The sequence below is a fragment of the Nostoc sp. FACHB-190 genome, assembly GCF_014696905.1.
GTDB lineage: Bacteria > Cyanobacteriota > Cyanobacteriia > Cyanobacteriales > Nostocaceae > Nostoc_B.
Genome location: NZ_JACJQW010000004.1, coordinates 1 through 57,671, shown reverse-complemented (window position 1 = coordinate 57,671; position 57,671 = coordinate 1). Strand labels below are relative to the sequence as shown.

47 protein-coding genes, 2 pseudogenes and 1 CRISPR repeat array (1 of these 50 running past the window's edge) are annotated in these 57,671 nt (G+C 40.0%); of the genes and pseudogenes, 30 read left to right on the top strand and 19 right to left on the bottom strand.

Going from position 1 to position 57,671, the window contains the following annotated elements; translation table 11 throughout:
- Positions 1 to 602, bottom strand: the 5' portion of a protein-coding gene (gene pstC, locus H6G28_RS06605) for a phosphate ABC transporter permease subunit PstC (RefSeq protein WP_190589755.1). Its footprint begins 349 nt before the window's first position; the window shows 602 of its 951 coding nt (coding positions 1–602); it begins with the start codon at positions 600 to 602; its stop codon lies off the left edge, out of view.
- A 180-nt stretch (positions 603 to 782) separates the two neighbouring features.
- Positions 783 to 1,967, bottom strand: coding sequence for a phosphate ABC transporter substrate-binding protein PstS (gene pstS, locus H6G28_RS06600; RefSeq protein WP_190589754.1), 1,185 nt, complete (start codon positions 1,965 to 1,967; stop codon positions 783 to 785).
- A gap of 208 nt (positions 1,968 to 2,175) precedes the next feature.
- Here pstS and cruG point away from each other — a divergent pair, with 208 nt between their 5' ends.
- Positions 2,176 to 3,363 carry a 2'-O-glycosyltransferase CruG gene (gene cruG / locus H6G28_RS06595; protein ID WP_190669822.1) on the top strand — a complete coding sequence of 396 codons (1,188 nt, stop codon included), beginning with the start codon at positions 2,176 to 2,178 and terminating at the stop codon, positions 3,361 to 3,363.
- Between the two features lie 233 nt (positions 3,364 to 3,596).
- Here the strand turns inward: cruG and rnhA are convergent, their stop codons facing one another.
- Positions 3,597 to 4,505, bottom strand: a complete 909-nt coding sequence (gene rnhA / locus H6G28_RS06590; RefSeq protein WP_190589752.1) for a ribonuclease HI — start codon at positions 4,503 to 4,505, stop codon at positions 3,597 to 3,599.
- 279 nt (positions 4,506 to 4,784) lie between these two features.
- On the bottom strand, positions 4,785 to 7,355 hold the full coding sequence (locus H6G28_RS06585) for a PAS domain S-box protein (RefSeq protein WP_190669820.1): 2,571 nt from the start codon (positions 7,353 to 7,355) through the stop codon (positions 4,785 to 4,787).
- A 407-nt stretch (positions 7,356 to 7,762) separates the two neighbouring features.
- Here H6G28_RS06585 and H6G28_RS06580 point away from each other — a divergent pair, with 407 nt between their 5' ends.
- From H6G28_RS06580 to H6G28_RS06545, 8 genes are all read left to right on the top strand, one after another.
- Entirely contained in the window at positions 7,763 to 7,999 is a 237-nt protein-coding gene (locus tag H6G28_RS06580) for a CTB family bacteriocin (RefSeq protein ID WP_190589749.1), read from the top strand.
- Positions 8,000 to 8,129: 130 nt separating this feature from the next.
- Complete coding sequence (locus H6G28_RS06575; protein ID WP_190589748.1) at positions 8,130 to 8,366, top strand: CTB family bacteriocin; 237 nt, start codon at positions 8,130 to 8,132, stop codon at positions 8,364 to 8,366.
- Positions 8,367 to 8,520: 154 nt separating this feature from the next.
- Entirely contained in the window at positions 8,521 to 8,850 is a 330-nt protein-coding gene (locus H6G28_RS06570; RefSeq protein ID WP_190589747.1) for a hypothetical protein, read from the top strand.
- Positions 8,851 to 8,971: 121 nt separating this feature from the next.
- The gene (locus tag H6G28_RS06565) at positions 8,972 to 11,122 is read left to right on the top strand and encodes a peptidase domain-containing ABC transporter (protein ID WP_190669818.1); all 2,151 of its coding nucleotides are present in this window, start codon (positions 8,972 to 8,974) and stop codon (positions 11,120 to 11,122) included.
- A gap of 24 nt (positions 11,123 to 11,146) precedes the next feature.
- On the top strand, positions 11,147 to 12,559 hold the full coding sequence (locus H6G28_RS06560; RefSeq protein WP_190669816.1) for an HlyD family secretion protein: 1,413 nt from the start codon (positions 11,147 to 11,149) through the stop codon (positions 12,557 to 12,559).
- 45 nt (positions 12,560 to 12,604) lie between these two features.
- Positions 12,605 to 13,279 (top strand): hypothetical protein, encoded by a 675-nt coding sequence (locus H6G28_RS06555; RefSeq protein ID WP_397329181.1) that lies wholly within the window; start codon positions 12,605 to 12,607, stop codon positions 13,277 to 13,279.
- A gap of 181 nt (positions 13,280 to 13,460) precedes the next feature.
- The gene (locus tag H6G28_RS06550) at positions 13,461 to 14,138 is read left to right on the top strand and encodes a response regulator transcription factor (protein ID WP_190669813.1); all 678 of its coding nucleotides are present in this window, start codon (positions 13,461 to 13,463) and stop codon (positions 14,136 to 14,138) included.
- A 286-nt stretch (positions 14,139 to 14,424) separates the two neighbouring features.
- The gene (locus H6G28_RS06545; RefSeq protein ID WP_190669812.1) at positions 14,425 to 16,335 is read left to right on the top strand and encodes a sensor histidine kinase; all 1,911 of its coding nucleotides are present in this window, start codon (positions 14,425 to 14,427) and stop codon (positions 16,333 to 16,335) included.
- A gap of 666 nt (positions 16,336 to 17,001) precedes the next feature.
- Here H6G28_RS06545 and H6G28_RS06540 read toward each other — a convergent pair.
- Positions 17,002 to 17,157, bottom strand: a complete 156-nt coding sequence (locus tag H6G28_RS06540) for a hypothetical protein (protein ID WP_190589742.1) — start codon at positions 17,155 to 17,157, stop codon at positions 17,002 to 17,004.
- Positions 17,158 to 17,159: 2 nt separating this feature from the next.
- On the opposite strand from H6G28_RS06540, the gene H6G28_RS06535 reads away from it, so the two are divergent.
- The 11 genes from H6G28_RS06535 (at position 17,160) to H6G28_RS06480 (ending at position 30,474) form a co-directional block, all read left to right on the top strand.
- Positions 17,160 to 17,504 carry a hypothetical protein gene (locus H6G28_RS06535; RefSeq protein WP_190669810.1) on the top strand — a complete coding sequence of 115 codons (345 nt, stop codon included), beginning with the start codon at positions 17,160 to 17,162 and terminating at the stop codon, positions 17,502 to 17,504.
- A gap of 41 nt (positions 17,505 to 17,545) precedes the next feature.
- Positions 17,546 to 20,110 carry a phosphoenolpyruvate synthase gene (gene ppsA / locus H6G28_RS06530; RefSeq protein ID WP_190669808.1) on the top strand — a complete coding sequence of 855 codons (2,565 nt, stop codon included), beginning with the start codon at positions 17,546 to 17,548 and terminating at the stop codon, positions 20,108 to 20,110.
- Positions 20,111 to 20,457: 347 nt separating this feature from the next.
- Positions 20,458 to 20,697, top strand: coding sequence for a hypothetical protein (locus tag H6G28_RS06525; protein WP_190669806.1), 240 nt, complete (start codon positions 20,458 to 20,460; stop codon positions 20,695 to 20,697).
- Between the two features lie 179 nt (positions 20,698 to 20,876).
- The gene (locus H6G28_RS06520) at positions 20,877 to 21,236 is read left to right on the top strand and encodes a XisI protein (protein WP_190669804.1); all 360 of its coding nucleotides are present in this window, start codon (positions 20,877 to 20,879) and stop codon (positions 21,234 to 21,236) included.
- Positions 21,237 to 21,715: 479 nt separating this feature from the next.
- Positions 21,716 to 23,167, top strand: coding sequence for a dolichyl-phosphate-mannose--protein mannosyltransferase (locus tag H6G28_RS06515; RefSeq protein WP_190669802.1), 1,452 nt, complete (start codon positions 21,716 to 21,718; stop codon positions 23,165 to 23,167).
- Positions 23,168 to 23,464: 297 nt separating this feature from the next.
- Positions 23,465 to 24,589, top strand: coding sequence for an RNA-guided endonuclease InsQ/TnpB family protein (locus H6G28_RS06505; RefSeq protein WP_190669798.1), 1,125 nt, complete (start codon positions 23,465 to 23,467; stop codon positions 24,587 to 24,589).
- 353 nt (positions 24,590 to 24,942) lie between these two features.
- Positions 24,943 to 27,246, top strand: coding sequence for a sensor histidine kinase (locus H6G28_RS06500; protein WP_190669796.1), 2,304 nt, complete (start codon positions 24,943 to 24,945; stop codon positions 27,244 to 27,246).
- Complete coding sequence (locus tag H6G28_RS06495) at positions 27,194 to 27,640, top strand: response regulator (RefSeq protein ID WP_190669795.1); 447 nt, start codon at positions 27,194 to 27,196, stop codon at positions 27,638 to 27,640. Before H6G28_RS06500 ends, H6G28_RS06495 begins: the two co-directional genes overlap by 53 nt.
- 165 nt (positions 27,641 to 27,805) lie before the next feature.
- Positions 27,806 to 28,966 (top strand): hybrid sensor histidine kinase/response regulator, encoded by a 1,161-nt coding sequence (locus H6G28_RS06490; protein ID WP_190669793.1) that lies wholly within the window; start codon positions 27,806 to 27,808, stop codon positions 28,964 to 28,966.
- Between the two features lie 62 nt (positions 28,967 to 29,028).
- Entirely contained in the window at positions 29,029 to 29,997 is a 969-nt protein-coding gene (locus tag H6G28_RS06485; protein ID WP_190669791.1) for a glutathione S-transferase family protein, read from the top strand.
- Positions 29,998 to 30,021: 24 nt separating this feature from the next.
- Positions 30,022 to 30,474, top strand: a complete 453-nt coding sequence (locus H6G28_RS06480) for a DUF3592 domain-containing protein (RefSeq protein ID WP_190669790.1) — start codon at positions 30,022 to 30,024, stop codon at positions 30,472 to 30,474.
- A gap of 30 nt (positions 30,475 to 30,504) precedes the next feature.
- On the opposite strand, the gene H6G28_RS06475 is transcribed toward H6G28_RS06480, so the two are convergent.
- Positions 30,505 to 31,023 carry a dihydrofolate reductase family protein gene (locus tag H6G28_RS06475; RefSeq protein ID WP_190669788.1) on the bottom strand — a complete coding sequence of 173 codons (519 nt, stop codon included), beginning with the start codon at positions 31,021 to 31,023 and terminating at the stop codon, positions 30,505 to 30,507.
- Positions 31,024 to 31,046: 23 nt separating this feature from the next.
- Here H6G28_RS06475 and menH point away from each other — a divergent pair, with 23 nt between their 5' ends.
- Positions 31,047 to 31,856 carry a 2-succinyl-6-hydroxy-2,4-cyclohexadiene-1-carboxylate synthase gene (gene menH / locus H6G28_RS06470; RefSeq protein ID WP_190669786.1) on the top strand — a complete coding sequence of 270 codons (810 nt, stop codon included), beginning with the start codon at positions 31,047 to 31,049 and terminating at the stop codon, positions 31,854 to 31,856.
- Between the two features lie 140 nt (positions 31,857 to 31,996).
- Here menH and H6G28_RS06465 read toward each other — a convergent pair whose 3' ends face one another.
- Together H6G28_RS06465 and H6G28_RS06460 are read right to left on the bottom strand one after the other, a co-directional pair.
- Positions 31,997 to 32,575, bottom strand: coding sequence for a Uma2 family endonuclease (locus H6G28_RS06465; RefSeq protein ID WP_190669784.1), 579 nt, complete (start codon positions 32,573 to 32,575; stop codon positions 31,997 to 31,999).
- A gap of 82 nt (positions 32,576 to 32,657) precedes the next feature.
- Positions 32,658 to 33,311 (bottom strand): glycoside hydrolase family 24 protein, encoded by a 654-nt coding sequence (locus tag H6G28_RS06460; protein WP_396019787.1) that lies wholly within the window; start codon positions 33,309 to 33,311, stop codon positions 32,658 to 32,660.
- Between the two features lie 94 nt (positions 33,312 to 33,405).
- On the opposite strand from H6G28_RS06460, the pseudogene H6G28_RS37750 reads away from it, so the two are divergent.
- Positions 33,406 to 33,859, top strand: a pseudogene (locus H6G28_RS37750) (DUF4351 domain-containing protein); the annotation flags it as partial.
- A gap of 140 nt (positions 33,860 to 33,999) precedes the next feature.
- Complete coding sequence (ahcY, locus tag H6G28_RS06445) at positions 34,000 to 35,277, top strand: adenosylhomocysteinase (RefSeq protein WP_190669780.1); 1,278 nt, start codon at positions 34,000 to 34,002, stop codon at positions 35,275 to 35,277.
- 254 nt (positions 35,278 to 35,531) lie between these two features.
- Positions 35,532 to 36,011: direct repeats of the CRISPR family, unit length 37 nt; unit sequence GTTTCAATCCCTAATAGGGATTAGTTTGAATTGCAAT.
- Positions 36,012 to 36,540: 529 nt separating this feature from the next.
- Here the strand turns inward: ahcY and H6G28_RS06440 are convergent.
- The 3 genes from H6G28_RS06440 to recN are packed head-to-tail and all read right to left on the bottom strand — an operon-like array spanning position 36,541 to position 39,067.
- A complete protein-coding gene (locus H6G28_RS06440; RefSeq protein WP_190589726.1) occupies positions 36,541 to 36,993 on the bottom strand; it encodes a PIN domain-containing protein in 453 nt (150 codons plus the stop codon).
- Positions 36,990 to 37,274 carry a hypothetical protein gene (locus H6G28_RS06435; RefSeq protein WP_190589725.1) on the bottom strand — a complete coding sequence of 95 codons (285 nt, stop codon included), beginning with the start codon at positions 37,272 to 37,274 and terminating at the stop codon, positions 36,990 to 36,992. The genes H6G28_RS06440 and H6G28_RS06435 overlap by 4 nt, the downstream gene beginning before the upstream one ends.
- Before the next feature lie 47 nt (positions 37,275 to 37,321).
- Positions 37,322 to 39,067, bottom strand: a complete 1,746-nt coding sequence (recN, locus tag H6G28_RS06430) for a DNA repair protein RecN (RefSeq protein ID WP_190669778.1) — start codon at positions 39,065 to 39,067, stop codon at positions 37,322 to 37,324.
- 382 nt (positions 39,068 to 39,449) lie between these two features.
- On the opposite strand from recN, the gene H6G28_RS06425 reads away from it, so the two are divergent.
- Positions 39,450 to 41,441, top strand: a complete 1,992-nt coding sequence (locus H6G28_RS06425; RefSeq protein ID WP_190669776.1) for an ABC1 kinase family protein — start codon at positions 39,450 to 39,452, stop codon at positions 41,439 to 41,441.
- A 392-nt stretch (positions 41,442 to 41,833) separates the two neighbouring features.
- On the opposite strand, the gene H6G28_RS06420 is transcribed toward H6G28_RS06425, so the two are convergent.
- Complete coding sequence (locus H6G28_RS06420) at positions 41,834 to 42,109, bottom strand: cytochrome c oxidase subunit 3 (protein ID WP_524538608.1); 276 nt, start codon at positions 42,107 to 42,109, stop codon at positions 41,834 to 41,836.
- A 6-nt stretch (positions 42,110 to 42,115) separates the two neighbouring features.
- On the opposite strand from H6G28_RS06420, the gene H6G28_RS06415 reads away from it, so the two are divergent.
- Positions 42,116 to 42,724, top strand: a complete 609-nt coding sequence (locus H6G28_RS06415) for a transposase (RefSeq protein WP_190589722.1) — start codon at positions 42,116 to 42,118, stop codon at positions 42,722 to 42,724.
- A 19-nt stretch (positions 42,725 to 42,743) separates the two neighbouring features.
- Here the strand turns inward: H6G28_RS06415 and H6G28_RS06410 are convergent, their stop codons facing one another.
- On the bottom strand, positions 42,744 to 43,928 hold the full coding sequence (locus H6G28_RS06410; protein ID WP_190669774.1) for a n-acyl-d-glucosamine 2-epimerase: 1,185 nt from the start codon (positions 43,926 to 43,928) through the stop codon (positions 42,744 to 42,746).
- Between the two features lie 146 nt (positions 43,929 to 44,074).
- On the opposite strand from H6G28_RS06410, the gene H6G28_RS06405 reads away from it, so the two are divergent.
- Positions 44,075 to 44,347 carry a hypothetical protein gene (locus tag H6G28_RS06405; RefSeq protein ID WP_190669772.1) on the top strand — a complete coding sequence of 91 codons (273 nt, stop codon included), beginning with the start codon at positions 44,075 to 44,077 and terminating at the stop codon, positions 44,345 to 44,347.
- A 123-nt stretch (positions 44,348 to 44,470) separates the two neighbouring features.
- On the opposite strand, the gene H6G28_RS06400 is transcribed toward H6G28_RS06405, so the two are convergent.
- The 3 genes from H6G28_RS06400 to H6G28_RS06390 form a co-directional block, all read right to left on the bottom strand.
- Positions 44,471 to 45,610, bottom strand: a complete 1,140-nt coding sequence (locus H6G28_RS06400; protein WP_190669770.1) for a glycosyltransferase family 4 protein — start codon at positions 45,608 to 45,610, stop codon at positions 44,471 to 44,473.
- Between the two features lie 127 nt (positions 45,611 to 45,737).
- Positions 45,738 to 46,523: a PIG-L deacetylase family protein gene (locus H6G28_RS06395; protein WP_190669768.1), complete on the bottom strand. Its 786-nt coding sequence runs from the start codon at positions 46,521 to 46,523 to the stop codon at positions 45,738 to 45,740.
- Between the two features lie 392 nt (positions 46,524 to 46,915).
- Entirely contained in the window at positions 46,916 to 49,129 is a 2,214-nt protein-coding gene (locus tag H6G28_RS06390) for a hypothetical protein (RefSeq protein ID WP_190669766.1), read from the bottom strand.
- A gap of 785 nt (positions 49,130 to 49,914) precedes the next feature.
- On the opposite strand from H6G28_RS06390, the gene H6G28_RS06385 reads away from it, so the two are divergent.
- The 3 genes from H6G28_RS06385 to H6G28_RS06375 all read left to right on the top strand — a co-directional run bounded on the left by H6G28_RS06385 (position 49,915) and on the right by H6G28_RS06375 (position 52,980).
- Positions 49,915 to 51,084, top strand: coding sequence for a glycosyltransferase family 4 protein (locus H6G28_RS06385; RefSeq protein ID WP_190669764.1), 1,170 nt, complete (start codon positions 49,915 to 49,917; stop codon positions 51,082 to 51,084).
- A 29-nt stretch (positions 51,085 to 51,113) separates the two neighbouring features.
- Entirely contained in the window at positions 51,114 to 52,301 is a 1,188-nt protein-coding gene (locus tag H6G28_RS06380; protein WP_190669761.1) for a glycosyltransferase, read from the top strand.
- 109 nt (positions 52,302 to 52,410) lie between these two features.
- Positions 52,411 to 52,980 carry an HdeD family acid-resistance protein gene (locus tag H6G28_RS06375; RefSeq protein ID WP_190589881.1) on the top strand — a complete coding sequence of 190 codons (570 nt, stop codon included), beginning with the start codon at positions 52,411 to 52,413 and terminating at the stop codon, positions 52,978 to 52,980.
- Between the two features lie 52 nt (positions 52,981 to 53,032).
- Here the strand turns inward: H6G28_RS06375 and H6G28_RS06370 are convergent, their stop codons facing one another.
- Positions 53,033 to 53,404 (bottom strand): hypothetical protein, encoded by a 372-nt coding sequence (locus tag H6G28_RS06370; protein ID WP_190669759.1) that lies wholly within the window; start codon positions 53,402 to 53,404, stop codon positions 53,033 to 53,035.
- A 586-nt stretch (positions 53,405 to 53,990) separates the two neighbouring features.
- On the opposite strand from H6G28_RS06370, the gene H6G28_RS06365 reads away from it, so the two are divergent.
- The gene (locus H6G28_RS06365) at positions 53,991 to 56,522 is read left to right on the top strand and encodes a beta strand repeat-containing protein (RefSeq protein WP_190669757.1); all 2,532 of its coding nucleotides are present in this window, start codon (positions 53,991 to 53,993) and stop codon (positions 56,520 to 56,522) included.
- Here the strand turns inward: H6G28_RS06365 and H6G28_RS36740 are convergent.
- Both H6G28_RS36740 and H6G28_RS06360 read right to left on the bottom strand, forming a co-directional pair.
- Positions 56,519 to 56,656, bottom strand: a pseudogene (locus H6G28_RS36740) (LysR family transcriptional regulator); the annotation flags it as partial. The gene H6G28_RS06365 and the pseudogene H6G28_RS36740 sit on opposite strands and share 4 nt — an antisense overlap.
- Before the next feature lie 75 nt (positions 56,657 to 56,731).
- On the bottom strand, positions 56,732 to 57,671 hold a 940-nt coding region (locus tag H6G28_RS06360), incomplete at its 5' end, for an RNA-guided endonuclease InsQ/TnpB family protein (protein ID WP_190669756.1).

Sequence of the window (57,671 nt, the reverse complement as noted above, 5' to 3'; positions counted from 1 at the left end):
GATGGAACAGAAATCAAAGCATCTCTAGAAATTGCAGTGATAATTGGCAAAGTCATAATTGCCAAGATGATCCCCGCAGGTAACATCCCTGGCCCTGTAGGAGAAGTGCTGAACAGTGGTAGCCAACCAAAGTAAGCATTCAACCATTTACCGACATTGTTTAAAATCGGGATTAAGACAAAAATTCCCCAGACTCCATAAACAACGCTGGGAATTGCTGCCAGCAGTTCTACCAAGAACACCAGCACAACTCTAGCTTGGGAGGGCAGAAAATTTTCACTCAATAAAACCGCAGTCCCAACACCAATGGGTACAGCAATGAGTAACCCAATCAAAGAACTAACTATAGTTCCATAAACTTGAGGTAGTACTCCATACTCATCCTTCACGGGGTTCCAAGTGCTTTGTGCTAAAAAGCCAACACCAAACTTTTGAATGGCAGGCCAAGCACCAATGGCAACCTGTATCGCAATCCATAATAAAGTTGCTGCCACCGCTAGGGCAAACACCCTAGTCAGTAAAATAAAACTCCGGTCTAAAGACCTACCGAGTTCGGAACGCTCTTTAATTGCTGATGACAAATTTTGAGAATTTGTAGCCATGAATACTGACTTTATAGATGAAATCAGAGAAAAATGTGAGAGCAAACCAGCTTAGTGACATGACTTTGAGAACTTGAGACATCAACAAGTCATTCTTAATAAAAGAAATTTGTGATTCTAATATTAATTCAAGCAATTTTTGACTATCGATGCCTCACTAGTATTAGTGATTTTTGAATGCTATTTACTAGCACTAGTACTACTACCACTAACTGCAATTTTGTAATCTGGACTAATTTGGTCAGCCGCAGTTGCTACTTTCTGCACAACGTTTTGTGGTAAAGGCACATAACCCAATTCGGGAGCCAATTTTTGACCTTCAGTTAAACCATACTCAATCATAGCTTCGACTGCTTTAGCTTTAGCAGGATCAGCATATTTCTTGTAAGCCATAATCCAAGAGTAGGTAACAATGGGATAAGAGTCTGCACCTTCTGGGTCGGTGATAAAGGCACGCAAGTTTTCAGGTAAAGTTACTGCTTCTAAGGTTTTGGCTGCTGATTCTTCTGTAGGTACAACAAATTTGCCACCTTTGTTTTCTAAAGCAGCATATTTAAGTTGATTTTGTTTTGCATAACCATACTCAACGTAACCAATAGAGCCTTGAGTTTGTTGAATTTGGGCGGTTACACCTTCATTACCTTTACCACCAACACCGACTGGCCAGTTAACTGTTTTGCCATCACCAATTTTAGTTTTCCATTCAGAACTGATGGTGCTGAGGTGTTTGGTAAATACGCCAGTAGTCCCGCTACCATCAGAGCGATGTACAACTGTAATTGCTTGGTCTGGTAATTTAGCGTCTGGGTTGGCTGCTTTGATTTTGGGGTCGTTCCAGGTTTTGATTTTGCCTAATAAGATATCGGTGTAAACTGCCCGTGGTAATTTGAGTTCAGCAACATCGGGTAGGTTGTAAGCGAGAACAATGCTACCGGCTGTCATTGGTAACAAAATTACGCCTTTATCTTGAGGAACTTTCTGAATTTCGTCATCTTTCATTGCCACATCGCTGGCACCAAAATCAACAGTACCTTTGATGAACTGCTCAACCCCAGCACCGCTACCCACAGACTGATAGTTAACTTGTAAACTGGGATATTTTTTGTTTAATTCAGTGAACCAAGTTGTATACAATGGCGCTGGAAAAGAAGCGCCTGCACCGATTAATTCTACGTTACCGCCAAGATCCAATTTAGCAGGGCTGGAGGCTGTAGCATCTTGAGCCGTACCACTAGGTGTTTCTTTGGTAGCAGAACTGTCAGAACCTTGCTGTCCGCCACAAGCAGCTAGACTTAATGTCAGTAATAACACTGCTGTTGAAGAGGCTAATCGGTTATTTTTGATTACATTTAGTCGTGAGCGCATCGGTGTTAATTTTCAGTAACTTTCCAGGTTAGCGCCTCTACGATAATCCTAAAGGAGCGATGTATAGGTAAACGGAAGGTTAAGAGCAAGAAAAAAAGTGTATTATTTTAACTAAATTTTACAATTCTCTCACTTTGTGAATTGATAAAATTTATACTTTACCTTGTTTGAAGTTACAGATGAGCCTGAATAAAGCTAATACAGATTTATGAACAACGCTTTGACAGTAGAAAGCGTTATACCGCTTATATTACTACTTATTCAACTACCAGCCACGGCAATTTTGCTGTCGCGTCTTTTGAAGGGGCCGGGAAGATTACCGCCAATTCAACCCCAACAGCCTACACCAGACATTTTTGGTAATGTCAGCGTTGTGATTCCGACATTAAACGAAGCTGGTCGGATTTCTCCTTTATTATCGGGCTTGAGTCAGCAAAGTTATGAAGTGCGAGAAATTATTGTTGTAGACAGTAATTCCCAAGATGGAACTCCTGATTTAGTCAAAGCTGCACAGCAAAAAGATCCCCGCTTTCGTGTGATGACAGATGATCCCCTACCGACTAATTGGGTGGGTCGTCCTTGGGCTTTACACAATGGCTTTTTGCATAGTTCTGAGGATAGTGAGTGGTTTTTGGGGATGGATGCGGATACTCAACCACATCCGGGTTTGGTGGCGGGTTTAGTCAAAACCGCCGTCGCCCAAGGCTATGATTTGGTGTCGTTATCACCCCAGTTTATTCTTCAGTATCCTGGTGAGTGTTTATTGCAACCAGCTTTATTGATGACATTGCTGTATCGCTTCGACCCGGCAGGAATTAGAACTGAACAACCAGAAAGGGTAATGGCTAATGGTCAATGCTTTCTGTGTCGTCGTTCTGTGTTAGCGGCTGTGGGTGGCTATAGCAGTGCTAGTAGTTCTTTTTGTGATGATGTGACTTTGGCACGGTATATTGCGGCACAGGGGTACAATGTAGGCTTTTTAGATGGTGCAAAGGTGCTGAAGGTGCGAATGTATGAAGGGGCGCTGGAAACTTGGAAGGAATGGGGGCGCAGCCTTGATTTGAAAGACGCATCCAATTCTGGGCAAATTTGGGGAGATTTATGGCTACTTTCGGCAGTTCAGGGTTTACCCTTGCTAATTTTACTAACTTACTTGATTGTTCTGCCTGTGCCTGTCTCGCTGCCGCAGATTTTATTGCTGGGGTTGAATGGATTTTTGCTGCTGATTCGCTTTGCTATGTTACTAGCGATCGCACCATCTTATGATCGCCAAACGGCTAAAGGTGGCTGGTTATTCTGGCTGTCTCCTTTAGCAGATCCCATCGCTGTCTTACGGATCTTTCTCTCTGCATCCCGCACCCCTAAAGAATGGCGAGGGCGGAAGTATGGTGCGTGAGGGGAGTGGGGAGTGGGGAGTGGGGAATGGGGAGTTTGATTAGACAAGGTAGACAAGGTTGAGGGGGTAGACAAGGTAGAGGGGAGTGCTGAGTGCTGAGTGCTGAGTGGAAGTAGACAAGGTAGAAATATTGCTTCCTTGTCTCCCTTGTCCCCCTTGTCTCCCTTGTCTCCCTTGTCCCCCTTGTCCCCCCTCCCACCCTTGCCCCCTCCCACCCCTGCCCCCATCTACCCCTACTCCTCCTCACCTCCCACGCGATCGCCGCGTTCCAGTTCCCAGAGAATTTGATTACCTTCACGGCGGACTCGTGACACAATCCAGTTCCGCCAGCGCCATTGATCCCCGCGACTAGTGACGGCGCTGGCGTGGACATCCATTAAGTCTGCTAATTCAGAACTAGTAATTAGATAGCCTTTTTCAGCAATTTCATCAGCGATGCGGAGAGTTTCAACTAAGTTGCGGAGTTGTTCAACCCGGATTCCAGGCGTTGTTGTGTCAATTGCGGCCGCATTCTGTGCGGTGGATGGTTCCATAGCTGTTATGTCTGATGCAGATGTAATGGGTTCCGACTTTTCTTTGTTAATTATTGTCGAGTTTGCCTTATATTGAGAAACTTCCGCTACCTTTAGTTCATGAGAACTAGGTAAAGTTTTGTGAGCATTGGTAGAAGATAATTCTTTGAGTGCAGGGACTTTACCAGCAGCAAAACTCCGAGCGATCGCATCACAGCGTTCGTTACCGACATTACCCGCATGACCACGAACATGCTGCCAAGTAACTTGACGGGTATTTAATTCATCTAAAATTTCCAACAGGTCTTGATTTTGTACGGGATTACCATCGGCTTTTTTCCAGCCTTTTTTCTTCCAGTTTTTCACCCATTTGGTAACACAGTTGATGAGATATTCACTATCGGTATAAAGGGTGATGGGTTGGGATTGCTTTGAGGCATGGAAATATTTTAAGGCAGCGATCGCCGCTTGCATCTCCATTTTATTATTTGTTGTATGGGAGGCTGTATCACCCATTTCGTGAACTCCCCCATCCTGGAAATAAACTACAACACCCCAACCACCAGGGCCAGGATTCCCAGTACAAGCGCCATCAGTATATATACTTTGAATTATGCTTTGACTAGACATGATAAAGATATTGAAACCGCATGGTTACGTAGAGGTGACAAAAAATTTAGCGGCAAAAGATGGGTAGCAATATATATGTTACTGACGGAAAAAGCAAGTATTTTTGGGAAGGGGCTAGTCTTTGGGGGGGACAAGGGAGACAAGGGAGACAAGGGGGACAAGGGGGACAAGGGAGACAAAGGAGACAAGGAAGCAATATTTCTACCTTGTCTAATCCAACTCAGCACTCAGCATCTTCTCTACCTTGTCTAACCCAACTCAGCACTCAGCACTCAGCACTCAGCACTTTAATAAACTAGCGATCGCTTTTACCAATGCGTCAGGATCAACTGGTTTGGGTATGTGTAACTGGAAGCCGGCGGTGAGTGCTTGTTGTTGGTTAATTTCGCCAGCGTAGGCTGTGAGGGCGATCGCGGGGACATTTCCGCCTTGTGCGGGTGTAAGTTGGCGGATCTGGCGAATTAGCATATAACCATCTACGTCGGGCATTCCAATATCACTAATTAAAATATCTGGTAATGACTGCGACAGTTCAGCGAGGGCGGCGGTGGCGGATGTGACGGCGGTAACAGCCACACCATAATCATGCAAAATAAATGTGATTAAGTCGCGGATATCTGGTTCATCATCCACCATTAAAACTTTGATACCAGAAAGATTAGCAAACTCAGATTCACCTGTTGAAGATTCATTTTCTTGTCGTCTGACTGGTTCGTTAATCACAATCAAAGGTATCCTCACTGTAAAAATAGCACCCAACCCTTCACCAGGGCTGTCTGCCTTGACTGTACCGCCGTGCATTTCTACTACTTGACGGACAATCGCCAGTCCTAAACCCAAGCCGCCAAATTTGCGAGTTGTTGTACCATCTGCTTGACGAAAGTAATCAAACACGAATGGCAAAAATTCTGGTGAAATGCCTTTACCTGTATCAGTGACTTGTATTTGCGCCTGAGCATCAATTTCTTTAACTTGAATTTCTACCTGTCCAGCATTTGGGGTAAATTTGACGGCGTTGGCAAGTAAATTCCACATCACTTGTTGTAAGCGATTAGCATCACCCATAACTTGCCCGATATTGGGGTCAAATACGGTGTGAATTTGAATCGATTTAGCTTCTGCTGCCAAGCGTACTGTTTCTAAGGCTGCTTGCACAACCATTACTAAACTGACGGGACAGACATTTAAGCTTAATTTTCCTTGGAGGATGCGCGAAACATCTAATAAATCTTCGATTAACTGGGTTTGTAATTTGGCGTTGCGTTCAATTGTTTCTAAAGCTTGTTTTGTAGTTTCTTCATCAAATTTGCGATTTCGCAGCAATTTCGCCCAACCTAAAATCGGGTTGAGTGGCGTTCGCAATTCATGGGAGAGAACGGCGAGAAATTCATCTTTGATGCGGTTGGCGATTTCTGCTTCTTGACGGGCGATGCGTTCGGTTTGTAAAAGTCGATCGCGTTCTTGTTCGGCGCGTTTGCGATCGCTAATATCTAAAACAAAAGCCACACCTCTATCTTGACAGTCAGTTAACAAGGCTATCCCTAAAACCACCGCCACCCGTTTACCGTTGCGTTGGACATATTCTTTTTCGTAAATCTGCGAAACTCCGCTAACTTGGACATCTGCAAGAGCGCGATCATCTAAATCTAGATATTCTGGTGGTGTGAGTTCTCGCCAGTCAATTTTCCCGACAACCGCAAACTCATCACGGGTATAACCAACTAACTGTAAATAAGCATCGTTAGCATCAGTGATGAAACCTTCCGTATTCCAAAACGCCACCCCAACCAAGTTAGACTCAAACAAGCGGCGGAATCTGGCTTCACTTTCCCGTAATGACTGTTCTACTTTTTTATGGGCGGTGATATCACGGGAAACGACAATTACACCTTCAATGCTTTGGGTGTGATTGCGTAGGGGTGTAAGAATATATTCGTAGTCACGCAATCCTTCAATTGTCACTAATTGACATTCATCTTTAATTGGTTCCCCAGAAATGATCACCGCTTGTTGCTGAATTTCCACCTGTTCAACAAAATCATTAGGTAAATTCAACTCTCGCAATGTTTTACCCACAACTTCCTGCGGTTGAAAACCTAAGATAGCCGCGCCACCGTGACTAATATACCTATGGCGACCAGCGCGATCGAATATACAGATATGATCTACAGAGGTAGCCAGAATCGCATTTAACAAATTGGCTTGTTCCTGGACTTGGGTAGTTAATTGACGGGTGTTTTCTTCTGTTTGCTTCCGCCCAGTAATATCCAGACATACGCCAAACATCCGCGTCGCCTGTCCTTGCTTGTCATAGTAAAATTTTCCTTGAGAAGAAATCCAATGCAAACTTTGGTCAGGCCAAATAACGCGAAATTCGTCTTTATAGTTAGTTTTATTGGTTAAGGCAGTGGTAATATTTGTTGTGACAGATTGTCTATCTTCAGGATGCACACAAGCTAAAAAAGCCGCGTAAGTATTTTCAAAGCTACCTGGAGTTAAACCAAACAGCAGTTCATGACTTTCTGACCAAATTAATTTATCAGGCAAAATATTCCAATCCCAAAAACCCATCCAAGCAGCATCAATAGCCAGTCTCAAGAGTTGTTCGCTTTCTTGCAAGGCGACTTCAATTTGTTGTCGTTCCGCTTTTTCTTGCTGGAGTTGTTGCAGCGTTAATGCTATATCTGCCTGATGATCAGAATTAATCCTGGCTGTTGTCAGTTTTGTTTGTAGTTCAGTTAATTGCGCCTCTAATGCAACCTGCTGACATTGATATTTAATTTCTAATTCTTCCAACTCTGCAACACGCTGCCGTAAAGCTGCTAATTCATCTTGATCATGGTCTGGCATGTTGAAAACCACTTGCAATAAACAATCTCAGTTGAACCGGCAGAGGCCCTATCTTTGGAATGAGTATGGATTTTTTTGGTGAAAAATACAATCTCTCACTAGATACATATAGCGGTTCTTATTTTAGTGAAGCGAAATTCGGCTTGCCGCAGGCTACGCAAATGAACACAGATAAATTTTTGCCTCCGCAGACTAGGAAAAGCTATGTATTTTTCGGAAATATAACCTGACGTAATTATGCAATTGATGTTTCTAAATTTGGTAATTAAGTTTACTGAAACTGTAAATGACACAGCTTAGGTATCCGCCTTATTGTATTAATTAAGCAAGGAGTTGAGACCCCAAAAACAGGGAATCAACTAAATAGCTAAAACCTAATTTAACTCAAAATCAAGAGGATTACTATCATGAACTACGAATTGTTTATTGATGTAAACGAAGAGCAACAAGCGATTGTAAGCGGTGGCGCAGAAGCTCTTAACTTATCAACCTTCTATAAACACTTCTTGCAAGTAACTGAAACTATTGGGCCAGTTGCAGCTAGTTCAGGGCCTGGCGGTAGCACCATTATAGCTGGTGGTATACAGAAAACATTTTTAGAAACTCTGGAAACAGCTTCTTCATTTTTAGGATTAGTTAGCTAATTCAAGATAACGAATAACCGAGAAGCTGGTTAAAGGTTTAATGTACAGGGAAATTTGAAGTCAACTAATGTTTGACTTCAATATCCCAATTATCAAGATTATCCAATTCAAATCAAGGAACTTTTCAACTATGTCACACGAATTATTTACCGATTTATCTGTTGAACAACAAGCAATTGTAGCAGGTGGTGTAGGAGTTTTAGATTTTAGCACTGCATATTCTAAGTTTTTTAGCCAAACTGAAGTTATCGGGCCAGTAGGTAGTACGTCTGGTCTTGGCGGTAGCAGCATAGTAGCTGGTGGAGTACAAAAAACAACCATAGAAGCTATTCAAACAGGTACTTACTTTAAAGCTTTAGTAGGCTAGTTTGCGCCACAGATAGGGATGAGGATGATCATCTCTCGAAGCGACGTTAGGAGGAGAGTAATTAGCACTCTCCTCTCTGACTCTAGATTTTTTAGAGTCAGTTTAAGGTTTTGACAAGCTTTCCCAATTCTAGTTATCAAACCTAATAACAATTATGTCTAGCGATATCCAAACACAAAAACCAGAACTATTCCTTGATATATCTGAACAACAACAGGAAATAATATCTGGAGGTCGTTCACGTTATTCAGGTTTATCTATTTACAATTTATTTTTTCAGAAAACAGATATAGAAACTTTTGCTAATAGCGCCATTACTATATCTGGTAGTAATGGTGGTATTTCTTCTGTTCAACAAACTGGCTATAAATTTTCACAAATCACCCTGGGATTGAGCTTAGGTGGTAGAAGAAGCAGGCGTATATCGAAGAAGAGCCTTGGTTTATTGGATATTTTATTTAGTCTGATTTCTTCCTTTGATTAAGCCTTAAATTTTTGAGATGTTGATAGCACCTACAATTATTAGTTTTTACTAATTCAAAAAACATACCAGCAGATTGACAACATTTGAAATGCTAGTTGTCATGATTTAGGGTAATTTACTTATGAAACACCAATTTGTGAAACAGCACAGTGAAGAAGACTGTGGGGCTGCTTGTTTGGCTGCTATTTCTAAATATTATGGACGTACTTTTACTCTCAGTCGGATTCGTGAAGCTGTTGGGACTGGACAATTTGGCACTACTTTATTAGGGCTAAAAAGAGGAGCAGAAACACTAGGCTTTAATGTGCGTCCTGTGAAAACTTCACCAGAAGTTTTAAACCGGATTAATGAAGCACCTTTGCCAGCCATTATTCATTGGAAAGGTAATCATTGGGTTGTATTATATGGCAGAAAAGGTCAAAAATGTTTAGTTGCTGATCCGGCTGTTGGTATTCGCTATCTTTCTAAACAAGAGATAGCAGAAGGTTGGGCTGATTGGTTGATGCTGTTATTAGAACCTGATCCAATTAGGTTTTTCGCGCAAGCAGATGAAAAAGTTGGCGGATTTTGGCGTTTCTTTCAGCGCGTCTGGATTTATCGCGCGATTTTAGCGCAAGCATTACCTCTGAATTTGATGTTGGGATTGCTCTCTTTAGCTTCCCCATTTTTAATGCAGATTCTGACTGATGATGTGCTAGTTAGAGGTGATACACAGTTACTTACTACTGTAGCGATCGCAGTTGTAGTGATGAATTTAATTTCCCACAGTCTTTCCTTTGTTCAGTCTAACTTAATTGCTCACTTTGCTCAACGTCTGCAATTAGGTTTAGTCTTGGAATTTGGTAGGCAAATTTTGCGTTTACCGCTTTCTTATTACGAATCACGGCGCAGTGGAGAAATTGTCAGTCGGTTACAAGATATTGACCAAATTAATCAGTTAGTTGCTCAACTAGTTGTTGGTTTACCAAGTCAATTTTTTATTGCTTTGATATCTTTTAGCTTTATGGTTTTCTATAGCTGGAAACTCACACTAGTAGCTGCATTGATTGGTATAGTAATGAGCATATCAACAGTAGTTTTTCAGCCGACTTTACAACAAAAAACTCGTGAGCTTTTAGTCCAAGAAGCAGAAACACAAGGCGTTTTAGTCGAAACTTTTAAAGGCGCACTTACCCTCAAAACTACAACTTCTGGGTTGCAATTTTGGGATGAATTACAAAGCCGCTTTGGTCGGTTAGCGAATGTTACCTATCGCACAATTCAAATTGGGATTATTAATCATACTTTTTCGGGCTTTGTTTCGGGAGTTGGGGGTGTAATTTTGTTGTGGTTTGGGGGGAATTTAGTAATTAATCCAGCCGAAAATTTGAGTATTGGGCAACTTTTTGCTTTCAACTCAATGAATGGTAATTTTTTAGGTTTAATTGCTACAATTATTAGCTTTGTAGATGAAATTACCCGCGCTAAAACTGCTACTCAACGACTCACGGAAGTTATAGACGCAACGCCAGAAAATGCAGGTGATGAAATCAAACCTTACGCCAAAATTGTTGGTGATGCTGACATTGTTTGTACAAATTTGAATTTTCATTATGCTGGGCGACTAGATTTAATTGATGATTTTTCGTTGACCATTCCTGGCAGTCAAGTTGTGGCTTTAATTGGTAAATCTGGTTGTGGGAAAAGTACATTAGCTAAACTAATTGCTGGCTTATATCCTTTGCAATCAGGTAATATTCGCATTGGGCTGTATAACTTGCAGGATTTATCTCTAGAATGTCTGCGTCAACAAGTAGTACTTGTTCCCCAAGAGCCACATTTTTGGAGTCGTTCAATTGTAGAAAATTTTCGTTTGGGCGCTCCTCATGTCACATTTGAGCAAATTGTCAGAGCTTGTCAGGTAGCAGAAGCTGACGATTTTATTAGTAAGTTACCAGATAAATATCAAACTATTTTAGGGGAATTTGGCGCAAATATTTCTGGTGGGCAACGTCAAAGATTAGCAATAGCCAGGGCGATTGTTACAGACCCGCCAATTTTGATTTTAGATGAATCAACTGGTGGACTTGACCCAGTAAGTGAAGCACAAGTTTTAGATAAATTATTTAAACATCGTCAAGGTAAAACCACAATTTTAATTACTCATCGTCCTAGAGTAGTTAATCGGGCAGATTGGATAGTTTTACTAGATCAAGGTAAGTTAAAAACACAAGGTTCGTTGGCAGAATTACGCTCTCAAGCAGGAGAGCATTGGGAATTTTTAAATCCTTAATCATTCAGAATTTTACAGGTAATTATGCTTTACACATATACTAAACAAACTCTGCCATCAGTACAAAGTGATGATTTTCTTCCGCCTGTGAGTCGTTGGACATCTCTAGCCGGAATTTTTTTAGTTGGAAGTTTGGGTGCGGGGATGAGTTTAGCTTCATGGGTGAAATATAATGTGACGGTAAAAACTTCTGCATCTGTGCGTCCAACGGGAGAAATTCGCTTTGTTCAACCCAAAATTGAAGGGACTGTTAAAAGTATTTTTGTGCAAGAAAATCAAATCGTCAAACAAGGCGATGCGATCGCACGTTTAGATGACGAACAATTGCAAATCAAAAAAAGTCAATTACAAGACAACATTCAGCAAGCTAGGCTGCAAATTATCCAAATTGACGCTCAAATCAGGACTTTAGATACGCAAATTGTCGCAGAAACTACGGTAGCAGAACGCACTGTCGCTTCTGCTGAAGCCGATTTAGCCCGCAATCAAAGAGAATATCAAGAACGCCAAATTACCACCAGCAGCGAATTACTCGCAGCACAAGCCAGTTCGCAAAAGGCGGAAGCAGATTTGCATAAAGCCCAAGCTGATTTAAGTTTTGCCGAGGTGGATCGCGATCGCTATGGACAATTAGCGCAAGTTGGCGCAATTGGTAAGCGCGAATTTGAACAAAAAAAGTTGGTTGTGATTCAAACCCAAGCCATTTTAGAAGCTGAAAAAAAATCCGTAGATATTGCAAAAGCTAAAGTGCAAGTCGCCCAAGCATCTGTAAATCCTAGCAGCGCCTCAATTGCGATCGCCCAGTCCAGAATCGCCCAAGAAATTGCTAGAGGCGAGGCTAATATCGCTACTTTAAAAAAGGAAAAACAAGCGTTAATTCAACGACGTGTAGAAATGCAAAATCAACTCGGACAATCGCAAAAAGAACTTTTACAAGTTATTAGTCAATTGCAAGATACTATTTTGCGAGCTAGTAGTAATGGGGTAATTCTGAAGCTGAATTTACGCAACCCCGGTCAAGTGTTGCGGGTAAGTGAACCAATTGCGGAAATTGCACCGACTAATGCACCTTTAGTTGTGAAAGCGATGATTCCACCCCAAGAAATTAAAAATGTCGCCGTTGGTCAAAAAGTACAGATGCGAATTGATGCTTGTCCCTATCCTGATTACGGAACTCTGAAAGGTGTGGTGACAGCAATTTCTCCTGATGCAATTTCAACTAAAACGAGTAATGCAGATATTCCCTCATCAACTTCTCTCACTCCTGGAGGGAGCTATTTTGAAGCTACTATTCAACCAGAAAGAATCATTTTTGGTAATAGCGATCGCCAATGTCATATCCAAGCTGGTATGGAGGCAAAAGCTAACATTATTTCCCAAGAAGAAACTGCATTACAATTTATGTTGCGTAAGGCTAGATTAACCACAGATTTATAAGGGGATAAATATGTGCTTTGGAAATTTTACACACAAATTATATTGGTGCTGCTATACGTTATCACATCGTTAATGTTTGTCAAAAACTTTTCTAAATTTCAACAAGCATTGCAATGGTGGTTTGCTCGACAATCGCTGAAACTTTATCTAGAGGCTAAAGAAATTCGTGATGGATTATTACAAGAATCCTTCGCAATTCGGCGCAGTTTAGATTTATTAACTCAGGATAACTTAAATTTGACAATCAATAAAACTCATGAATATCTCCAACAAGCTGATAACTTTCATCATGCTCTCATGCAATTGAGCGATCGCTTATTTCCTACCTATATTCAAGATAGCCTACCCTTAGCAATTGAGTGCTTATTAGAACCTTGGTTAACCTCAAATTCTCATCTCCAATTCCATTTAGATATTCCAGCCTACTGGCGATTTGAGACAGTTGAACGCAGTTTAATAGTTCTGCGGTCTTTAGAAGAATTACTTATCTTAATCTTGCCCAATTGTGCAATTAATACATCTATTTTGATCAGCCTCAAACAACAAACATATTTAGCTCAACTCAGGGTACATATCACATATCCTGATCTATCCACTGTGAGGTTTTATTCTACATTAAAAGAATTAGATTATCTCTGCGAAAGCTTTGAATTTTTAACTTCTGGGAAATGTTCTTATCGTCAGCATCATCTCAGCATTACCTGTGAATTTTATTGGTAAGATTTGTGGAAACTTGCTTGCTGTTTCGCTGAATTGTGTCACTAAATGTTTTTAGATTAAGAATATGTAATATTTGCGTAAATATGCGTAATAAGTCATATAATTATAATATGAGAAACCTATTTATTGATTGTGCTTGATGTAGTTAATCGTGACTTCGGAAATTAGTGGGTTATTGATTATGAAACAAGCGTTAACAGAGAAAGCATTACTCAAAATTTTAGTAATTGATGATCATGAATCAGTTTTAGCTGGAACTGTTAATGTATTACAAAAGCGTTACCCCGATGCTGAATTTCTGATTGCGGTAAATGCTAAGAATGCACTCAATCAAATTAGTGCTGTACAACCAGATTTAATTGTGATGGATTTGTCGATTCCTGATAACTCAGGGATGACAGCCAGACCCGATATCGGAGTTCAACTGTTGCGAACTCTGATGAAAAATTATCAGCACTTAAATATTGTTGTACAGAGTGCTAATGTGAGAACTTTAGTGAGAATTAGACCTGATATTGACAGTCATAAAGGAGGTTTTACTGTTGCAGATAAAAGCCTTTCCACCCAAGAAATGCTCACGAGAGTTGATTGGGCTTTGCAAGGTTTAACACATACAAAAGATATTAAAGGTATCCATTCTGTATTAGAAGTTAAACCAGAATGGCTGAGGGTATTAGCTTTAGCATTTGAAGAAGGATTGCAAGATAAAACAATTGCCGAACGGATGTGTATCTCTGAGAGGATGGTGCGTCATTACTGGAGTAAACTACAAGATGCGTTAAATGTCTATCCTGAAGACGGTAAGAATATCCGTATTCAAACTGAAATGCAAGCTAGAGAAGAAGGTTTAATTGATTAATACTGAACAGGATAAATTAAATCTCTAAGAGTATTTTTGTTAAAAAGTAGATAAAAATCATTGTTGATTCTTTGTTCCCTATTCTGATATCTATAAATTGATTTATAGCGGTTTCCAGTCTGCTGAGATACAAATTTATTGGGATTAATCTGTGTCTAACCATACGGGAAGTTGCTCTGTGTCTAATGTGATTAATTATTGTTATTTGTATCTTAGGTAAGAAAGGCGATAAATCAACCTGCTAAAGTTCAGGGCTAATCAACAGCAAAAATGCAAGCGAAGGTTTATGCAGCCTGAACATTGGAAAAAAATTAAACAGGAAATTAGTATTTGGCGTGTAGGTATATTACCAGGGATTGCAGTTATTGGATTAGTGATCATTGCTCGTCTGTCTGGTGTGATGCAATCTTTAGAGTGGCTGGCTTTTGATAGTTTGCTACGGATACGCCCTGAAGAACCCAAAGATGAACGAATTTTACTGATCGGCATTAATGAAGATGATATTAATAATGGTACAGATTTTACGTTTTCAGATCATGATTTAGCACAGTTGTTATTAAAATTGCAAACTTATCAACCAAGAGTTATTGGACTGGATATTTATCGAGATACACCAATAAATCCCGGTAATAATGAATTAGTCGCAGTTTTGCAAAATTTTCAAAATATTATTGGAATTGATAAAGTATTACCTGATGAAATTGCACCACCACCAGCATTGTCACCAGAACAAATTGGTTTTGCTGATCAAATTATGGATAGTGATGGTAAATTACGCCGTAGTTTATTAGGTACGCCTACCAATCAAGGCTATAAATTTTCGTTGTCTCTTAAGTTAGCAGCAGCATATTTAAATCATTATCAGCTTCATCTAGAAAATGGGATACGCGATCGCGCGGCGATTAGATTTGGTCACACCGAGATACCCAGAGTCTTCCCCAATTCTGGGGGATATGTGCGAACCGATGCGGGAGGAGTGCAAGTCTTACTCAATTTTCGCAGTGGTCGAGACCGCTTTCGCTTTTTATCCTTATCCGCACTGAAAAATGATCAATTTAACCCAGACTGGATACGCGATCGCATTGTAATTATCGGTATCACTTCCCCCAGTCGGAAAGATTTTATTCCCACTTCTGCAATTGAATCTTTGGAGTCTCCACCAGGGCGCGTTTATGGCGTAGAAATTCAAGCACACGTTGTTAGCCAAATTATCAGCGCCGTCCTTGACTCTCGACCGCTTTTAAATACTTGGTCAGCAGGTTGGGAATATTTATGGATTTTTAGTTGGGGATTAGTTGGAATTGCGATCGCCAGGCTGACAAAATCACCTTTACTTAGTTTATTAGTTGTGCTTGTTGCGAGTTGTAGCTTATTGATATTATGTTATTTCTTGCTGCTTTTTGGTTGGTGGGTTCCGTTAATTCCTGCATTTTTGGTTTTAAGTTTAAATTGTATGGAAATTACAGCTTTATATCAATATGAGCAAGCTTTAGGTTCGGGAATTAGAGTCAGACAAGCCATCATTGAACGCACATTTGCCAAAATTCATAATGGCCCCTTACAAAGCCTCGCTAAAGTTTTAAAATTAGTGCGAGATAACGACTTACCAGTTAATGAATTACTCATCGAACTTGAAAAAGAACTGGAAAAATTGAACTATGATTTACGAGGAATTTATGAATTTTTACAACGAGAACCAATAGACCAAGAAACTAGCTTGTATTTAGGAAAAAACATCGTTTTAAATTTGCGTGACCCTCTACATGAGCTGCTCTACCAAGTTTATAATTTTACCTTAGAGCGAGAGTTACCTTGTTTTAAAACTATCAAAGTTAAAATCAGAAATTTTGAACCAATAAATGAACGCTGCTTAAATCTTGATCATAAGCGTGACCTTTGTCGGTTTTTAGAAGAAGCTTTATGTAATGTCGGTAAACACGCCACAGGAGTCACCCGCTTAGAAGTAACTTGTTCAGCATCGGAAGGTTGGTACACTTTAAGTATTATCGATGATGGTTTAGGAATTAACTCTTCGATAGAAGGACGCGGAACACAACAGTTTAGAAATTTAGCGCGACAATTTAAAGGAAAATTTCGCCGCATTCCACTTTCTCCGAGAGGAACTCTGTGTGAGTTATCTTGGCCTATGAATAAGTTTTATTTTTGGTATTTAAGAAAAATTCCTAAGTCATACTAAATCAATATAGGACTCATATTTGATTTGGGAAAAAAATCAGTACACTCAGATCAGGCTTCTTTCCTACTCCCGACTCCCCATTCCCTATTCCCTACCTACACAAATAAATTCAGAAATCAAATCGTATTCCTATATGAAGAAGCATATAATTAGCCTGCAAAAGCAGGCTTTGTTTGTATAGCCTCTATTTCCAGTCTGATGAGTTTATTATTTATAGAAATAGAATTATGTGTGACTAGCGAATGAATAAGTTGGTTTAATACCCTCACTAAATTCCTGATTTAGTGGTCTTCAATTAGTGGTAGGGTTGAATCCCATACTAATCGATTCTGAATTCTTCTTATTTACACATAAGTTAATTCAGAATTATGAATTTTGTTTTGATAAATTTAATGATTTACAGGTTGCAATATATTTAGGTGTCCCCCTAAATATATTGGTTAAAAATTGCTAAACAGCTATATAACCAGCCTAAATTCTAATATAATTTAAGTAGAAAAGACCTGAATTGCTTGGATTGAATATTAAATAGATTTTTGATTTTTTAGTAATTTACTGACGGAGAAAAATGATGATTAAATCTTTAGTATTTCAGACAGAAAATTACTACTTTTGGCAGAAAAAGATTTGCACAACTTGTGTTTTAAGTATTATCTTAGGGATGAATCAAATAGTACTAGCTGGATATGAACCGCCAAAAGACCAAAAACCCCCGACAGGCCATTCGGATTCATCAGGTATCAGGGTAGGATGCAAAACTAATAATACGCGATCGCCATCACTAATGATCGGTTCTGCTGTGACTCGTACACAACCATCCAATAGTGTTACCTCCTCCAGTCAGCCACGGCGAAATCAAACTCGCTAACTTCATACTTTATGAAAATATTACATCTATGCCAAACCTTACTAGAGACATTGCAATGCAACGTCTCTTTATTTTTCTTTACATTCTTTCTCATAGTCTCAGAGAGTTGCGAATGCTTGCAATACCTGGAGAAATTGCCAGCAATATCTTAAGGAATGCTGCATATCTTACCCAAAATCTGAATTTATTTGTTATCGTGATCCCAAAGGAATTATTAAGCACCAACAAGATAGACCAGACGCTAAATCAGCGCCGAAATGCCTGCTGGGTGCGAGATATGAAATTAATCACTAAAATTTAAAGCTCATTAATTCAGAGTATCTATATGGGGAGGTAACAACTATGGTTACAGCATCTCATCAAATTTTGTCTTCACTTTCTAAAGAACAATCGCTGATTCTTTGGTTTGATGAAGTGGGCATTCAAGACATACACCTAGTAGGTGGAAAAAATGCCTCTTTGGGAGAGATGATTCAACAATTAACCCCCAAAGGTGTGAATGTACCAACGGGGTTTGCAACTACAGCTTATGCTTATCGTTATTTTATTCAATCGGCTGGGTTAGAAAGTAAATTACGGCAACTTTTTGCTGATTTAAATGTTGAGGATGTGAACAATTTACGCGAACGTGGAGAAAAAGCGCGATCGCTATTATTACACACACCATTCCCCAACGATTTACGCCAAGCCATTGCCCAAGCCTACGAAAATTTATGTGATAAATATCAAACCCAAACCGATGTTGCAGTTCGTTCTAGCGCCACGGCGGAAGACTTACCTGATGCGAGTTTTGCCGGACAGCAAGAAACTTATTTAAATATTGTTGGTGTTGATGAAGTAATTACAGCTTGTCATAAATGTTTTGCTTCTATATTTACTGACCGCGCTATTTCTTATCGTCATACAAAAGGATTTGATCACTTTAATGTAGCTTTATCAGTTGGTGTCCAAAAAATGGTGCGTTCTGATTTAGCTACATCTGGGGTGATGTTTTCAATTGATACCGAAACCGGATTTAAAGATGCAGCCTTAATTACCGCCGCCTACGGTTTAGGGGAAAATGTTGTCCAAGGTGCAGTGAATCCTGATGAATATGTAGTATTTAAACCCACATTAAAAACAGGTTTTCGGCCGATTTTGGATAAAAAATTGGGCAGTAAAGAAATCAAAATGATTTATGTGTCAGCTTCCGAAATTGATTTAGTTGCTTGTGCTGCTGACAATGCCCATACATTAACAGTTAAATCAGATGATAATTGCAAGTTAACCAAAAATGTCCCGGTTTCGGAAAGCGATCGCACCAAATTTGCCCTCAATGACGCAGAAATTTTACAATTAGGGCATTGGGCTTGCGTCATCGAAGACCATTATTCCCAAGTCCACAGTAATTACACCCCAATGGATATTGAGTGGGCAAAAGATGGCATTACCAATCAACTATTTATAGTGCAAGCGCGTCCTGAAACTGTGCAGTCACAGAAAAAAGGCAATGTCTTACGCAGCTATCGCCTAATGTTAGGGAATAGTGAATCGGGAGTAGGGAATGGGCAAAATTCCCCCCAACTCCCCACTCCCAACTCCCCACTCCCTATAGTTACCGGACGCGCCATAGGTGAAGCCATCAGCCAAGGTAAAGTGAGTGTCATTGTCGATGTTCACAACCTTGATAAATTCCAGCCAGGGGATGTGTTAGTTACCGAGAGAACCGACCCCGACTGGGAACCAATTATGAAACGCGCCAGTGCAATTATTACCAATGCGGGTGGTCGTACCTGTCATGCAGCGATTATTGCACGAGAATTGGGTGTGCCGGCGATCGTTGGTTGCGGGAATGCGACACAAGTCTTGCAAAATGGTCAAGAAGTCACCGTTTCCTGTGCTGAAGGCGAAGACGGTAAAGTTTATCCTGGCTTGTTACCCTTTGAAGTCAAAGAAGTCCCCTTAGAAAACTTACCCCGCACCCGTACACAAATTTTAATGAATGTTGGTAATCCCCAGGAGGCTTTTAGCTTATCTGCAATTCCCAACGACGGCGTAGGTTTAGCGCGGACAGAATTTATTATTGCTAATCAAATTCAAATTCATCCAATGGCGTTAATTCATTACGACCAATTGCAAGATGAAAAAGTCAAACTCCAAATAGCAGAAATCACCGCACTTTATCATCATAAACCACAGTATTTTGTGGATAAATTAGCCCAAGGTATAGCCAGAATTGCCGCCGCATTTTATCCCAAACCTGTGATTGTGCGAATGTCAGATTTTAAGAGTAATGAATACGCCAATTTATTAGGTGGTAAACAATTTGAACCGAATGAAGAAAACCCGATGTTGGGTTGGCGTGGTGCCGCACGTTATTATGATGAAGGTTATAAAGCTGCTTTTGCCTTAGAATGTCAAGCTATCAAACGAGTCCGGGATGAAATGGGTTTAACAAATGTCATCCCGATGATTCCATTTTGCCGCACGCCCGAAGAAGGAAAGTTAGTATTATCAGAGATGGCAGAAAATGGCTTGCAACAAGGTATAAATAACTTGCAAGTTTATGTGATGTGTGAGTTACCAAGTAATGTAATTTTGGCAGAAGAATTTGCTGATGTTTTTGATGGTTTCTCTATAGGTTCCAATGATTTGACACAGCTAACCTTGGGTTTAGACAGAGATTCAGCTTTAGTCGCCAGATTATTTGATGAACGCAGTCCCGCCGTCAAGCAAATGGTGAAAATGGCCATTGAAGCCGCCAAAAAACGCCACCGGAAAATCGGTATATGCGGACAAGCACCCAGCGATTATCCAGAATTTGCTCAGTTTTTAGTTGAACAAGGAATTGATTCGATTAGTCTAAATCCTGATTCGGTATTAAAAACAATGCTGGAAATTGCAAAAGTAGAAAATCCTGAGTCTTAAGTAAAGTAATAAAGTTGAGGACTTGACTTACACACACTCTATGATTTCTTGGCGTTCTACCCTGCGGGAAGCCGCTTGTGCGTCTAATGCGACTTGGCGGTTCGACAAACTAAGCTTTTTGGGAATTTGGCGTAAGTCATAAGTATAAAGAAACGAACCACAAAGGACGCAAAGGACACGAAGTTATAAGAGTTTGAGAGAGTTCTTGCATAAGTCTTAAAGTAGAGACGTTGCAATGCAACGTCTCTGTTATAAATTGATGAAATCATAATGAAAAACTTTTGAGGAAGTGATATTTACTTTGCTGCGATGGGTTTACTAAAAATAGAAGTCTTCTTGGTGGCTCTATGAATAAAGATGAAAAATCAGTGCAGAAAGATGCCCTGATTATGTTGATACTTTTGATAGTCGCAGGCTTCGGAGCTTGCAGTATTTTTAAAGGCAGCAATTCTGAATCTAGCAGTGAATCAAGAAGTGATTGTTTTGATAGAGTCAGTCAAGAGATGGCTAGACGTGAAGGTAACAAGGTTGTAAATCAAGCTGACATTTCTCGATACCAAAGCGAATTACTCAGTCGCTGTAGATGACATCTTGAAAAATTTTTAGGATTACCTTGCCTCTGTCCTCCTAAGAGAGATCATCTTGCCACAACTTGACATTGCAATACAACATATTTCCTGTTTTTAGAGTTATAGCTTAAGCCAGGTATGCCAGTTAGAGACCGCTACTATGAAAATTTTCATCCAAAACGGGAGGTAATCGTCCGATGGGTACGTTGGAACAATACAGACAGCTAATTTGCCGTATTCTGAGTGAACATACAAAAATTCCTTACTCTTACGGTAATATTCAACACGAAACTATCTTTGATAAAGAACAAGACCGATATTTAGTGATGATTTTAGGTCGAGAACCAGTACCAGAACTCTCGCCAACTGCAACTCGCCGGGTTCACGGCTGTCTGATTCACGTTGATATTATTGATGGTAAGATTTGGATTCAGCGTGACGGTACGGAAGACGGAATTGCTAAAGAACTCGTCAATGCTGGCGTACCGAAAAATCAGATTGTGTTGGGATTTTGGTCTGAGGAACTGCGACAAGATTCAGAATTTGCGATCGCTTAATATTAGGTTAATCAAAACCCTTCTCCAAACCTCTCCTCTGCAAGGCTACCTTGTACATATAAGTTGAAAATAGGCATTATGAAACGCATCCCCCCTAGAACTAAAGTTCCAGGCTGATAGCCAAAGTCCACTCAAGTGGACTGGAATGAGTTTCTTGTTGAGTCATCTGAAGATGACTTGCGCTATGAGACGCGGAATTCATTCCGAGGCGGGACAGATGCACCACACGAATATTTGTGTGTACACCGTAGCCCCTGCGTTGCGCGGGTTTCCTTTGAAAGCTTCATTTCACCTTTCAAAACTATTAATCTTGAAGTCCCTCTCCGCGTCGGAGAGGGGTTGGGGAGAGGTTCATCAAATTTACGTTGGCATTATTCAGTACTATCAGGGTTGTCAATGCTCACCTTAAAAAATTTTTCCACAGAAAGCAACACAAAGGGGAAAATAGCTAAAGACTATTGACTGATGACCATTGACTAATGAGTAAAAACTGGTTTCGCATTGGGTTAGTGAGTATCTTTTTACTCTCACTCGCTGTCAGGTTTTGGGGACTAGACAGGTTTAACACCTTAGTCTTTGATGAAGTTTACTACGCTAAGTTTGGAAATAACTATCTTACCCATGTTCCCTTTTTCGATGGTCATCCACCATTGGGAAAACTGATCATTGCTCTCGGTATATGGCTGGGTAGCCATGTAAAATTTTTGTATGAGAGTATGAATGGACTTACGGGTTCACTGCGATCGCCTTGGGATTATCGTTGGATTAATGCTTTTTTAGGTTCATTTATCCCTTTATTAAATGCTGGGATTGCTTATCAACTAAGTTCACGGCGTAGCTTTGCTTTAATTGCTGGGTTATTTACTGCTGTTGATGGCATTTTTATTGTTGAGTCTCGTTATGCACTCATCAATATATATATAGTAATATTTGGGTTATTAGGGCATTGGTTGTTTCTTTTAGCCTTAAATCATCAAAAACAACAACGTAAATTATTTTTAATTATTGCTGGTATTGCTTTTGGTTGCTCAATTGCGACCAAGTGGAATGGTTTATTTTTTCTAGCTGGTGTTTATGGTTTGTGGCTATTTGCTTGGATATGGCAAATAATCGGCAAAAAAATCAATCATAATTCTGAAGAAATTCATCAGCAGACTGAATCACCACTACAAAAGCTCACTCAAATCTATGCTTGGCAAATAATATTATTTTTAGGAGTTATCCCACTTATTGTTTATAGCTTGATTTGGATTCCCCATTTACAACTAGATACCAAATATGGATTTATTGAAGTCCACAAGCAAATTTTGAGTTTTCATGAACGGTTGGGGGGAAATAATGCTAACGTGCATCCCTACTGCGCTGCTTGGTATAAATGGCCGTTGTTAATCAGACCAATGGCATATTATTACAAAACTGCCTACAGTATTCATGAGCCATTGCCTGTTTTGGGGCCAGATTTACCTGCGAATGCTGGAAAAATTATTTATGATGTTCATGCAATGGGCAATCCTTTTTTATGGTGGTTTAGTGTTGCTGCCATGTTATTTTTAATCGGAATGCTCATTGTTTCAATGGTAATGTTTTTGCAGCAAAAAAAACAATTTACCTTACCGAAAAACTTTACTGTCGATACCTGGATTGCTTTGTACCTAGTGGTAAATTATGCCACTAATTTAGTACCTTGGATGAGAGTATCGCGCTGCGCGTTTATTTACCACTATATGACGGCTGTGGTATTTGCATTTCTCGCGATCGCTTGGTTTGTAGATCAATGCCTACGGAGTTATTATTATCCATTGCAGGCGATCGGTGTCAGCCTTTCTGTAATTATTTTGGTGGCTTTTGTGTTTTGGTTGCCGATTTATTTAGGTTTACCACTGAAAATCGAACTTTATCGCCTCAGAATGTGGTTTAACTCTTGGATTTAAAGTTATTTCGCCTTAATATACCTCTAACCTATCATCTGTTACCTCTAACCTTCTTAATACTGCTACATATATGCAGGGTAACTAATCACATTTTTTTACCAAAAAACTGGGTCTAAAGCCCCGTCTTTCTAGGACGGCTTTTCTTTAACTTCCGAATAAATTCCCTAAGTACATCATTCTGAGTGCGATTTGTCTCTAAGCAATACTCCACAAGTGTTTCATATTCTTCTTCTGAACATCTAATTGTCAATTTCTTCATGCCGTCATATTGCCGTCAGTGCATGGTATGATATTAACATGAAAACACTGAAGTTTAAATTGTACGAACACAAGAGGAATAAATATCTCAAGCGGTCGATTAACGTTGCTGGGGTGATTTATAACCATTGCATTGCCCTGCATAAACGGTACTACCGGATGTTTGGCAAGCATTTAAACTGTGCAAAACTTCAGTCTCATATTGCCAAATTGAGAAAGCGTAATTCTTTCTGGCAATCAGTAGGTTCTCAAGCGGTACAAGATATTTGCCAACGCATTGAAAAAGCCTACCAATTATTTTTTAAACACAATAAAAAGGGGGTTCGTCCGCCAGGATTTAAGAAGGTCAAAAAATACAAATCATTCACCCTCAAACAAGCAGGTTATAAGTTTTTGGGTGGAAACCGAGTAAAAATTGGTAGTCGAGTTTATCAATTTTGGAAGTCTAGAGAGATTGAGGGAACGGTCAAAACCCTAACGATTAAACGCACTCCACTGGGTGAATTGTTTATGGTTTTGGTCGTTGATGATGGTGGTATTCCAGAAGTTGAAATCAAGACAGGTAAAATCGCTGGCTTTGACTTTGGATTGAAAACATTCCTTACCTGCTCAGACGGCACTAAAATTGAGTCTCCCCAATTCTTCAAGCAGTCCCTGAACGCCATCAAAAAAGCCAGTAAACAGCATTCCAAAAAGCTAAAAGCTTCATCCAACAGAGAAAGAGCAAGGAAGAATTTAGTCCGCAAACATGAGGACATCTCTAATTGTCGGCGTGACTGGTTTTGGAATCTAGCCCATGAACTAACAGATAAGTTTGATATTCTCTGTTTTGAGACTTTAAATCTCAAGGGAATGCAACGTCTTTGGGGTAGGAAAATATCGGATCTGGCGTTTGGCGAGTTTCTACAAATCCTGGAATGGGTTGCTAAGAAGAAAAATAAATTGGTTGTGTTTATCAACCAATGGTATCCATCCAGTAAGACTTGCGCTAGTTGTGGCCATGTTCTAGAAGAGTTGGATTTATCTATGAGAGAATGGCGTTGCCCATATTGCCAATCCGTGAACGCAAGGGATGAGAACGCATCTCAAGTGATTGAAATGGTTGGGGCATCAACCATCGGGTTAGGTGATGTAAGTCGGGCTACGCCTGCAATCGCTGTTTGAGCCTAGAATCCCCGTGCTTTCACGCCTGGGAGTATGTCAAATTTCTTATCTGTATTTATCGAGCCTGACTGTTAGACTGAAAACGCAAGTTAAGCTAAAAATCAGGCTAAGTAGCACAACTGAGGTAGCAATAATTAAGTATCGAAATATCATAAATGATGAAGAAAAATAAAGAAAGATTTTATAATTCATCATTCTATTTTGTTACTGTAAGAATTTCGTAATTAATAGATTTATAGAATCACAATTATATCAGCTTACATTTAGGAAGTGTCACAAAGTTATCCACACTATATGTAAAACCTATATAGAGCCTGCTTTTGATGCTCCCTAGTATATAGAGGGGAATCCTAATGGAATTGAATTTACAACTTCCTAGCATTAATGTTACTAGCTTAAAAGAAGCGCCAATTCATACTTCTCGCCAAATCCAGCCCCACGGAGTTTTGCTAGTATTGGCAGAACCAGAATTACAAATCTTACAAGTGAGTAATAATACCTGGGCTGTGTTCGGGATCGAACCCGAAGCAATGTTACAAAAGAAACTGGAAGATTTATTAGACTCTTATCAACTAGAAAGAATTAAAACAGGGTTAGCCGGAGATAATCTGGAGTTTATCAACCCGACAAAACTTTGGTTCCGCAAGAAGGGTGATGAATATATAGTTTTTGATGCAGTTTTTCACCGCAACTCAGAAGGCTGTTTAATTCTGGAACTAGAACCAACATTTTCCCAAGAAAACATCCCATTCTTAAGTTTTTACCATCTAGCGAAGGCTTCTATTAACCAGTTAGAAAAAACTTCAAACCTGCGGGACTTTTGCCAAATCATTGTTCAAGAAGTGCGGAAGGTAACTGGTTTTGACCGGGTAATGTTATATAAATTTGATCATGATGGACATGGTTCAGTGATTGCCGAAGAAAAGCTAGAAACCCTAGAGCCTTATTTAGGTTTACATTATCCTGAATCAGATATTCCTAAACCAGCAAGAAAGTTATTTGCATCTAATTCTATTAGAATTATCCCGGATGCCAAAGCCGAACCAGTACAACTGATTACCGCCATCAATCCAGTTAGTCAGCGTTCTGTAGATTTAACCAATTCTATTTTGAGAAGTGCGGCATCTTGCCATCTGGAATATTTACATAATATGGGTGTGGGTGCTTCTTTAACTATCTCCTTAATTAAAGACCAAAAACTCTGGGGATTGATTGCTTGTCATCATCAAACACCAAAATTTGTCTCCTATGAATTGCGGAAAGCCTGCGAATTTTTAGGACGAGTCATATTTGCAGAAATTTCTGCCAGAGAAGAAACAGAAGATTACGACTATCGGATGAATTTGACACATATTCAATCGCTGTTGGTTGAATATATGTCTCAGGAAGAAAACTTTATTGATGGTTTAGTTAAACATCAGCCGAATTTATTAGATTTAACCAGCGCCCAAGGTGCGGCTGTTTGTTTTGGCGATCGCTGTACACTTATAGGTGAAACTCCCGCCGAAGAAGACTTGAATTTCTTGGTACAGTGGTTAAAGAATAACGTCGATGAAGAAGTATTTTATACTAATTCTTTGCCCCAAGTTTATCCCGATGCGGAGAAATTTAAAAACGTTGCGAGTGGTTTATTAGCAATTCCCATTTCTAAACGCAATTATGTTTTGTGGTTCCGTCCTGAAGTCATTCAGACAGTGAATTGGGGTGGTGATCCTCATAAAGCATTTGAAGTTAGCCAAACAGATGGTGATGTGCGTCTGTGTCCCCGCAAATCTTTTGAATTGTGGAAAGAAACAGTCAAACTGACATCTTTACCTTGGCAATATGTGGAAATTAAAGCTGCATTGGAATTGCGAAAAGCAATTGTAAATATTGTCTTGCGCCAAGCCGATGAACTTGCTCAATTAGCCCAAGATTTAGAACGTTCTAACGCCGAATTGAAAAAATTTGCCTACGTCGCGTCCCATGACCTGCAAGAACCACTCAATCAAGTGGCGAATTATGTGCAGTTATTAGAGATGCGTTATAACGAAGAACTGGACGAAGACGCGAAAGAATTTATTGGCTTCGCTGTTCAGGGTGTGAGTCTAATGCAGACTTTGATTGATGACGTACTAGCATACTCCAAAGTTGATACTCAAGCGATCGCATTTCAACTAACAGAAGTCGAAACCGCCTTAGAACACGCCCTCAGCAACTTACGACAGCGCATTGCTGAAACTGGTACGGTAATTACCTATGATCCCTTACCCACAGTCATGGCTGGTAGTACCCAGTTAATGCAACTATTCCAGAACTTGATTGCTAACGCCATCAAATTCCGTAGCAACCAACCACCCCGCATTCACGTAGGTGCAGAAAGATTAGAAGATGAATGGTTGTTCTGGGTACGCGATAATGGTATCGGTATAGAACCCAAATTTAGCGATCGCATTTTTGTCATCTTCCAACGCCTACACACCAGAGACGAGTATCCTGGTACGGGTATGGGTTTAGCTATATGTAAAAAAATTGCCGAATGTCATCGAGGTCGCATCTGGGTAGAATCACAACTTGGTGAGGGAGCTACCTTCTACTTTACAATTCCAGTTGGAGGGCGCGAGCGTGAGCGTAGAAACGGAAGACAAGCCCAAAACCATATTTTTGGTCGAGGATAATAAAGCCGATATCCGCTTAATTCAAGAAGCATTGAAAAATAGCGCAGTCCCGCACGAAGTCGTGACAGTCAGAGACGGCGTGGATGCAATGGCCTTTTTACGCCAAGAAGGTGAATACGCTGATGCTCCCCGCCCCGACCTGATTCTGCTAGATTTAAACTTGCCTAGAAAAGATGGTCGAGAAGTCTTAGCAGAAATTAAAAACGACCCACTCCTGAAACGTATCCCCGTAGTCGTGCTGACAACCTCAAAAAACGAGGATGATATTTTTCACAGCTACGACTTACACGTTAACTGCTACATTACAAAATCTCGCAACCTCAGCCAACTCTTTCAAATCGTCAAAGGTATCGAAGATTTTTGGCTATCTACTGTCACCTTACCTTCAGAGTAATTAGATGGGTGTAAGGGTGTAAGGGTGCAGGGGTGTGGGAGGTGTGGGAGGTGTGGGAAGATGGTGAAGAAATCTTCCCCCCACACTCCCCACACTCCCCTCTCTCCCTTCTCTCCCCACTCCCCACTCCCCCCTCTCACTTCCCAGGGCTTGAAATAAAAAACTATGGCTGGAAGCTTAGTAAAAATCTTGTTAATTGAAGACAATCTGGCAGAAGCTAGGTTATTGCAAGAGTTTTTGCAGCAAGCCGACGCTAAAGAATTTGTGCTAGTTCATGTCAAGCGATTACAAGAAGCAATCAATAAACTCAAAAGCAGCAATTACGACATCATATTACTTGACTTGACTCTACCCGACAGTCAAGGATTATCATCTTTGCCAGTCTTGATTAATTGTGCGCCCAGCGTGCCAATTGTGGTACTTACAAATACTAACGATGAAGAATTGGCGATTGAAGCAGTCAGAGAAGGAGCGCAAGATTATTTAGTCAAGCGCCAAGTCAATGTTCATACCTTAGTGCGTTCTATCTGTTATGCGATCGAGCGTAAACAGCTTTTAGAAACATTACGCCAAGTTAATCAAACATTACAAGTACAAGTTAAAGAAAGCACCGCCGAACTAGTGAAAGCTAACGAAATTAACCAGTTCAGATCAGAATTAGTTTCCATGCTTTCTCATGATATTCGCCAACCACTAAATACTATTCTCTTAGCCGCCGGATTACTTCAAAATAACGAAGATAAATTAACTCAAGAAAAAAAACGCAATCATTTACAAATGATTCGCGCAGCTATTAAGAATATGGCGCGAATGTTAGACGAAGTGTCTGTAATTGATAGGGTTGACTCTGGGAAATTTCCCTGTGACCTTGAGCCATTAGATTTAGAAGGATTTTGTCGCCAATTAGTTTATGAAGCGCAATTAAATATCAAAGAAAAAAATTTAAATCTGGTATTTACCAGTTATGGAGAATTAGCTGAAGCAGTTTGGGATGAAACTCTACTACGCCACATTCTAGGCAATTTATTAGGCAATGCCATTAAATATTCTCTACCTAATGGCAAAATTCAGTTTGAACTAATTAGCCAAGAAAACTCCGTCATGTTCCGGTTTCAAGATTGGGGAATCGGTATCCCGAAACAAGACCAAAAGCGGATGTTCCAACCTTTCCAACGTGCCGAAAACGTCGGGGGAATTCCTGGGACTGGCTTAGGTTTGGCAATTGTAAAAAAGTGTGTCGATGCCCATAAAGGTGAAATTATGCTCAACAGCGAGGTAGGAGTCGGCACAACTTTTATCGTCACTCTACCATTGATTAAGCTGTAAACGCCAAAAAAGTCTGTTAAACTATCGCCAAATCATTCCATCAATTAATATAGGGAAAAAATATGGCATTAGGTAGATTAGTTAACGGACAATGGACAACTGTTTGGACAGAACGAAATGAGAAAGGCGAATTTCAGCGAATGCCCACACAGTTTCATCATAAAATTACCGCAGATGGCGCTAGTGGATTTAGAGCAGAAGCCGATAGATATCATTTGTATGTTTCTTTGGGTTGTCCTTGGGCGCATCGCACTGTTTTATTACGTGCTTTAAAAGGGTTAGAAAAAGTGATTGGTCTTTCTATTGTTGACCCTGTAATTAGTGAACAAGGATGGAAATTTTCTGATAAACAAGGATGTATTCGAGACAAAGTTAACCAAGCTGATTATCTTTGGCAAATTTACACCAAAGCGAATCCCACTTATACCGGAAGAGTCACCGTTCCAGTACTGTGGGATAAACATACAAACAGCATTATCAATAATGAATCTCGGCAAATTATCCAAATCTTAAATACAGAATTTAATTTCTTTGCTGAGAAAATGGTTGATTTTTATCCCAAATCCCTACAAGCTATCATTGATAAAACCATCAATGCTATTTACCAGCCGATAAATAATGGTGTATATCGCGTTGGTTTTGCGACAACCCAAACGGCTTATGAACAAGCCATGAAAGAATTATTCTTGGCTATGGAACATTGGGAAAATGTTTTAGGTAAACAGCCATATCTCTGCGGTGAAGAAATTACCTTAGCCGATTGGTGTATGTTTACGACTTTGTTTCGATATGATTTAGCATATTATGGCTTGTTTAAGTGTAACTTGAAGCGGTTAGTTGAGTATCCCAATCTCTGGAATTATTGCCGGGAGCTATATCAATATCCTGGTGTGAAACAATGGTGTAATATTAGTCATATCAAACAACTGTATTATGTCGGTCTACCAGAATTAAATCCTAGTGGAGTGATGCCAGTAGGCCCCATAATTAATTTTGACTTACCTTATAAATGCCGCGATCGCCAAATCTAGATATTTTACTCAAGTCTCAAATATATGCCAAATCAAGATGTCACCTTTTTTCGCATATTTGGTTCTATATTTGCGGGGATTGGTAGTATTTTTTTGATCACAGGTATCATCATTGCTATGGATACTCGCAGTTTCTCTAAAAATTCTATCCCCGCTCAAGGAACTGTGATTAACGTAGTCAAACATAAATCTAGAGATAGTAAAGGGCGTTCTTCTACTATTTATTATCCAGTCATCAAATTTACAGCAAATTCTGGTAAAGTAGTAGAATTTGAAGCTGGTAGTGGCAGCAACCCCCCAGCATATTCTCCAGGACAACAAGTAAAAATTCTCTACAATCCCCAAGAGCCAGAATCTGCTGCAATTCACTCTTGGTTTGATTTATGGTTTTTACCTACAATGTTTATTGGTATGGGTTCACTGTTTGTTGTAATTGGGGGAATCCCATTAATAAAATCATTCCTACCTAGAAGCTAAAACAGAGAGCGATCGCTGATAATATTAATCTTAACTTTTCACATTATACGTAACTTGCACTAACCCTGAATCATAACTTTTCACATTTCGCAACTCCAGTTTTGTAGCGATACTTGAGTCCTTAATAATTAATGGAATCCCACTGCCTAAAATAATGGGATGAATTGAGAGAATTATCTCATCAATCAAATTATGCTGTAAAAAATAATGAATTGTCTGCCCTCCGCCAACTAACCAAATCACACCACCACGAGATTGACGTAAATTTGTTATAAAATTAACCCAATCATCATTGATAAATATTGCGTTATTCTCTGCTTTACCTTGCAGAGTATGAGAAAGTACAAAAACTTCTTGTTCACTGTATGGATATTCATCAAAACCCAGTACTTGCTGATAAGTCTTGTGACCCATAATTAATGTATCAACTTCAGCAATAAACTCAGAGTAACCATAGTCTTGGTCTGTAAATAGCCAATCTATTTCCCCTGATTCTCTAGCAATATATCCATCAAGGCTAGACGCAATAAATAAACTAATTTTTCGCATAAAATTTGTATAAATTTAATAGTATGGGAGAAAATTATAAATTTCACTATCAATTAGTTAGCCATCCAAATAAACCATATATTATTTTTCTACATGGTTTTATTGGTCAGCTAGATGAATTTGACGAAGTTATACAACTTCTGGGTACAGAATTTTCTTATCTCACTGTTGACCTTCCCGGACATGGTAAAACTCAAGTATTTGGTGAAGATAAATACTATAACATTGAACAAACTGCTCAAGCATTAATTAATTTATTAGATGAATTGCATATACCCAAATGCTTTTTAGTTGGTTATTCAATGGGTGGAAGATTAGCCTTATACCTAACTTTATATTTTCCTGAGCGTTTTGACAAAGTTATCTTAGAATCAGCATCTCCAGGTTTAGTTACAGAACAAGAACGAATAGAAAGAATTAAAAAAGATGAACAAATAGCCAGAAAACTCTTAAGATGTGTTTCTAAGAGTGAATTTCGAGAATTTTTATTAAACTGGTATAATCAGCCAATTTTTGGTTCTATCAAAAATCATCCAGGATTTGACAGAATGTTAGCCAGCCGATTACAAAATCAACCACTGGAGTTAGCTAAATCACTCAGAATTATGGGGACAGGTAGTCAACTGTCGTTATGGCATAAACTTAAAGATAATACAGTACCTTTGCTTTTACTAGTAGGTCATAATGATGATAAGTTTATCAATATCAATATCCAAATGTCCGGGATATGCCCAGTTGCTCAATTAAAAATAATTAGTAATTCTGCTCATAATATTCATTTAGAAAATACTCCAGAATTTGTGCAGTATATTCAAGACTTTTTAGCAGGATAATTAAATTTATAGCCTGTTGATGTAAAAAATATCTGCGTCCATCTGTCTTGAAAAGTTTGCTCAAGTCGGCAGAGCCGCCCACGCAACTTTTCGCTGCGTCTATCGGCGGTTAATTACTCTTTATTTGTCCAGGAATATCTTTAAGACCAAATTTTTTGCAGATTGATGACAAATCCAGATAATACATTTTCACCAGAAAGAACTTGAGGCGATTTTAAAACTTCCACCTCTCGTCCTGGACGATATATTTCTACTTCTTGTTGCTTGCGATTAAATAACCAACCTAATCGGCAGCCATTTGCCATATATTCAGTCATTTTAGCTTGAATTTTTGCCAAAGAATCAGATGGTGACATAATCTCAATGACAAAATCTGGACACAAGGGAATAAACCTTTCTCTTTGTTCTTTACTCAAAGCATCCCAACGAGATTTTTCTACCCAAGAAACATCAGGAGAACGGTCAGCACCATTTGGTAAAGTAAATCCAGTAGAAGAATCAAAAACTTCTCCAGCTCGTGTTTGTTCATTCCACAAAGCGACTTGCAGAATTAAATTAACATTACTTCTGCCTGTTTCTCCTCCCGTTGGGGGCATAATAATTAATTCTCCCTGAACATTGCGTTCTAATTTTAAATCTGGATTTTCTGTACATAGGCGGTAAAATTCCTCTCTTGTGAGTTTAATTACAGAATCAAGATTTAATGTTAGTGCTGTCATTGTAAGACTACCATTTTTAATCATTGACTGAAAAATTCAAGACAGATAACGCATCTTCATATTAACATTAAAGGGAGTTTACTTAAGGAGTTGGTGCGACATTTACTGATGTTGATTGATTAGCTGCGGCTAATTCTTCTTTTAACATTTTCTGATAAATCTTAGGTAAAGAACTACTGATAGAATTTGTTTCAATTCCATATCCTAAACTTGTCCAAGTCGGAGATAAACGGCGTAAAACATCATTTATTTTGCCTTGACGCAAAAGTTTAGAAATATCCACACCCCAAACTTGATTATCGTTTAACCAACGATAAACTACTACATCTTGAAATTCTGGTTCAAAACTATAAGAAGTCCAAAACACCATTCTCGCTGGGCTGGGATGATATCGGGGTGCGATATTAAACCAAGTAGTATTGATAATTTGATATCTGCCCGCAGCTGTAGAACAATTACCTGTGTTTGGCCCGGTAACGATGGTAACGCAGATTTCTGGGTGACGACTTAAGTCTGTAACTTGTTGTCCACCATACAACAGAGAGTAGGGACGGTTCCCATTAGCTTCGCTGGCGGAAATGGTTCGCATCAAGGCGCGGATATAGGGGTCGCCGCCTTTCATAACTAGCGGTGGTTGATTATCATTAAAGACAGGATCAGAAGGCGATCGCAAGTCTCCAAAGATATACCACTGTAACAAGCATATAAAAGCCAGTAGCGCCGCGATCGGCCCAATTAATTTTTCAACCCCTTTCAATTCAAACTTTTTCAGAATCCGACTCCTCACTTGACTTTCTTCAATACTAACTAATGCAACACTGGTTACATTTCTCACGATTATGGTGTACAAGTTTGAACAATTAACCAGAACGGAGGTTGAGTCAATGCTGGGAATTACACTCAAAGAAACCAGAGTTTACCGAGAAATTAAAGAAGAAGGACGTGAAGAGGGCAGAGAACAAGGGCGTGAAGAAGGTCGAGAACAAGCAACAGTTAATCTGATTCTTCGATTGCTAAGTAACCACGCAAAATTAATTACAGTCATTGCGAGCGAAGCGAAGCAATCCCAGCCCTTGCGATTGCTTCATTTCGCTTCGCTCCATTCGCAATGACTTTGTGTAATTAATTATGTTTAACTACTTAACCAAGCGGTTTGGCGAATTATCGGAAGAAATGCGCTCTAAAATTGCTGGTTTGCCTTTGCCTGTTCTGGAAGAGGTAAGCGAAGCATTGTTAGATTTTACTAATTTGGCTGATTTACAGGCTTGGTTAGACAAGCGATAGATGAAACTCAGGAGCGATCGCCCTTCATCCCCTCCAATTCTAAATCCGAACTAAACAACCCAAAAATCCTAGTCGTACAATAAACTAAATAAAGTACGTAACCGATATTTACGTACATTTTTTACGTTTTTGAGGAACTTATGACCGCAACTTCTCCCCGATTAAAGCACGAGGTTAAAGACCTCGCCCTCGCTCCCTTGGGAAGACAGCGCATTGAATGGGCTGGACGGGAAATGCCAGTTTTACGGCAAATCCGCGATCGCTTTGCCCAAGAAAAACCTTTTGCTGGGCTGCGTCTTGTGGCTTGCGCCCACGTCACCACCGAAACAGCACATCTAGCCATTGCGCTCAAAGCTGGCGGTGCAGATGCAGTGTTAATTGCGAGTAACCCCTTATCAACTCAAGACGATGTAGCTGCTAGTCTTGTTGTTGATCATGAAATTCCCGTTTTTGCTATCAAAGGCGAAGACAACGAAACCTATAACCGCCACGTCCAAATTGCTTTAGACCACCGTCCTAACATTATTATTGATGATGGTAGTGATGTGGTTGCTACCCTAGTTCAGCAGCGTCAACATCAAATTGCTGATTTAATTGGGACAACAGAAGAAACCACAACCGGAATTGTGCGCTTACGCGCGATGTTCAAAGATGGCGTTCTCACCTTCCCGGCTGTAAATGTTAACGACGCAGACACCAAGCATTTCTTTGATAATCGCTACGGTACAGGACAATCAACCCTGGATGGGATTATCCGTGCGACAAATATTCTCTTAGCTGGCAAAACTATTGTTGTTGCTGGTTATGGCTGGTGCGGTAAAGGTACTGCATTACGCGCCCGTGGTTTGGGTGCAAACGTGATTGTCACCGAAATTGACCCCATCAAAGCGATTGAAGCGGTGATGGATGGCTTCCGTGTTTTACCAATGGCTGAAGCTGCACCCCAAGGTGATTTGTTTATTACCGTAACTGGTAACAAGCACGTCATTCGCGGTGAACATTTCGATGTCATGAAAGATGGTGCGATCGTTTGTAACTCCGGTCACTTTGATATCGAACTTGACTTGAAATATTTAGCTAGTCAAGCTGAAGAAATTAAGCTAGTCCGCCCCTTTACCGAACAATATAAACTGAAGAGTGGTAAATCAGTGATTGTTTTGGGTGAAGGACGCTTAGTCAACCTCGCCGCAGCCGAAGGACATCCTAGCGCGGTAATGGATATGAGTTTTGCAAACCAAGCCTTGGCGTGTGAATACTTGGTGAAGAATCAAGGTAAATTGGAACCTGGTTTACACTCGATTCCTACTGAGGTAGATCAAGAAATTGCGCGGTTGAAGTTGGAAGCTATTGGCATTTATATCGATAGCTTGACACCAGATCAAATTGAGTACATCAACTCTTGGACTAGTGGAACTTAAACTCAGCGTTAAAGTTTAAACGCTAGTATATGTTGACGGGATAGGTTCGCCTATCCCGTTTTAATTTTTGCCAACACCTTGAATAATTAACTCCATCGTCTGACTAATAAAGACTTGGTATTGCTGAATCAAGAGATGAAATTTCATGGACTCAAACATAAAACGCCTTGTCGCGTCTGTGCCTCTGTGTGAGACAATTCATCGTTTAAATTGCAATCATTTACTAACTCTTGAAAATTTCCATGAGCGATAATGTTTCAATCCCTAATAGGGATTAGTTTGAATTGCAATGTAGTCTCTCTTTCAGTTCGTGCAGCTGTCAACGGTGCAGGTTTCAATCCCTAATAGGGATTAGTTTGAATTGCAATAATATCTAATTTTCCAGCATCCGATAGCTCTGATGTTTCAATCCCTAATAGGGATTAGTTTGAATTGCAATTGCAATGAGTACTGGCGTAGTCGCACAGTTGCTCACGGCAGTTTCAATCCCTAATAGGGATTAGTTTGAATTGCAATTTTGAGAAGATTTAGCCAAGATATTTTAGATGGTAGTTTCAATCCCTAATAGGGATTAGTTTGAATTGCAATCATAGTATCCACAAACAAAGAAATTCAAGCCGTTGTTTCAATCCCTAATAGGGATTAGTTTGAATTGCAATTTCAGGGGAACCAAATGGTTCATTAAAGGTGGTGGCTAGTTTCAATCCCTAATAGGGATTAGTTTGAATTGCAATCGCGGGAGCCGGAAAAGCTTACTATATTTAGTTTTCAAGGTGCGGTTTCGCGGATGGGATAATTTTAACATGGTGGAAGGTCAATTGATTTACATGAAATCGCTGAAACTCATACTGCGTAAGGTGCGCGGACGATTTTAATTAAATTTTTCTGCAAAACCTTACTCTCCAAGGAATCCAGCCATTCTGATTCAAGGGCGATTTTGTACACCTACCCATCCGCGCATTTTGACTAATTTTGTCGTGCTGCTCAGATACCCGACTTTTTCAAAAAGTCGGGTATCTATTAGGAACAACATTGGATTTGCATAAAAAATACAGTACACCAAAAAAATCCTCTTTCCTACTCCCAGCCTTTAAAGATAATTTCAAAAATCAAGCCAGTTCCTACAATTGCTGCTGAGTTAACTTTCGCGGCGGCGGTGGTTGGCTGCTTGCAATAACAAAGACTCAGCAAATGCGATCGCCTCAACTTCTCTTAAGATAGAGGATTATGTATTGTCTGTGCTAAAGCAGTATTAGGTAGTAATCAACTGCAAGTAATGTTTTGCCACAACTCGGCTACTACAAATCTCGACAAGTGACCCACATTTGTTGTCGCAATTACAATATCTGGAATTCCGAGAACTATTGCTTGAGCCACTAGAATCATATCACCGTCAATCGTTTTGTCACCTGCTGTTGGCTGTCCTTGCTGACGAGCTTGCGCCCAAAATTCAGCTGCTTGACGCATTGCAGTTGTTGTCAGTGGCAAATACTCAAGAAATTTAGCTAAATTATCTAGACGAGCAATACCTTTGGTCTTATTCGCTCGTAATAATTCGCGGCGCACCTCGTAATCTGCAATCTCTGGAATAATAATACGGCTTCCCAATGTAACATGAGATTGGAGCCATTGAGTACAAGCAACACCCTCATTAGAAAGCTTGGGATTGGTAACTAAACCAAGCACTCCTGTATCTAACACAATAACTCGACTCACCAAGTTATACCTTTGAGCTCAGACGGAAATAACTTGCGTTCTGACAGCCGATCATTATCTAAAGCATGAATCAAATATTGACCTGTTTCCTGCTGTTCCTCTCCATCCTCATCATCTATCCACGACTGAAGTAAGTTAACTGCTTGGGCTTGTTTTTGCTTCAGTAGGATAGAATTTGTCAAAAGCTGCAATGCTAATGCTTCTACTGAAAGCCCTTGCTGAGTGGCTTCTTGTGCAAGATACTGTTCTAACTCTGGTGAGAGATTAAGGGTTAATGTCATACATTCCTAATTTTGACTACTATATGCAGGTGCGTTAAATTTCATGGTCAACTTTCGCGGCGGCGGTGGTTAGCGGCTTGCAATAACAAAGACTCAGCAAATGCGATCGCATCTGTGGCAGATTTACCCCCAGCTAACTGCGCTAGTTCTTCCCGGCGCGTACTAATATTATCTAAATAAGTAACTCGGACAACGGTACGCTGTTCTGTGCTGCCATTGTTAGCTTTTTTACCTTTACCTTGGGTAATAATTTGCTTATCTACCCGGAAATGACGGTCAGCCATTGCTGCTACTAAGGGTTGGTGCGTCACGCACAATACTTGATGGTGTTGACCGAGTTGGTATAATTTTTCAGCGATCGCTTGGGCAACTCTGCCAGAAACACCGACATCGATTTCATCAAATACCAATGTTTCGGCGGAGTCTGCTTGCGAGAAACAAGCTTTCAGTGCTAGTAAAAAGCGGCTCATTTCCCCACCAGAAGCAATTTCGGTCAATGGTTGCAATGGTTCGCCAGGGTTGGGACTGAACACAAAGGTAATTTTATCTGCACCCGCCGCCGTGGGAACGATGGGTACTATCTCCACTTGGAATTGTACTTTTTCCATCGCCAGGGGTTTGAGTTCTGCAATCAACCGCGACTCTAAATTATTCGCAGCTTGACGGCGCAGTTTAGTTAACTTTTGACAGGCTTGGGTCAGTTTATCAAAACAAGTTTTTTCTTGCTGTTCTAAACTTTCAATCGATTGTTCACTATCGTTGAGTTCGGCTAATTCTTGTTGGATACGTTGATAATAAGCGATCGCTTCTATCAGCGTCGGCCCGTACTTGCGGCAAATTTGCTTTAATTCTCGGATTCTTTCTTCTACTTCTTCCAATCTTTGGGGGTCAGCTTCTAAACTATCCCCATAAGCGTTAATTTGTCGTCCAACTTCCACAACTGCCGTTTGAGCATCTCTCACCAATTCTAATAATGATTGCAGTTGGCTATCATATTCCACCATATCGTTTAAGGTGGCTTCGCTATCTCCGAGTAAGTCGGCTGCGGCTGGTGTATCACCGTCGTTTTGATACAAAGCCTGATAGATTTTGTAACTCATCTGTTGCAAGTCAACGACGTGATTTAAGCGTTCCCGTTCTTGGGTCAGTTGTTCTAATTCTTGCGGTTCGCTGAGGTTGGCGGTGGATAATTCCTGCACTTGATAAGTCAGCAAGTCGAGTTGTTGCAGACGTTCCCGTTCGGATGTGCGGCGTTTTTCTAGGGCAAGATGGGCTTGTTGGTAAGCATGATAAGCTGTGGCAATCACTTGACGCTGATGAATTAAAGCATCGCCACCATACACATCTAACCATTCCCGGACTTGGGCTGGTTGTCCAACTTGGACTGTTTGACCTTGGGCGGTAATTTCCACGAGGCGATCGCGCAATCCTACCATGATTTGCCGATTCACTAATACACCATTCACCCGCGATCGGCTGCGGATATTACTACCTGTGGCGGTAATTTCTCTACTAATCACTACTGAGTGATCATCAATTAAATCGATTTCTTGTTCCGTTAACCAAGCAGCTAAGGCATGATGAGATTTAAAAGTTGCTTCTACCATTGCGCGGGTTGTGCCAGTGCGGATAACGCGACTGGAAACTTTACCACCCAAGGCTGCATCAATCGCATCTAAAATAATCGATTTTCCCGCGCCGGTTTCACCTGTTAAAACATTTAACCCAACGCCAAATTCTAGTTCCAGTTGGTCAATCAGGGCAAAGTTTTCTATTCGCAGACCAAGCAACATCAAGCTTCTCCCTCGTTAGTGCTGAGTGCTGAGTTTTGAGTGCTGAGTGTTTTGTTAGCCAGAATAATATTAATAATCAAAAGTGCCGTAGGCGCTCATTGCCCTGACTCAGCAACGCCAGTTGCTACAACGGAGGGAACCTCCGCAACGCACTGGCTCCTCAGCACTTTCAACTCAGCACTTAAAATGGAACTAGTACGTTTTCAGTGTAGCAAACCTAGCCTTTGCCTCTGCTGGTGTAAATAAATATTTTGAGTCTTACTAGCCACAGCTATATTATGCGGAAAATGCTAATTAAGCTGATCCCCAATTTTAGGGATGTGGACAGCAAAACATATTGTTACAATACTTAACATGTTTCATTTGACTGGTGGCTTTCTTCATGATGGTTAAGACACTTCCCCCAACCTCCCAAACGATTGAGGGTGAAATATATAAGACTGAAGTAGTATCAGACAATGGTACACCCGCTTTAGTTGTGCGATCGCCCAATCGGCTGATTCCAAGTACCGAACCGGAAGCAGTGAAATATAACGCCGCAGAAATAGCGGAACATTATCAAAGCCGACCTCTACAGGTTTTACAAAGAATTATTACTGTACTGCGTCCGACCTTGGCTTTTTTCTTCGGTTTGTGGTGGGACAGCAAACGCGGAGTTGTCATCAAAAATGACCGTCGTCGCGCTGTGCAGTTACGGGAGTTATTAACGCGACTAGGGCCTGCTTACATCAAAATTGGTCAAGCCTTATCTACCAGACCTGATTTAGTTCCGCCGACATATTTAGAAGAACTAACCAGACTCCAAGACCAGTTACCGCCATTCCCTAATGAAATTGCTTACCAGTTTATTGAAGAAGAACTGGGCGCACCACCAGAAGAAATTTATGTAGAATTATCCGCGCAGCCCATTGCCGCCGCTTCCTTGGGACAAGTTTATAAAGGTAAACTGAAAACTGGTGAAGAAGTTGCTGTCAAAGTGCAACGCCCGGATTTAAGAGAAAGAATTACGATTGATTTGTATATTTTGCGCCGCATTGCTGGTTGGGTACAAAGAAACGTCAAACGAGTGCGGAGTGATTTAGTTGGTATTTTAGATGAATTAGGCGATCGCATTTTTGAAGAAATGGATTATATCCATGAAGGTGAAAATGCCGAGCGTTTCTTTCAGTTATATGGTCATATTAGAGACATATATATCCCGAAAATTTACTGGGAATATACCAATCGTCGTGTACTGACGATGGAATGGATTAACGGTACAAAATTAACGCAAGCAGCCGAAATTGCTGCTCAAGGTATAGATGCACGTTATTTAATTGAAGTTGGGGTGCAGTGTTCGCTGCGGCAACTTTTAGAACATGGCTTTTTCCATGCTGACCCCCATCCAGGGAACTTGTTAGCCACACCCGATGGAAAATTAGCCTATCTCGACTTTGGGATGATGAGCGAGATTCAGCCGCCCCAGAGATATGGTTTAATTGAGGCGATCGTTCACGTAGTCAACCGTGATTTTGAAGGTTTAGCACAAGATTACGTCAAACTAGACTTTTTAACACCAGATACAGACTTAACCCCAATTATCCCCGCATTTGCCAGAGTATTTGCTGATGCTCAAGGTGCGAGTGTCGCCGAACTCAACATTAAAAGCATCACCGATGAACTCTCAGCTTTAATGTATGAATATCCCTTCCGCGTTCCTCCCTACTACGCTTTAATTATTCGCTCTCTGGTAACTTTAGAAGGAATAGCAATCTTTATTGATCCTAACTTCAAAGTTCTCAGCGAAGCTTATCCTTACGTTTCCAAGCGCCTGTTAACCGACCCCGCACCACAACTGAGAACATCACTGCGAGACTTACTATTTAAAGAAGGCAAATTCCGTTGGAATCGTTTAGAAAATCTGTTACGAAATGCCCGCAATAATGAAGATTACGACTTTAATTTAGTGCTAAATCAAGGTTTAGATTTTCTCTCTTCTGAACGAGGTGCATTTATTCGTGACAGATTAGTAGATGAATTTGTCAACGGAGTTAACGCTGTCGGTAAAAACGTGATGCACAACTTCACCTATTTACTGCGCGAACAGGTAGGTTTAACAGCAGTCAACGAAACACCAGCCGCCACAGTCGAACAACAGCAGACCTTAGAGCATATCAAAAATATCTTGAAAATTCTGCAAGAAACCCGTGGCTTTGACCCCATGCAAATGGCTCCTCAGTTAGCTCAATTATTATTCAACCCTGGTGTGCAGCGTTTAGGTCAACAAATCGGGACACGTTTAGTTCAAAAATCTTTAGCACATCTAATTCGGGAGTTATTAGCAGCAGAAGATATCGAACAAATCAGAACGCCAAGAGCAGGAGTTAAAGCTTAACTCGCATATACGCCATACACTCCATAAATCCTGTAGAGATGTTGTTGGGACTTACGCAACTGGCATATTGTTTCTGTAGGGTGTGTGACGCAACGAGAAGCTTTGAACGTAGTCATAACATTGGTAGCGTCACGCACCAACTACCAATTGTGACACTTACGTAAGTCCTGGTTGTATGGCCATCCTATTTGATTTGTGAAAATCGAGAGGCGCAGATCCCCGACTTCTTGAAGAAGTCGGGGATCTTTTAGTTCAATAATTATTTATAACTGCTATGTGATACCAATTTGAAAAATGATTGCGACAAATGGGTTACTGAAAAGCTCACCAGTAAGCAATTTCCCAATCCAAAATCCAAAATCTAAAATCCAAAATGGTATGAGTAAGACTTTTTAAGCTTGCCAAAGATATAGAAGCGAGAATAGAAAAACCCAAACAATATCAACAAAGTGCCAAAACAAAGTAGCAGCACTCACCCCAAAGTGACCTTTTTCATAGTTACCTGGAAGGAAAGAACGAACCAGCATCGTAATTTGAAGAATCACACCAGTCAGAACGTGTAGACCAAACAGGGCAAAGCAAAGCCAGACGAGCAAAAATTTTGATAAAAGTTGACGAAAACCCAGATTGGACGGATGCTCAAATAGCCGGAGAAATAGGGTGTTCATCAGGTCTTGTACGTAAGTGGCGTAAACGTTGGTGTCAAACCCGTAGTCTGGAAGAAGCACCACGTTCTGGTCGTCCAAGTCTTTTTCAAGCGTCCGAATAAACCAGCAGGTGCAGAACAACCAGTTCATTTTGCAGCCCGATATATCAGGGAAGGAGCAACACATCTTTTTGCAGCTTTAAGTGTTGCTGAGGGTTTGATTTATGGTTATTGTAGTCCCACGAAAACATTTATCGATTTTCAGACTTTTCTACTATCCGGATTAATCCCAGAAGCCATTCGTCGTGGTGTACGCCATATCTATTTAATCCTTGACAATGGCTCTACTCATGCACCAAAACAATTACAGGCTTGGTTGAATCAGAAACAAAAAGAGGAAGGTTGGAATTTTACGGTCGAAGTTGTCTGGCTGCCAAAATACGCTTCTTGGTTAGACCAAATCGAAATTTGGTTCAGCGTTTTACAGCGAAAATTACTGACTCCGAATGATTTTCCTGACCTTAATACATTACAGCAACGTATCACCGATTTTATTATTCGCCACAATGACTCTGCACAACCCATAAAATGGTCATATACAGTGGCGCAGATGATGGAGAAATTCGCTACGAATTAATGCAAAGCTGTACTTAGCACTATTTGAAAGACTCAGAACTCAAAGCCGCAAATTGCTGCCAACATAGGTATAAAGCGCGGGGTACATGAAAACATCCCTTCCATTTACCGCCTTTGAGATTTAATAATACTTCTCCACGCCGATTGAGATAGCCGAACCACTCCCCATATTCGGGATCTGCAAAGTGCTTCCAGGCATAATCGTGCATTTTTTGATACCATTCCCAGCAGGCTGCGCGTTTTGTCAGGCGATAACCCATTGCTAATGCAACTAACGATTCTAGATGTACCCACCACAACTTTTGATCCCATTCCAATTGTTGTGGTGGATGTCCATCTGCATCCATAAAGTAATATAAGCCGCCGTATTCTTCATCCCACGCAAAATTTAAAATGTTCAGCACCACATCAACAGCTTGGTTAATTGTCTGAAGATCATTTTTCCGGCGGGCGATATCCATAATAAACCACATCGCTTCAATACCGTGACCGGGATTAATTAATCTGCCTTCAAAACAATTGATGTGGGAACCATCGGGGGCAACATTTTCATACATTAATCCTCGTTTTTGGTCGAGGAAATCACTCATCACTTCCTGAACGGTTGTGGCTAAAACACTCTCTAAAGTTTCACTGGGAAGTAACCATTCCATTTCGAGAGTCAGGTTAGCTAAAATCATCGGCACAGCCAAAGCTTTCATTGGTCTTGTACCGGGATAAGTTTTAGTATATTTACCTTTGGGATTATCTTTACGACGCAAGACATTATTGTAAGCTTGCATTGCCACATCTTTTGCCCACTCTTCACCGGAGGCTAAAGCATATTGGCTGAATGCCATCGCCGCAAAGCAATCAGAGAAAATATTGTAAGGCTGAACTAGGGGTTGACCTTCGCGCGTCAGGGCAAAATACCAATTTCCTTTGTCATCTCTGCCATTTTGGGCGAGGAACTTTGCACCATTACTGGCAATTTCAAGCCAATTTTCGCGTTTTTCTAATTGGTTGCACAACATTGAAAAAGTCCAGACTTGGCGGTTTTGCAACCAGATAAATTTGTCGGTGTCGTAAACTTGGCCTTCCCGATTTAAGCAGGTAAAGTAACCGCCTTGTTCCGAGTCTAAGGAGTGCTGTTCCCAAAATGGGAGTACGTCATTCAGGAGCGTGTTTTTGTACAGTTCCGCCAATGCTTGAAAGTCATACTCCATAAATTTTCGCTCTTGTCTCAACACCAACAGGGTTAAATTATCTCACGCAGAGGAGCGAGTGCGCTGCACGGTTTTGCCGACTTGAAGCAACTACCGTGCAAAGAGTTACGGAAAATTCTCTGATTTCTTAGAAGAGGGATAAGGTTATGCTAGAGATAGATTTAAAGATTATTAATAGGTTGGACAGCACAAATATTGAACTTGAAGAGCGATGGATCAAGGCTTGGAACGATTTATTTGATATTATTGGGGAGAGATATCAAGTGAATTGCTTACTGCCTGACGGGTCTGTTGTAGATATTGAAACCTGCAAGGGTTGGTTACAAGAGTCAGCATATCAAGACTACTGTTTGAAAGTTGAAGAGGGTTGGGTTAGAGGAAAACGAGGCGTTGTGGTTTTTCGTTGGTTGCGCGTGTAACAGGCTTATCGATCGCAGAAGTCCAACAACTTCAACAACACTTCAACAACAACTGAATGAGTCTCTACAAAATTAGCCCCAATTGCGTGGCGATCGCAACATCACCAGAACTTCCCAGTTAATTTAACGCATTGGGGCGGTGGGAGTTTTGATGAGTAAGACTTCTTGTGTATTCATAACGGTACGGGTGCTATAGTTTTTGACTAATTCACGGTACACATTCATTGTTTCTTCATACACTCTTGCTGCTTTGAACCGTTCTAAATTTTGTTTGGCGCGGTTTTGCCAATATTGGAGTTGCACAGGATCACCAAGTAATTGCGTGAGAACATTGGCTAAGGTTTGACTGTCTTTTGGTGGTACAAGAATGCCAGCTTGACGATGATCTAATGTTTCGGGAATGCCGTCTACATCGCTGGCAACAATAGCACAGCCAGCTTCTCGCGCTTCTGTTAAGACTAAACCAAAAGATTCGCAGTAGGAAGCCAAAACAAAGATATCACTAGCCAGCATATAACGTTGGGGTTCTGGCTGAAAACCTTCAAAATGAATGCGTTGACGTAGTTTGCCGCAGGGTATGTTGTCTACTATTGCTTCAAAGATAGAACGATCTGGGCCGTCACCAACTAAATATAAGTGTGCTGCGGGAAAGTTAGGGGCAATTTTGGTAAATGCGGTAATTAACTCTGCAATGCCTTTACGAGTATACATCCCGGCAACGGTGGTGATGGCTGGACGATGTAAGGGTAGGGGTTGGTAATCTTGAATGCTGGGGTGGCGGGGACTACCTAATGTGCCGTTGGCAACTACGCATAATTTATTCTCAGGGATACCACGGCGAACCATAGAATTATATACGGCTTGGCTGACGGCGATGACTCGATCTGCCAATCCCATTAATACGGCACTACGTTGAAACTCGTTGTGAACTGTAGAGACTAAATGATAGTTGTAAGCTTTGCGTAAAACTCCGGCGAGTACAACGCCTGTCATCATGTGTGCATGGATAATATCTGGCTGAAATTGCTGGATAATCTCTTTAAAACGCCAAGCAGCTTTAATTAAGTTGAGGGGTTGTCTGCATTGATTGAGATGAAAATGTTTGACGTTATGTTGTGCTAGTAAAATTTCAAATCCACCGCCAGCCGAAGCAACAGCTACATCATGTCCATCTTGTGATTGTAAACAGGCTAAATCTACCGCTACGTTAACAATGCCATTACCAATTTTTTCGACGTGATTTGTAATATGTAAGATTTTCATAGGATTTTTTCTCTATAGATGTAATTGATAGCTAGAAGGCAGTGGTTCGGCTGCGCTCACCAACCGGAGGCAGGAGTAAAAATATTATTTTTCCTGACATAAAACGGACAGAAATAAGCCAAAATAATTAAGATTCAACTTTAAAAAATATCTCATAAGCACCTAAGAAGCGATTAACAAAGCCAGACGGTAAGCTTTCAAGCTGAGAGGTATAGGCTGCGATCGCCTGATTTTTCTTCTGCTGTACTGAGGTAATGGAAAAGCTATACGCGGCGGCTATATCTGATAATTTGAGCATAATAAATAATGGCGCTCTCCAGAATAACCAAATTGGATACTGGAAAATTTCAACATTAATTTCTGCTTGGTTAATTGCTGCTGTTACTAAAGGATATGTCGCCTCATGATCTCGGTGACAGTCTTTTTGATGGGGTAAATAAACTTCCTCTGGTTGATAATGTTTGAGGAGTTCAGCTATTTGGGCGATCGCTGTTTGTTTTTCGTCACCGTTTAAAGCTTGTAAATACCCATCAGCTTTATCTAAAAAGTGAATTGCTGATGTCTCTACACCCAATATATTTAAGGCTTTAATTGCTTCTTGTTTACGGGTTTGAATAATTTTATTTCTCGATTCTGTATCTATATCTTTTGAACCTTGACCATTGGTGAGAAACACTACTATTACTGGAATATTTTGCTCACGTTTATAAGCAATCATCCCTCCACAACCAAATGTTTCATCATCTTGGTGGGGAGAAAATACCATCACAGATTTTTGGTTAAATTTTAATTGCTGACTGCCTTGCAGTAAAATCCAACGTGTTATTAAGTTGGAATGAATATATTGCATCCTTTCCAGCAAAATACTCGGTACTAGTTTTTGTAATTGTTGTAAATAAGGTTTAATTTTCATATACATTTAGGTAAATAATCTGGGTATATTAATTTTCGATGCTTTCAATAACTGATAATCTATGATGATTAGCCAATTAAATTAGAGCTATATTCTCTATACTTTTTATTTCTGCTTTTTCAGCTTGTTTTTGGCAACTGTACATAAACTTTATGCGGTGTTTCTAGTGAAATATATTTAGTATGATAATTCACTTCTGATCTAGAGGGAAGGTAATTTGTTTATTTATTTGATGAAAAAATAGCATTCAATATAAAGCAATTTCTATTATTAATAAATATTGAATTGTGGTAGCAATGTAATACAATTTTTCTAGATTGGTTTGCATAAACAGATACCCGACTTCTTCAAGAAGTCGGGTATCTAAAAAACACTAATTTTGAGCAGAGAAGCTAACTTTTGAAGCGATACATAATTACTTTCCCTTTCCAATCTTCTTCTACAAACACTACATATTCCCCATTAGAACGACGAAAAGCGCGGATACCTTGGGGTATATCAATCCAACCACTTTCGCCTGCGACTTCTGCGCCTGGTTTTAATGTTTTGACAGTAGCACCTGTTTTGGCATTGTAAACATAAACCTCGGCGGTTTTCATTTTCACCGCAAATACATAATCACCAGCAACACTCATAGCGGCGGTGGAAACTTCGCGCTTACCTGTGGTGTCGTGGGGAACAACAACGCGCCAACGCAGTGTGGGATTATTTCCTTTACGCCAATTATCAAAGCGGAGAATTTCGGAACCAACGACTCCAGCATCATCACCGATCGCAGGATGATCAACCGTAAAGCCTGATAAATACATCGTATCAGTTTCGGGAAAGTATTCGATGCGGCGGACATCGGTAATCATGCTAGGAGTTTTCTGCTTCTCCATAGAACTATAGCTATAGATGGGATTTCCATACTTATCAAGTCCTTGTAGGGGATAGTGGCGAATCCCAATTCCATCTTGAGTGCGTAAAGTTTTCCAAATATCACCTTTACTATCAACCCACCAACCACCCAAGTAGGGATAATCTTCACTTTGATCATACTCACCTTGATCAAATTTACCGTTACCGTTGCGATCGCCCCAAATCCATTCTCCTTTATTTGGTTGATAAGGAGGCCAAGTTCCGCTAACTGATTTTTCTCCACCGCCATTTGTCCCAGCAAACATCCCAGCCGGAATCGCAATCTTACCATCCTTTGCAGAGTCAAAGCGGTAAATTTGCATAAAACTAGCATACATATTTGTCACAAACAAAAATCGCTTACCTTGAATGCGGCGAACAAAGGTAGCATCTGGGGAAGTGTGTAAGCGGGGATCTTGGGGATATTTAAAGGGATTTAAGGTGTAAGCTTTGTAAGTCCATTGCTTCCCTGCTGGTTGGTTATAGTCAATCAAGTAGTGTTCTTGTTTGGTGAACACTTCTAAACCATCGGTGTTGGGATCTGCATCGGCGTTATCCACAAATAATAATCCGTGTAATTGCCATATTGGTTTTCCCGATGCAGAAAACTTGCGTAAATCTGTACCTGAGTTGTTAAAACCATTGCTATTCACATAGATATTCCCAGAACTATCTGTACCAACTCCGGTAATTCCATATAGTTTTAATGGTTGCACTTCTCCCGGCGTACCCGCATAAACGCCGCCTTTCATCCCAAAAGTACCAACCTGCACAGGCTGATTTTTGATGTTGTAAATTAATACTTGCTGACGTTGACTGTTATCTGCCACTAAAAGTCTACCTTGATGATCAATGGCGATCGCAGTTGGTTTAGGAATATTAGTAATTTGTGACGCTAATAACTTACCTGTAGGGGAGTAGTGGGAAATTTTGTTTTGGTTGTGAATCACCCAAAGATTTGCTTGTTTATCAATAGCGATCGCACCAGGACGAACTACACTAAAACTACGTAGTTCTTGCATAGTTTCGCTATTGTAGACGCGAATTTTATTCGTTGCTGAATCACTCACATATAACTCATTTCCTGCAATTGCTAATCCAGTAACTTCACTTTGATTACTGATAATTAGCATACTTTTATCCCAACCCCTTCCCCCATTAAAAGGTGCTGGTTTTCCCGATAAGTTATAGCGTCTGACAGTATACCAAGTTACTCCTTCTGGTGGATAATCATCCTTTGTTTTACCAATTGAGCCTTGTGCTAAGGCAATATAAATATATTTACTATTAGCTGTGACTGCTTTACCACCAGTGCGACTCCAGCCGTGAGTCTCTTCCACAGCGCCAATTACATTACCATCTTTATATATACCTGCCTCTCTACCAGCTTCATCCCAATGACTGTTAGTATAAACTGTGCCATCGGGTGCAACATACATGGCTTCAATATTATTTTGTACCCACTTCTTACCACCACCAAAACTATTACCTATCCAAGAAGTTTTATAGGTACTAGCTGCTACTCCTGTGACGCTGGTTTCAGTAGTTATATCAAGGGAAAAAGCCAGAAATATCACGGCTAGTCCCATCAGCATCAAAGAAATTGGTTTTAACTGTCGATTATTGCCTAACTTGAATATTCTTTGAATATATTTATGCAGTTGTTGATGAATTTTACTCAACTTTGTATGTGTATTTTTTGGCATAATCTACTTAAAATTTACATTAAAATCAGATATCAAAAAGTTCGCCAGTCAAATAGGTATGGCGACAAATTAGCTATCAAAAAATGGCGTGCAGATACTTTTGTGCTGACTGATACAATCAACACAACTAAGTAGCAATAGATAATGCTCAAAAACCCTGGTTTATTACTATAGATGGTAGGATGTTATGGATTTTTCACCTGATATTAGTCTGCCTGTGGAAACTTTCAAAAATTAAGACTAATATTTCAGCCTAATTTTCCCAGGACATATTACATAGATAACAAACACTGGGTATTTGAAAATTGATATTTACCTAAAATTCATGAAAACCACACATATTTTTCAACTAGTCAAGAGAAATTCCTAGAAGAATCTTTATATTTGTAGCTAAACTTACTAAACAATAGCTAAAAAAGTAAAACTGAATACATTGAATCAATAATTTTACCCAACATAAATATCTTTGATTACTTCAAGACTGTTGAACACCAGAAATCATGTAATTTAAATCACAAAATTTCTGCTTGACACCAGAATCTAAATCGTTTATAAATTATTGTCCTCTGCAAAAACACTTGTCTTTGATGATTGGCTTTTGAAATTTTAGTAGTTAGATATCTAAAATCAAAATCTGCATCTAGTCAGACCCAAAGAATGCTGATTTTAGTAAAAATTACAGGATATAAATATTAGTCTGATTAATCTACTGCAAAATTAAAAAGAAATAACTTGAGAGTGATGGTAATTAAACATACACTCAAACAATCATAGGAGAGTAAAAAGTGGGATGTAAAAACGAAAATTTTAATACTAAGTCTGCATCTATACTGACACTGGGTTTAGGTTGGTTCCCTAAAACACCAGGAGGATTAGAAAGATATATTTATGAATTAACTCATCAATTAGCCAACCGTCAAGACCAAATAGAATTATGTGGAGTTGGTTTACCAGAAATTGATTTAAATTCACCAATCAAATTAACTAACTTAGCTTCTCCTGATTTGCCAATTTGGCAAAGACTTTGGCATATTCGCAATAACTTTAAAAATAGTAGAATCGGCAAGCCAGATGCAATTAATTTACATTTTGCATTATATAGCTTTCCGATTATGGATATTTTACCGCAAGATATACCCATTACCTTTAACTTTCATGGCCCTTGGGCATCAGAAAGTGAGCAAGAAGTAACTACTAATAAATTGAGTATTATTATCAAGCGGTTATTAATCGAAAAAAGCACTTATTATCGCTGCGATCGCTTTATTGTTCTGAGTAAAGCATTTGGTAATATTTTACATCAACAATATCAAGTTCCTTGGGAAAAAATTCACATTATTCCTGGTGGTGTAAATATTCATCGCTTTCAGCCAAATTTATCGCAACAGGCAGCAAGACAGGAATTAGGCTGGCCAGATAATCGTCCGATATTATTTACATCTCGCCGCTTAGTTTATCGTATGGGTATTGATAAACTCTTGCAAGCTGTAGCTATAATTAAACCTAAAATTCCTGATGTTTGGTTAGCAATTGCTGGTCGTGGTTATATGCAAGATGCACTACAACAGCAAGCAAAAGAATTAGGCTTAGAAAATACAGTTAAATTTTTAGGTTTTATTCCAGATGAGCAATTACCCATAGCCTATCAAGCTGCTGATTTAACAGTTATGCCTAGTCAATCTTTTGAAGGTTTTGGTTTAGCATTAGTTGAATCTTTAGCTTGCGGTACACCTGTTGTCTGTACACCGGTGGGGGGAATGCCAGAAATTTTAACGCAATTTTCACCAGATTTGATTACCAGTTCAACTGAAGTTTATGACATAGCTGACAAATTAGAGAATATCCTCTTAGGGAAAATTTCAATTCCTTCGCGTCAGGCTTGCCGTGATTATGCCGTAACTAATTATGACTGGTCTTTAATCGCGCAAAAAGTTCGTGATGTTATCTTAGCTTAAAATCTAAATTTTAAAGTATTTAATATCTTATGAAAATTCTATTTTTAGACCAAAGTGGTAAACCTGGTGGTGCAGAACTTTGTTTAATTGATATTGCTAAACCATACCGCGATCGCGCTTTAGTTGGTTTGTTCGCTGATGGTGATTTTAAAACCTTACTCCAGCAACATCAAATCCCCGTTGAAGTATTAACAACCAAACCAATTCAAGTCCAAAAACAAAGTAACTTATTGCAAGCAATAGCCAGCATTAAACAACTAGCACCTTTATTAATTAAAGTTGTAAACTTAGCAAAAAAATATGATGTAATTTATGCCAATACCCAAAAAGCACTAGTTATTGGCGCACTGGCAAGTGTTTTAGCAAATCGTCCTCTAGTTTATCATTTACACGATATCCTTTCCTTAGAACACTTTAGCCCAATTAACTTACGAGTTGCTGTCACCTTAGCTAATAAATTTGCATCATTAGTTATCGCTAATTCACAAGCTAGTCAAACAGCATTTGTCCAAGCTGGCGGTAAGCCGGAAATCACAGCAATTGTTTATAACGGATTTGATAGTAAAAAATATCAAATTCCTGAAGTTGAAATTCAAAAAATCCGACAAGATTTAAACTTAGAAGGTAAATTTGTTGTTGGACATTTCAGCCGTCTCGCACCCTGGAAAGGACAACATATTTTACTGGAAGCATTAGCACAATGTCCGCCACAAGTCACAGCACTTTTAGTTGGTGATGCTTTATTTGGCGAACAAGATTATGTCCAAGAATTACACAAACAAGTTGCCAAACTAGGGTTAGAAAATCGCGTCAAATTTTTAGGATTTCGCGCTGACATTCCGCAGTTAATGTCAGCTTGTAACTTAGTGGCTCATACTTCCACCGCACCAGAACCCTTTGGTAGAGTAATTGTTGAGGCGATGTTATGCGGTACACCTGTCGTCGCAGCCAAAGCCGGCGGCGCGATTGAATTAGTCGAACATGGTGTCAATGGTTTTTTAACCACACCCGGCGATTCCCAAGAACTAGCCAACGTAATTAACACCTGTGTTCAAGAAATAGAAATCACTACAGCGATCGCTGATTATGCCAGAAATATTGCCAGTCAGCGTTTTGATATCGCAACTATTAATCAGCAAATTGCCCAATTATTGATTTCCAGGAAAATAGATGTGAATGATACCAAGGTGGTAGATTTTCAGGGTAATGAAGATTAATTTACTACCAATGTGTCTACCTTAAGGCTCTGTCTAGCCTGAGAAAAAATTTTTAACCTAATCTTAGAGTTCGCTCAAGATTAAGGAAAAATTTTGTATGACAAACGATATTACTACTAATATCAACCAGTCCAGCAATATTAACAAGCAAGTTAATACTTCAATTGTCATTGGCGCTCTTTTGATTATTTTAGGGATTGTAGCGATCGCTTTACCTGTAGTTACAACCATATTTGCTGAGACTTGGGTGGCGCTAATCCTGATGAGTGCGGGATTTGCCAAGCTTGTTTATGCTACTCATACCCGCCGCGAAGGAGGTTTTCTGTTGAAAATTCTCCTAAGCGGACTTTATATTGCTACAGGTGTGATGCTATTAGTTTATCCTCGAACTGGTATTCTTACACTCACCCTGTTACTCGGTAGCTTCTTACTGACAGAAGGTACATTCGAGTTAATTTTGGCATTCCGCTTACGTCCCCAACAAAACTGGACATGGGTATTAGGTAATGGCATTATTACCCTATTTTTAGGCGCACTAATTTGGTTTCAGTTTCCCAGCAACGCACCTTGGCTACTAGGCACATTATTAGGCTCTAGCATTGTGGTTACAGGTATTTCTCGCGTTATGCTGTCTTTAAATGCGCGTTCTAGCTTACCTGAATCTAATCAAGCTGCTTAGATTTTACTTGCTTTGAGTAGAGACTTTGCAGTGCAAAGTCTCTACATATAAACTACAAACCGACTAATTCCCGTGATTCATAATCAGTCAGTTGTTGAGCGATCGCTAATCTTGCTTCTAACTTCGCTACACTAAACTGATTACGCAGATATTCTAAATGCGCGATCGCATTAGCTTTTTCCATAGTCAGTTGAATTTGAGTATCCACAGCCTTTTGATATTCGTGATTCAACAGTAATACCTCAAACCGCCGCGCCTTGCGTTGAGCATCATTTTTCAAATCCACATCAAAAGCCGCCGCGCGATCTGCATTCCCTTCAAAGCGGTTAATTTGCTGCTGTACAGCCATCAACTGTGAGTCTAGTTCATTTACACGTTGAGCAGCCTGAGCGATCGCAGATGGATAATGATTCATTTGCATCATCAAATAATCTTCCTCTGAAAATCTCAATTCATCACATAGCAAAAGAGATATCAGAAGTATGTCTAAATACTTCTATTTCTTTGCTTTCAAACTTCTTCTGGAGTAGTGAAAAAATAGTCACATCTTGAAATCAAAAAGATGCTTTTTGGCGTAGAAGACTATAACCTGTACTTGATATATCTATTATAGTAAAAATGTACTGAAAGCGCCACAAAATCCCGCATTTTTAGACGAGATTTATACAGAACTTAGCTAAAATTTTCCCTCAAGGCATTCCATCTCCCTTGTCCACATTGTCTCCCTTGCCTACCTTGTCCCCCTCTTATCCCTCAATGACAACATAGACCAAAAACCAATTACGTAATCTTACTTAATATTCTTTCAAAAGAGTATTAGTAAAATCTTAATCATCACCTAAATTTATTGGGTTAAGTAAATTTTCGGAATTATTCTCAAAATCCAGTGCTTATCAACTCCCAAACCAAATACCCAAAAAAGCACTGTTACTAACAGCGCCGTCATTTTGTGTGTTTAGCGAAAGCTCATATTGCTAACACAACCAAAACCAATAGGAGTGAGATAAACAATGGCTACCTTTAACGTCACCAACACTAAAAGCAGTGGTCTTGGTTCATTACAGCAAGCAGTTTTAAATGCCAACGCCTCAGCCGGCAAAGACTTAATCAGATTTACAGGCGGACTCTTCACAGACAACATCGCCGATACTATCAGCCTTGGCGGTAGTAGTTTATTCATCACCGATGACTTAAGTATTGATGGTAGAGGTTCAAACTTACTGACAGTTAGCGGTAACTACAATTTTGCTCAAGATAACAACATATCTCGTGTATTTGAAATTGCTAACGGCATCACTGTTGACATTGAAGGATTAACAATTGCTAATGGCTATGCCACAGATGCAAGAGGCGGTGGCGGCGTTTACAACGCTGGTAATCTGACATTAAGAAACGTCGCCGTTAGCAATAACTTTTCTGGTGGTCAAGACAGTTCCGGTAATAATGGTGGTGGCATTTATAACTCCACCTCTGGAATTTTAAGGCTCAACAACAGCACCGTTACAGCTAACTACGCAGGCCAAGTTGATGCTGAGGATATTGAGGATATATTCTATGCAGGCGATGGAGGCGGTATCTATAACGCGGGTGTCGTCACTCTTAACAACAGTGCCATTAATGATAACTCTGCTGGTTACTACAATAACTCCTACTTTCCCGATAACTTAGGCAATGGTGCAGGTATATATAACACGGGTACTTTAACAGCTAACAACAGCACTATCAACAACAACAGAGGCACAGGTGATGGTACTGGTATCTACAGTACTGGAACCGTAACCTTGAGTTATAGCAGTGTTAATAATAATGAATCAAGCAACCAATTCTATAACGCATTTAGCGGCATTGTCAGTAATGGCAGCCTCACTATCAGAAATAGTAGTGTGAGTAGTAATAGAGCAATTGATAGTGGTGGTGCTTCATCTGGTATTGATAGCTCAGGCACACTGATCATCAGTAACAGCCACATAGATGACAATCAGTCACTTGGGTCGAGTGGAGTACTGCACTCAGGAACCCTGACAGTAACTAATAGCTCGATTAATTACAATGGCGGCCGAAATTCTAGCGGACTTATTGCCAATGGCACTATCAAAATAGACAGAAGTACTATCAATGGCAACACTTCAGACTCTGAATTTAGTACAGCCGGTCTTATTACCCGTGGCACAGTGACAGTAAATAACAGCACTATCAGTAATAACTCTTCAAACTTCGGTAGTGCAGGTCTCAGAAACAGTGGCAATGCAACGGTAAGCAACAGCACCATCAGCAGCAACATAGGAGGTTTAGAAGTCACAGGAGATATTAACAGCAACGGTATCTATAACTCTGCATCTGGCAATCTGACAGTTATTAGAAGCACTATCACAGGTAATTCCAATACAGAGGGAGCCGCAAACGGCACGATTGTTAATGATGGCAACATTAGCATCATTAGTTCTACTATCAGCAATAACTCAGCAGGTTTAGGAGGTGGTATTCTCAACAACAGTACTGCATTTGTAATTAACACCACCATTAACAACAACACCGCAGGCATTGGCGGTGGAATTTACAACTCAGAGACTGGCGCTCTAACTTTCGTTAACAGTACTATTAGTGGCAATCGGTCATACAACGAAGGCGGCGGAATTTACAACTCTGGCACTTTAGCAGTTAGCAATAGCACGATCGCCTTCAACAAGTCTTACTATGATGAAGAAAACACTGTATCTAGGGGTGCTGGTATCTATAACTCAGAAACAGGTACAGCCACAATCAAAAACAGCATCATAGCAGGCAATAATGATGGCATTCCTGGTGCAGTTAACCCCGATGTTGTCGGTAATTTTATCAGCAACGGCTATAACCTCATCGGCAACCTTAATGGCAGTACAGGCTTTAACCCCAGCGAACAACTACAAGTCAGCATTTCTCAAGTTATCGATACCATTCTGCGTGACAATGGCGGCCCAGTCAAAACCCACGCTTTAGTTTATGGTAGTCCCGCCATTAACGCTGGAAATAACGCCGATATCCCTGCCGACATTGCAGACTTAGACAGAGATGGCAATACTACCGAAGGCATACCTTTTGATCAACGAGGTAGTGGTTATCGACGTATTTTGAATGGTCGAGTAGACATCGGAGCTTATGAAGCATCTGTAATTAATGGCACGGCTTATCCTAATAATCTCCGAGGTACTACTGTCAATGATTTGATTGCTGGCTTGAGAGGCGCAGATGTGCTAACAGGTGGCGCGGGTGCAGATAGCTTTGTTTATACCAGCCTTGCCGATAGCGGCGATACAATTACAGACTTTGCCGTTGGTACAGATAAAATTGTCTTACAAGCACTTTGGCGGAGTTTAGATTTGAGCAACTTGAACTTTGCTACAGCCATTGCTGGCGGTTACTTGCAGTTCCAAACAGCAGGGACAGACACCTTAGTTTTAATTGACTTAGATGGTACTGCTGGTCAACGTGTGCCTTTGGAGTTGGTGAGGTTACGCAATGTATCAGCTAATGCTGTGAACGACTCTAGGAATTTTGTGTTTTAAATTTCCTCGCAAATACTCTTGAGCATCTGTCTTAACCAAGAATTTGCCTGATCTTGATCTGTTAGTCGGCTCCACAACATTGAAATCATCCACGGTTGTGTTTGTATAGGCAGTTCAAAAATTTCTACTGCACCTTGATCTGCCAAGGATGTTAGTGACGTACTCCACACACTCCCCTTCGGGTGAGTGTGGGCTTCTCAATGACTCTTCTAGGAAGACATTAATTGAGCTTTAAGACCATGCGTCCCACGGTTCTTTATGTTTATAGCCGCATTCAAATCTCTGCACAGACTAGTATGACAAGCAGGGCAATTGTGCATTCTTTGAGATAACAGCTTTTTAACTTTGTGACCACAGTTAGAACATTCTTGACTAGTACCATTTGGTTTAACAGCTATTACCTTCAAACCAGCATTTTCGGCTTTATTTGAAAGTATTGTTACAAACTGTCCCCATCCGGCATCATTAACACTTTTAGCCAGTCTTGTTTTAACCAGTCCCTTAATATTCAACTTTTCAACAGCTACAACATCATACTTATCAAGCAGTAATTTAACTGTTTTAAAGTGAAAGTCTTTGCGAGTATCAGCGACTTTTTTGTGCTGTTTACTCAATTTTTGAATAGCTTTTCTACGACGATTAGAACCCTTTTTCCGTCTTGACACCCTACGCTGTGCTGATTTTAATCTACGTTCAGCTTTTCGTAAATGCTTCGGTGCAGCGATTCTAGAACCATCAGAAGCTACATAAAAATCAATTAACCCAACATCAATACCAACAATATTGTCGGGATTGAAATCTGGTTTGACAGTTGGTACTGTTTTGTCATCAAGGCTCAGAGTCACGTAGTAACCATCTGCTTTCTTGGTAACAGATACAGTTTTAATATCAAATCCGTCAGGGATAAGTCTATGGACAATTACCTTAACATCACCAATCTTTGACAACATCATTTTGTTAACAACAAAATGATGTTGTTTAAATTGGGTATAAGTGAAAGTTTTATATTGTCCTTTCCCTTTAAATCTAGGTCTACCAGACTTTTTGCCGTTAGCATCACCTTTCAACCATCTATCAAAAGCCAATTCAACTTTTTTAGGGACTTCCTGCAATACTTGAGAGTGAATCTCTTTGTACCAAGGTCTATCA

Bases quoted from the DNA above. Each gene is read 5' to 3' on its own strand.
- H6G28_RS06425 (WP_190669776.1), top strand. From the start codon at position 39,450: ATGATGGTTAAGACACTTCCCCCAACCTCCCAAACGATTGAGGGTGAA.
- H6G28_RS06390 (WP_190669766.1), bottom strand. From the start codon at position 49,129: ATGCCAAAAAATACACATACAAAGTTGAGTAAAATTCATCAACAACTG.
- H6G28_RS06410 (WP_190669774.1), bottom strand. From the start codon at position 43,928: ATGGAGTATGACTTTCAAGCATTGGCGGAACTGTACAAAAACACGCTC.
- H6G28_RS06570 (WP_190589747.1), top strand. From the start codon at position 8,521: ATGTCTAGCGATATCCAAACACAAAAACCAGAACTATTCCTTGATATA.
- H6G28_RS06545 (WP_190669812.1), top strand. From the start codon at position 14,425: ATGCAGCCTGAACATTGGAAAAAAATTAAACAGGAAATTAGTATTTGG.
- H6G28_RS06525 (WP_190669806.1), top strand. From the start codon at position 20,458: ATGAATAAAGATGAAAAATCAGTGCAGAAAGATGCCCTGATTATGTTG.
- pstS (WP_190589754.1), bottom strand. From the start codon at position 1,967: ATGCGCTCACGACTAAATGTAATCAAAAATAACCGATTAGCCTCTTCA.
- H6G28_RS06565 (WP_190669818.1), top strand. From the start codon at position 8,972: ATGAAACACCAATTTGTGAAACAGCACAGTGAAGAAGACTGTGGGGCT.
- recN (WP_190669778.1), bottom strand. From the start codon at position 39,067: ATGTTGCTTGGTCTGCGAATAGAAAACTTTGCCCTGATTGACCAACTG.
- ppsA (WP_190669808.1), top strand. From the start codon at position 17,546: ATGGTTACAGCATCTCATCAAATTTTGTCTTCACTTTCTAAAGAACAA.
- H6G28_RS06365 (WP_190669757.1), top strand. From the start codon at position 53,991: ATGGCTACCTTTAACGTCACCAACACTAAAAGCAGTGGTCTTGGTTCA.
- H6G28_RS06420 (WP_524538608.1), bottom strand. From the start codon at position 42,109: ATGAACACCCTATTTCTCCGGCTATTTGAGCATCCGTCCAATCTGGGT.
- H6G28_RS06490 (WP_190669793.1), top strand. From the start codon at position 27,806: ATGGCTGGAAGCTTAGTAAAAATCTTGTTAATTGAAGACAATCTGGCA.
- ahcY (WP_190669780.1), top strand. From the start codon at position 34,000: ATGACCGCAACTTCTCCCCGATTAAAGCACGAGGTTAAAGACCTCGCC.
- H6G28_RS06575 (WP_190589748.1), top strand. From the start codon at position 8,130: ATGTCACACGAATTATTTACCGATTTATCTGTTGAACAACAAGCAATT.
- H6G28_RS06580 (WP_190589749.1), top strand. From the start codon at position 7,763: ATGAACTACGAATTGTTTATTGATGTAAACGAAGAGCAACAAGCGATT.
- H6G28_RS06550 (WP_190669813.1), top strand. From the start codon at position 13,461: ATGAAACAAGCGTTAACAGAGAAAGCATTACTCAAAATTTTAGTAATT.
- H6G28_RS06585 (WP_190669820.1), bottom strand. From the start codon at position 7,355: ATGCCAGACCATGATCAAGATGAATTAGCAGCTTTACGGCAGCGTGTT.
- H6G28_RS06380 (WP_190669761.1), top strand. From the start codon at position 51,114: ATGAAAATTCTATTTTTAGACCAAAGTGGTAAACCTGGTGGTGCAGAA.
- H6G28_RS06465 (WP_190669784.1), bottom strand. From the start codon at position 32,575: ATGACAGCACTAACATTAAATCTTGATTCTGTAATTAAACTCACAAGA.
- H6G28_RS06405 (WP_190669772.1), top strand. From the start codon at position 44,075: ATGCTAGAGATAGATTTAAAGATTATTAATAGGTTGGACAGCACAAAT.
- H6G28_RS06370 (WP_190669759.1), bottom strand. From the start codon at position 53,404: ATGATGCAAATGAATCATTATCCATCTGCGATCGCTCAGGCTGCTCAA.
- H6G28_RS06520 (WP_190669804.1), top strand. From the start codon at position 20,877: ATGGGTACGTTGGAACAATACAGACAGCTAATTTGCCGTATTCTGAGT.
- H6G28_RS06435 (WP_190589725.1), bottom strand. From the start codon at position 37,274: ATGACATTAACCCTTAATCTCTCACCAGAGTTAGAACAGTATCTTGCA.
- H6G28_RS06475 (WP_190669788.1), bottom strand. From the start codon at position 31,023: ATGCGAAAAATTAGTTTATTTATTGCGTCTAGCCTTGATGGATATATT.
- H6G28_RS06400 (WP_190669770.1), bottom strand. From the start codon at position 45,610: ATGAAAATCTTACATATTACAAATCACGTCGAAAAAATTGGTAATGGC.
- H6G28_RS06515 (WP_190669802.1), top strand. From the start codon at position 21,716: ATGAGTAAAAACTGGTTTCGCATTGGGTTAGTGAGTATCTTTTTACTC.
- H6G28_RS06505 (WP_190669798.1), top strand. From the start codon at position 23,465: ATGAAAACACTGAAGTTTAAATTGTACGAACACAAGAGGAATAAATAT.
- H6G28_RS06480 (WP_190669790.1), top strand. From the start codon at position 30,022: ATGCCAAATCAAGATGTCACCTTTTTTCGCATATTTGGTTCTATATTT.
- menH (WP_190669786.1), top strand. From the start codon at position 31,047: ATGGGAGAAAATTATAAATTTCACTATCAATTAGTTAGCCATCCAAAT.
- H6G28_RS06560 (WP_190669816.1), top strand. From the start codon at position 11,147: ATGCTTTACACATATACTAAACAAACTCTGCCATCAGTACAAAGTGAT.
- cruG (WP_190669822.1), top strand. From the start codon at position 2,176: ATGAACAACGCTTTGACAGTAGAAAGCGTTATACCGCTTATATTACTA.
- H6G28_RS06395 (WP_190669768.1), bottom strand. From the start codon at position 46,523: ATGAAAATTAAACCTTATTTACAACAATTACAAAAACTAGTACCGAGT.
- H6G28_RS06500 (WP_190669796.1), top strand. From the start codon at position 24,943: ATGGAATTGAATTTACAACTTCCTAGCATTAATGTTACTAGCTTAAAA.
- H6G28_RS06485 (WP_190669791.1), top strand. From the start codon at position 29,029: ATGGCATTAGGTAGATTAGTTAACGGACAATGGACAACTGTTTGGACA.
- rnhA (WP_190589752.1), bottom strand. From the start codon at position 4,505: ATGTCTAGTCAAAGCATAATTCAAAGTATATATACTGATGGCGCTTGT.